Source organism: Pseudomonas sp. GW823-FHT01D03 (assembly GCF_058798255.1).
In genome coordinates, this window is sequence record NZ_JBXAKK010000001.1 from 5,465,001 (window position 1) to 5,522,483 (window position 57,483).

General features: G+C 60.3%; 51 protein-coding genes (2 of these 51 running past the window's edge). 27 read left to right on the forward strand and 24 right to left on the reverse strand.

The genetic code is table 11. The annotated features are described in order from the left end of the window. A protein-coding gene (locus AC1RBR_RS24300; protein WP_492566919.1) for a peptidoglycan DD-metalloendopeptidase family protein crosses the window boundary here: on the forward strand, positions 1–872 show its 3' portion. 553 nt of this gene lie to the left of the window's left edge; the window shows 872 of its 1,425 coding nt (coding positions 554–1,425); the start codon falls outside the window, past its left edge; it ends in the stop codon at positions 870–872. Between the two features lie 3 nt (positions 873–875). Beyond that, positions 876–1,967, forward strand: coding sequence for an anhydro-N-acetylmuramic acid kinase (locus tag AC1RBR_RS24305; RefSeq protein ID WP_492566921.1), 1,092 nt, complete (start codon positions 876–878; stop codon positions 1,965–1,967). 75 nt (positions 1,968–2,042) lie between these two features. Here the strand turns inward: AC1RBR_RS24305 and erpA are convergent, their stop codons facing one another. Beyond that, a complete protein-coding gene (erpA, locus tag AC1RBR_RS24310) occupies positions 2,043–2,393 on the reverse strand; it encodes an iron-sulfur cluster insertion protein ErpA (RefSeq protein WP_003228776.1) in 351 nt (116 codons plus the stop codon). A gap of 168 nt (positions 2,394–2,561) precedes the next feature. After that, entirely contained in the window at positions 2,562–3,596 is a 1,035-nt protein-coding gene (gene argC, locus AC1RBR_RS24315) for an N-acetyl-gamma-glutamyl-phosphate reductase (protein WP_492566923.1), read from the reverse strand. 135 nt (positions 3,597–3,731) lie between these two features. Between argC and hemJ the strand changes: the two genes are divergently transcribed. The 6 genes from hemJ to coq7 all read left to right on the forward strand — a co-directional run bounded on the left by hemJ (position 3,732) and on the right by coq7 (position 8,303). Beyond that, entirely contained in the window at positions 3,732–4,160 is a 429-nt protein-coding gene (gene hemJ / locus AC1RBR_RS24320; RefSeq protein ID WP_027610742.1) for a protoporphyrinogen oxidase HemJ, read from the forward strand. Between the two features lie 35 nt (positions 4,161–4,195). Further along, positions 4,196–5,164 carry an NAD(P)H-dependent flavin oxidoreductase gene (locus tag AC1RBR_RS24325; protein WP_095140144.1) on the forward strand — a complete coding sequence of 323 codons (969 nt, stop codon included), beginning with the start codon at positions 4,196–4,198 and terminating at the stop codon, positions 5,162–5,164. A gap of 79 nt (positions 5,165–5,243) precedes the next feature. Next, positions 5,244–6,191: a DUF805 domain-containing protein gene (locus tag AC1RBR_RS24330; protein ID WP_492566924.1), complete on the forward strand. Its 948-nt coding sequence runs from the start codon at positions 5,244–5,246 to the stop codon at positions 6,189–6,191. A gap of 61 nt (positions 6,192–6,252) precedes the next feature. Next, on the forward strand, positions 6,253–7,041 hold the full coding sequence (locus AC1RBR_RS24335) for an SDR family NAD(P)-dependent oxidoreductase (RefSeq protein WP_027610739.1): 789 nt from the start codon (positions 6,253–6,255) through the stop codon (positions 7,039–7,041). 80 nt (positions 7,042–7,121) lie between these two features. Next, a complete protein-coding gene (locus AC1RBR_RS24340) occupies positions 7,122–7,460 on the forward strand; it encodes a histidine triad nucleotide-binding protein (protein WP_003228789.1) in 339 nt (112 codons plus the stop codon). A gap of 195 nt (positions 7,461–7,655) precedes the next feature. Further along, positions 7,656–8,303 (forward strand): 2-polyprenyl-3-methyl-6-methoxy-1,4-benzoquinone monooxygenase, encoded by a 648-nt coding sequence (gene coq7 / locus AC1RBR_RS24345; RefSeq protein WP_027610738.1) that lies wholly within the window; start codon positions 7,656–7,658, stop codon positions 8,301–8,303. 118 nt (positions 8,304–8,421) lie between these two features. Here the strand turns inward: coq7 and speD are convergent, their stop codons facing one another. Both speD and AC1RBR_RS24355 read right to left on the reverse strand, forming a co-directional pair. Continuing rightward, positions 8,422–9,216, reverse strand: a complete 795-nt coding sequence (speD, locus tag AC1RBR_RS24350) for an adenosylmethionine decarboxylase (protein WP_027610737.1) — start codon at positions 9,214–9,216, stop codon at positions 8,422–8,424. 237 nt (positions 9,217–9,453) lie between these two features. Beyond that, positions 9,454–9,876, reverse strand: a complete 423-nt coding sequence (locus tag AC1RBR_RS24355) for an OsmC family protein (protein ID WP_095137397.1) — start codon at positions 9,874–9,876, stop codon at positions 9,454–9,456. A gap of 239 nt (positions 9,877–10,115) precedes the next feature. Here AC1RBR_RS24355 and crp point away from each other — a divergent pair, with 239 nt between their 5' ends. Next, entirely contained in the window at positions 10,116–10,760 is a 645-nt protein-coding gene (crp, locus tag AC1RBR_RS24360) for a cAMP-activated global transcriptional regulator CRP (RefSeq protein WP_007966430.1), read from the forward strand. Between the two features lie 10 nt (positions 10,761–10,770). Here the strand turns inward: crp and AC1RBR_RS24365 are convergent, their stop codons facing one another. The 4 genes from AC1RBR_RS24365 to AC1RBR_RS24380 form a co-directional block, all read right to left on the reverse strand. Beyond that, complete coding sequence (locus tag AC1RBR_RS24365) at positions 10,771–11,472, reverse strand: lipoate--protein ligase family protein (RefSeq protein WP_492566926.1); 702 nt, start codon at positions 11,470–11,472, stop codon at positions 10,771–10,773. A 137-nt stretch (positions 11,473–11,609) separates the two neighbouring features. After that, a complete protein-coding gene (gene trpC, locus AC1RBR_RS24370) occupies positions 11,610–12,446 on the reverse strand; it encodes an indole-3-glycerol phosphate synthase TrpC (protein WP_204894190.1) in 837 nt (278 codons plus the stop codon). Then, positions 12,443–13,492 carry an anthranilate phosphoribosyltransferase gene (trpD, locus tag AC1RBR_RS24375; RefSeq protein ID WP_115986068.1) on the reverse strand — a complete coding sequence of 350 codons (1,050 nt, stop codon included), beginning with the start codon at positions 13,490–13,492 and terminating at the stop codon, positions 12,443–12,445. The genes trpC and trpD overlap by 4 nt, the downstream gene beginning before the upstream one ends. 8 nt (positions 13,493–13,500) lie before the next feature. Further along, the gene (locus tag AC1RBR_RS24380) at positions 13,501–14,094 is read right to left on the reverse strand and encodes an aminodeoxychorismate/anthranilate synthase component II (RefSeq protein WP_003228801.1); all 594 of its coding nucleotides are present in this window, start codon (positions 14,092–14,094) and stop codon (positions 13,501–13,503) included. Between the two features lie 407 nt (positions 14,095–14,501). On the opposite strand from AC1RBR_RS24380, the gene estP reads away from it, so the two are divergent. Next, the gene (estP, locus tag AC1RBR_RS24385; protein WP_492566927.1) at positions 14,502–16,412 is read left to right on the forward strand and encodes an esterase EstP; all 1,911 of its coding nucleotides are present in this window, start codon (positions 14,502–14,504) and stop codon (positions 16,410–16,412) included. A gap of 174 nt (positions 16,413–16,586) precedes the next feature. Here estP and trpE read toward each other — a convergent pair whose 3' ends face one another. From trpE to AC1RBR_RS24435, 10 genes are all read right to left on the reverse strand, one after another. Beyond that, the gene (trpE, locus tag AC1RBR_RS24390; RefSeq protein WP_492566928.1) at positions 16,587–18,068 is read right to left on the reverse strand and encodes an anthranilate synthase component I; all 1,482 of its coding nucleotides are present in this window, start codon (positions 18,066–18,068) and stop codon (positions 16,587–16,589) included. A 70-nt stretch (positions 18,069–18,138) separates the two neighbouring features. Beyond that, on the reverse strand, positions 18,139–18,957 hold the full coding sequence (locus AC1RBR_RS24395) for a phosphoglycolate phosphatase (RefSeq protein WP_047296963.1): 819 nt from the start codon (positions 18,955–18,957) through the stop codon (positions 18,139–18,141). Then, positions 18,954–19,628 (reverse strand): ribulose-phosphate 3-epimerase, encoded by a 675-nt coding sequence (gene rpe, locus AC1RBR_RS24400; RefSeq protein ID WP_003228808.1) that lies wholly within the window; start codon positions 19,626–19,628, stop codon positions 18,954–18,956. Before rpe ends, AC1RBR_RS24395 begins: the two co-directional genes overlap by 4 nt. An 80-nt stretch (positions 19,629–19,708) precedes the next feature. Continuing rightward, a complete protein-coding gene (locus tag AC1RBR_RS24405) occupies positions 19,709–20,857 on the reverse strand; it encodes an iron-containing alcohol dehydrogenase (protein WP_492566929.1) in 1,149 nt (382 codons plus the stop codon). Between the two features lie 277 nt (positions 20,858–21,134). After that, positions 21,135–21,959 carry an ABC transporter permease gene (locus tag AC1RBR_RS24410; protein ID WP_095137404.1) on the reverse strand — a complete coding sequence of 275 codons (825 nt, stop codon included), beginning with the start codon at positions 21,957–21,959 and terminating at the stop codon, positions 21,135–21,137. Positions 21,960–21,971: 12 nt separating this feature from the next. Further along, positions 21,972–23,219 (reverse strand): ABC transporter permease, encoded by a 1,248-nt coding sequence (locus AC1RBR_RS24415; RefSeq protein ID WP_115986063.1) that lies wholly within the window; start codon positions 23,217–23,219, stop codon positions 21,972–21,974. Positions 23,220–23,445: 226 nt separating this feature from the next. Beyond that, positions 23,446–24,489 carry an ABC transporter substrate-binding protein gene (locus AC1RBR_RS24420; RefSeq protein ID WP_008085222.1) on the reverse strand — a complete coding sequence of 348 codons (1,044 nt, stop codon included), beginning with the start codon at positions 24,487–24,489 and terminating at the stop codon, positions 23,446–23,448. A 48-nt stretch (positions 24,490–24,537) separates the two neighbouring features. After that, positions 24,538–25,662, reverse strand: coding sequence for an ABC transporter ATP-binding protein (locus tag AC1RBR_RS24425; protein WP_095137407.1), 1,125 nt, complete (start codon positions 25,660–25,662; stop codon positions 24,538–24,540). 350 nt (positions 25,663–26,012) lie between these two features. Then, positions 26,013–26,642 carry a response regulator gene (locus AC1RBR_RS24430; RefSeq protein WP_003228820.1) on the reverse strand — a complete coding sequence of 210 codons (630 nt, stop codon included), beginning with the start codon at positions 26,640–26,642 and terminating at the stop codon, positions 26,013–26,015. Between the two features lie 85 nt (positions 26,643–26,727). Then, complete coding sequence (locus tag AC1RBR_RS24435; protein WP_492566931.1) at positions 26,728–29,124, reverse strand: PAS domain-containing sensor histidine kinase; 2,397 nt, start codon at positions 29,122–29,124, stop codon at positions 26,728–26,730. 74 nt (positions 29,125–29,198) lie between these two features. Between AC1RBR_RS24435 and AC1RBR_RS24440 the strand changes: the two genes are divergently transcribed. Continuing rightward, positions 29,199–30,188 (forward strand): alpha/beta hydrolase family protein, encoded by a 990-nt coding sequence (locus AC1RBR_RS24440; RefSeq protein ID WP_492566933.1) that lies wholly within the window; start codon positions 29,199–29,201, stop codon positions 30,186–30,188. Between the two features lie 129 nt (positions 30,189–30,317). Here AC1RBR_RS24440 and AC1RBR_RS24445 read toward each other — a convergent pair whose 3' ends face one another. From AC1RBR_RS24445 to AC1RBR_RS24455, 3 genes are read right to left on the reverse strand one after another with little or no spacing between them, the layout of a single operon-like run. Beyond that, positions 30,318–31,085 carry a TerB family tellurite resistance protein gene (locus AC1RBR_RS24445; protein WP_166495423.1) on the reverse strand — a complete coding sequence of 256 codons (768 nt, stop codon included), beginning with the start codon at positions 31,083–31,085 and terminating at the stop codon, positions 30,318–30,320. A 1-nt stretch (position 31,086) separates the two neighbouring features. Further along, positions 31,087–31,758 (reverse strand): N-acetylmuramate alpha-1-phosphate uridylyltransferase MurU, encoded by a 672-nt coding sequence (gene murU, locus AC1RBR_RS24450; RefSeq protein ID WP_492566934.1) that lies wholly within the window; start codon positions 31,756–31,758, stop codon positions 31,087–31,089. Next, entirely contained in the window at positions 31,755–32,774 is a 1,020-nt protein-coding gene (locus AC1RBR_RS24455) for an aminoglycoside phosphotransferase family protein (protein WP_492566935.1), read from the reverse strand. Before AC1RBR_RS24455 ends, murU begins: the two co-directional genes overlap by 4 nt. A gap of 130 nt (positions 32,775–32,904) precedes the next feature. Between AC1RBR_RS24455 and AC1RBR_RS24460 the strand changes: the two genes are divergently transcribed. The 11 genes from AC1RBR_RS24460 (at position 32,905) to AC1RBR_RS24510 (ending at position 46,986) form a co-directional block, all read left to right on the forward strand. Beyond that, a complete protein-coding gene (locus AC1RBR_RS24460) occupies positions 32,905–35,703 on the forward strand; it encodes an LPS-assembly protein LptD (RefSeq protein WP_492566936.1) in 2,799 nt (932 codons plus the stop codon). Beyond that, a complete protein-coding gene (surA, locus tag AC1RBR_RS24465) occupies positions 35,684–37,000 on the forward strand; it encodes a peptidylprolyl isomerase SurA (RefSeq protein ID WP_492566937.1) in 1,317 nt (438 codons plus the stop codon). Before AC1RBR_RS24460 ends, surA begins: the two co-directional genes overlap by 20 nt. Further along, positions 36,997–37,986, forward strand: coding sequence for a 4-hydroxythreonine-4-phosphate dehydrogenase PdxA (gene pdxA / locus AC1RBR_RS24470; RefSeq protein ID WP_492566938.1), 990 nt, complete (start codon positions 36,997–36,999; stop codon positions 37,984–37,986). The genes surA and pdxA overlap by 4 nt, the downstream gene beginning before the upstream one ends. After that, complete coding sequence (rsmA, locus tag AC1RBR_RS24475; protein ID WP_492566939.1) at positions 37,983–38,798, forward strand: 16S rRNA (adenine(1518)-N(6)/adenine(1519)-N(6))-dimethyltransferase RsmA; 816 nt, start codon at positions 37,983–37,985, stop codon at positions 38,796–38,798. Before pdxA ends, rsmA begins: the two co-directional genes overlap by 4 nt. Positions 38,799–38,912: 114 nt before the next feature. Continuing rightward, on the forward strand, positions 38,913–39,293 hold the full coding sequence (gene apaG / locus AC1RBR_RS24480; RefSeq protein WP_443532034.1) for a Co2+/Mg2+ efflux protein ApaG: 381 nt from the start codon (positions 38,913–38,915) through the stop codon (positions 39,291–39,293). Then, positions 39,293–40,174: a symmetrical bis(5'-nucleosyl)-tetraphosphatase gene (locus AC1RBR_RS24485; protein WP_492566940.1), complete on the forward strand. Its 882-nt coding sequence runs from the start codon at positions 39,293–39,295 to the stop codon at positions 40,172–40,174. The genes apaG and AC1RBR_RS24485 overlap by 1 nt, the downstream gene beginning before the upstream one ends. Positions 40,175–40,207: 33 nt before the next feature. Continuing rightward, the gene (gene glpE / locus AC1RBR_RS24490; RefSeq protein ID WP_166495417.1) at positions 40,208–40,537 is read left to right on the forward strand and encodes a thiosulfate sulfurtransferase GlpE; all 330 of its coding nucleotides are present in this window, start codon (positions 40,208–40,210) and stop codon (positions 40,535–40,537) included. 294 nt (positions 40,538–40,831) lie between these two features. Beyond that, positions 40,832–42,754, forward strand: a complete 1,923-nt coding sequence (locus AC1RBR_RS24495) for a PrkA family serine protein kinase (RefSeq protein ID WP_492566941.1) — start codon at positions 40,832–40,834, stop codon at positions 42,752–42,754. A 107-nt stretch (positions 42,755–42,861) separates the two neighbouring features. Continuing rightward, positions 42,862–44,133 (forward strand): YeaH/YhbH family protein, encoded by a 1,272-nt coding sequence (locus AC1RBR_RS24500; protein WP_041070055.1) that lies wholly within the window; start codon positions 42,862–42,864, stop codon positions 44,131–44,133. Further along, complete coding sequence (locus AC1RBR_RS24505; protein ID WP_027610714.1) at positions 44,130–45,692, forward strand: SpoVR family protein; 1,563 nt, start codon at positions 44,130–44,132, stop codon at positions 45,690–45,692. Before AC1RBR_RS24500 ends, AC1RBR_RS24505 begins: the two co-directional genes overlap by 4 nt. A 64-nt stretch (positions 45,693–45,756) precedes the next feature. Continuing rightward, entirely contained in the window at positions 45,757–46,986 is a 1,230-nt protein-coding gene (locus tag AC1RBR_RS24510; RefSeq protein ID WP_492566943.1) for a multifunctional CCA addition/repair protein, read from the forward strand. An 84-nt stretch (positions 46,987–47,070) separates the two neighbouring features. On the opposite strand, the gene folK is transcribed toward AC1RBR_RS24510, so the two are convergent. Next, entirely contained in the window at positions 47,071–47,589 is a 519-nt protein-coding gene (folK, locus tag AC1RBR_RS24515; protein WP_166495415.1) for a 2-amino-4-hydroxy-6-hydroxymethyldihydropteridine diphosphokinase, read from the reverse strand. After that, positions 47,580–47,936: a dihydroneopterin aldolase gene (folB, locus tag AC1RBR_RS24520; RefSeq protein ID WP_166495414.1), complete on the reverse strand. Its 357-nt coding sequence runs from the start codon at positions 47,934–47,936 to the stop codon at positions 47,580–47,582. Before folB ends, folK begins: the two co-directional genes overlap by 10 nt. 74 nt (positions 47,937–48,010) lie before the next feature. On the opposite strand from folB, the gene plsY reads away from it, so the two are divergent. Beyond that, positions 48,011–48,580, forward strand: coding sequence for a glycerol-3-phosphate 1-O-acyltransferase PlsY (plsY, locus tag AC1RBR_RS24525; protein WP_166495413.1), 570 nt, complete (start codon positions 48,011–48,013; stop codon positions 48,578–48,580). A gap of 23 nt (positions 48,581–48,603) precedes the next feature. Here plsY and tsaD read toward each other — a convergent pair whose 3' ends face one another. Further along, positions 48,604–49,629 (reverse strand): tRNA (adenosine(37)-N6)-threonylcarbamoyltransferase complex transferase subunit TsaD, encoded by a 1,026-nt coding sequence (tsaD, locus tag AC1RBR_RS24530; protein WP_492566944.1) that lies wholly within the window; start codon positions 49,627–49,629, stop codon positions 48,604–48,606. 199 nt (positions 49,630–49,828) lie between these two features. Here tsaD and rpsU point away from each other — a divergent pair, with 199 nt between their 5' ends. The 4 genes from rpsU to AC1RBR_RS24550 form a co-directional block, all read left to right on the forward strand. Next, positions 49,829–50,044 carry a 30S ribosomal protein S21 gene (rpsU, locus tag AC1RBR_RS24535; protein WP_002551877.1) on the forward strand — a complete coding sequence of 72 codons (216 nt, stop codon included), beginning with the start codon at positions 49,829–49,831 and terminating at the stop codon, positions 50,042–50,044. A 481-nt stretch (positions 50,045–50,525) separates the two neighbouring features. Further along, positions 50,526–52,490 carry a DNA primase gene (gene dnaG, locus AC1RBR_RS24540; protein WP_115986047.1) on the forward strand — a complete coding sequence of 655 codons (1,965 nt, stop codon included), beginning with the start codon at positions 50,526–50,528 and terminating at the stop codon, positions 52,488–52,490. 67 nt (positions 52,491–52,557) lie between these two features. Continuing rightward, complete coding sequence (rpoD, locus tag AC1RBR_RS24545; RefSeq protein WP_047596442.1) at positions 52,558–54,405, forward strand: RNA polymerase sigma factor RpoD; 1,848 nt, start codon at positions 52,558–52,560, stop codon at positions 54,403–54,405. A 126-nt stretch (positions 54,406–54,531) separates the two neighbouring features. Then, positions 54,532–57,483 carry the 5' portion of a bifunctional diguanylate cyclase/phosphodiesterase gene (locus AC1RBR_RS24550; protein WP_492566945.1) on the forward strand. It continues 795 nt past the right edge of the window, so the window shows 2,952 of its 3,747 coding nt (coding positions 1–2,952); the start codon lies at positions 54,532–54,534; its stop codon lies off the right edge, out of view.

The window sequence follows — 57,483 nt, forward strand, 5'->3', positions numbered from 1 at the left end:
ATGACAAGGGCTACGTATTCAACCGCGTAACAGCCAAGCCGACCGTTCGCACTGCCTACGTGCACGGCGTGATCAATAGCTCCCTGTCACAATCCGCGGCCCGCGCAGGCCTGTCTCATAGCCTGACCATGGATATGGCCAGCGTCTTCGGCTACGACGTCGACTTCGCTCAGGACATCCGTCAGGGCGATGAATTCGACGTGATCTATGAGCAGAAAGTGGTCAACGGCAAGGCCGTTGGCACCGGCCCGATTCTGTCTGCGCGCTTCACCAACCGCGGCAAGACTTACACCGCCGTGCGTTACACCAACAAACAAGGCAACAGCAGCTACTACACTGCCGATGGCAACAGCATGCGCAAAGCGTTCATCCGTACCCCGGTGGACTTCGCCCGCATCAGCTCGAAATTCTCCATGGGCCGCAAACACCCGATCCTCAACAAGATCCGCGCCCACAAAGGTGTCGATTACGCAGCGCCACGCGGTACGCCGATCAAGGCTGCCGGCGACGGTAAAGTGCTGCTGGCCGGTCGCCGCGGTGGCTACGGCAACACGGTGATCATCCAGCACGGCAACACCTACCGCACGCTGTATGGTCACATGCAGGGCTTCGCCAAAGGCGTGAAAACCGGCGGCAACGTCAAGCAGGGCCAGGTGATCGGCTACATTGGTACCACCGGCCTGTCCACCGGACCGCACTTGCACTATGAGTTCCAGGTCAACGGTGTTCACGTCGACCCACTGGGCCAGAAACTGCCGATGGCAGATCCGATCGCCAAGTCCGAGCGCGCACGCTTCCTTGCGCAGAGCCAGCCGTTGATGGCGCGCATGGATCAAGAGAAGGCCACCATGCTGGCTTCGAGCAAGCGCTAAGCCATGGCTCTTTATATCGGCGTGATGTCCGGCACCAGTCTCGATGGGCTGGACATCGCCCTGATCGAGCAGACCTCGGCGATCAAACTGATCGCCACGCATTACATCCCCATGCCTGAATCCCTGCGCGCCGAGCTGCTTGGCTTGTGCGCCAGCGGCCCCGACGAGATCGCCCGTTCGGCGATCGCCCAGCAGCACTGGGTAAAACTAGCGGCCCAAGGCATCCATACCCTCCTCGATCAGCAGCAGCTGAAGCCTGAAGCCATTCGAGCAATCGGCAGTCATGGCCAGACCATTCGTCATGAGCCCGCTCGCGGCTTCACCGTGCAGATCGGCAATCCCGCGCTCCTGACAGAGCTGACCGGCATCACCGTGATCAGCGATTTCCGCAGCCGCGATGTGGCAGCTGGCGGCCAAGGCGCCCCGCTGGTGCCAGCCTTCCATGAAGCTTTGTTCGAAGAGCGTAGCGGCAACCGTGCAGTCTTGAATGTCGGCGGTTTCAGCAATCTGAGTCTGATAGAGCCGACCAGGCCTGTAGCCGGTTTCGACTGCGGCCCTGGGAATGTGCTGATGGATGCCTGGATTTATCAGCAACGCGGTGAGAACTTCGATCGCAACGGCCAGTGGGCAGCCACCGGCACGGTCGAGCCAGTCTTGCTGAAAGCTCTGCTGGGCGACCCGTTCTTCGTGACCAAAGGCCCGAAGAGCACAGGCCGGGAAGTGTTCAACCTGCCGTGGCTGGAGCACCACCTCTCAAGTTTGCCGAGCTTCGCAGCTGAAAACGTTCAGGCAACGCTGCTCGAACTGACGGCGCTGACCATCGTCGAGTCGCTGCAAAGCGCTCAATCCGATACTCGGGAAATGCTGGTCTGCGGCGGCGGCGCTCACAACGCTACGCTGATGAAACGTCTTGCCGACCTGCTGCCTAACGCTACCGTCGCCAGCACCGCCACTCACGGCGTCGATCCGGACTGGGTCGAGGCAATGGCCTTCGCCTGGCTGGCCCATTGCTGCCTCGAAGGCATTGCCTCCAATCGCCCGAGCGTCACCGGCGCCAAAGGCCTGCGGGTACTCGGCGCCATCTATCCCAACTGAATAATACGCCAGCAACAAAAAACGCCGCAGAACCGTAAGGCTCTGCGGCGTTTTGTTGTGTGCAGCGAGGTGCGATCAGATCGAGAACGAAGAGCCGCAACCACAGGTCGTGGTGGCGTTCGGGTTCTTGATCACGAAGCGCGAACCTTCCAGACCTTCCTGATAGTCCACTTCGGCACCCGCCAGGTACTGGAAACTCATCGGATCAACCACCAGACTCACGCCTTCGCGTTCGACGATGGTGTCGTCCTCGGCCACATCTTCATCGAAAGTGAAGCCGTACTGAAACCCTGAACAACCGCCGCCCGTAACGAATACGCGCAGCTTCAAGCGATCATTCCCCTCTTCATCGACCAGGCTCTTCACCTTGTGCGCAGCACCTTGAGTGAATTGCAAAGCCGTGGGGGTGAAGGATTCGACGCTCATGCTGACTATCTCCCGGCGTTACGCCGCCATAATGCGTGATGACGCGCATTATCCGCTTGTCCTAGAAAATCGGTCAACTATTGTTACGGTATATCAATAAACCCGACCAACTGCCCAGAATGCAAAAAGGCCCGTTTGACGGGCCTTTTTGCCGTGTTGCCGAAAGTGTTACGGCAGCATGCCGGCGTGGGACAGGCCGAAGCGCTCATCCAGCCCGAACAGGATATTCATGTTCTGCACCGCTTGACCCGACGCGCCTTTGACCAGGTTGTCGATCACCGACAGCACCACCACCAGATCACCATCCTGCGGACGATGCACAGCGATGCGGCAGACGTTGGCGCCACGCACGCTGCGAGTTTCCGGATGGCTGCCGGCCGGCATCACGTCGACGAACGGCTCGTTGGCATAACGCTTTTCGAACAGCGCCTGCAGATCCACCGAACGATCGACCACGGTCGCGTAGAGCGTGGAATGAATGCCACGGATCATCGGCGTCAGGTGCGGCACGAACGTCAAACCGACATCCTTACCGGCAGCGCGACGCAGACCCTGGCGAATTTCCGGCAGATGACGGTGACCTTTCACCGCGTAAGCCTTCATGCTTTCCGATGTCTCGGAATACAGCGAACCTACAGCCGCTCCACGACCTGCACCGCTGACACCGGATTTGCAGTCGGCGATCAGACGCGAAGTGTCAGCCAGACCCGCTTCAAGCAGCGGCAGGAAACCCAACTGCGTAGCGGTTGGATAGCAACCCGGAACAGCGATCAGACGCGCCTTCCTGATCTGCTCGCGATTGACTTCCGGCAGGCCATAGACCGCCTCGTCCAGCAATTCCGGCGCACCGTGTGGCTGGCCATACCACTTGGCCCATTCTTCAGCGTCCTGCAGACGGAAGTCCGCGGACAGGTCGATAACCTTGGTGCCCGCAGCCAGCAGTTCACCGGCCAACGCATGGGCAACGCCGTGCGGGGTGGCGAAGAACACCACATCGCAAGCACCCAGAGTGTTGATGTCCGGCACGCTGAACGCCAGACCGTCGTAGTGACCGCGCAGGTTCGGGTACATGTCAGCCACGGCCAGACCGGCCTCGGATCGGGAAGTGATCACCACCACTTCTGCCTGCGGATGCTGTGCCAACAGACGCAGCAGTTCGACACCGGTGTAACCCGTGCCGCCGACGATACCGACCTTGACCATAAACCTGCCCTCAACGAACCCACTGGAAAGCCGTCGATAATAGGGGCCGCGCGCCCCTGCGACAACCATCAAGGTGACGTGCGGACGCTCAAGCCTCTACTATCCCGGCTACCGTGAACCTGGGAATAACTAAAAATGCTCTATCTATGGATCAAAGCGTTTCACATCGTCAGCGTCGTCTGCTGGTTTGCCGGGCTGTTCTACTTGCCGCGGCTGTTCGTTTATCACGCGCAAAGTGAAGACGCGATCAGCAAAGAACGCTTTAGCCTCATGGAGCGCAAACTGTATCGCGGCATCATGGGCCCGGCGATGATCGCCACGCTGATTTTCGGCGGCTGGCTGATCTACCTCAATCCGGGCATCTTCAGCATGGGCGGCTGGATTCACGCCAAGCTGACCCTGGTGGTCTTGCTGATCGGCTACCACCACATGTGCGGCGCGCAGGTAAAACGCTTCGCCCGTGGCGAGAACACCCGCAGCCATGTCTTTTATCGCTGGTTCAATGAAGTGCCGGTTCTGATATTGCTGGCTATCGTAATTCTGGTCGTGGTCAAGCCGTTCTAATTTCATGACAGGCATCACACCTCGGGGGATTTCCAATGTCGCTGCCCGCTTTGCTCGAACAACGTCTGCGCTTGCCGGTAGTGGCGGCGCCGATGTTCCTGATCTCCAACCCGGAGCTGGTGCTCGCCTGCTGCCGTAACGGCGTGGTTGGCAGTTTTCCGGCGCTGAACCAGCGTGAAAGCAGCGGCTTCAAGGCCTGGCTGGAGCAGATTGAAGCGGGCCTGGCGACATTGGACGACCCCGCGCCGTATGCGGTGAACCTGATCGTGCATAACAGCAATCCGCGCTTGCAGGCGGATCTGAATATCTGCGTCGAGCACAAGGTGCCGATTGTCATCACCAGCCTCGGCGCAGTGAAGGAACTGGTCGATGCCGTGCACAGCTATGGCGGCCTGGTATTCCACGACGTGACCACGCGCCGGCATGCCGAGAAAGCCGCCGAAGCCGGAGTCGACGGCTTGATCGCAGTCGCGGCGGGCGCCGGGGGTCATGCCGGCACCTGGAGCCCATTTGCACTGATCGCCGAGATCCGTGAGTTCTTCGATAAAACCCTGTTGCTTGCCGGATGTCTTAACCACGGCCATGAGATTTTGGCCGCGCAGCTGCTCGGCGCGGATCTGGCCTACTTCGGTACGCGATTTATCGGCACCACCGAAAGTCATGCGCCTGACGCCTATAAGGACATGCTGCTGACGGCCAAGGCGGCGGACATCATTCATACTCCTGCAGTCTCCGGAGTACCGGCCAGCTTCATGCGCCAAAGCCTGGAGGCGGCGGGTTTTGACATGGCGGCGCTGCAAGGCAAGGGCGAAGTCAATTTCGGTGACAAACTCAAACCGATCAACGACGAAGCCAAGGCCTGGAAGACCGTGTGGTCAGCCGGCCAGGGCGTAGGCCAGATTGGCGACCTGCCGAGTGTGGATCAGTTGATCGCCCGGCTCGACGCGGAATATCGTCAGGCGCTGGAACGCGCGGCGCAATTGCCGAAACGCTGGCCGCGCTGAGAAAAATCAGGCCAGTCATCCACCGACTGGCCTTACACTTGCTGACCTTCAATTCACTCGCGACAAGGATGCCTCGGCCATGAGCGAACCTCGTTACAAGATCGTTTTCGACGGCGCTCTACAGCCCGGTGTCGATCTCACCACCGCCAAGCTCAATCTGGCAGCCCTGTTCAAAAGCGATGTTGCCGCCATCGAACGCCTGTTCAACGGCAGCACCGTCGCCCTCAAACGCGACCTGACCCACAGCGATGCGCAGACCTATCTGCAAGCACTGAGCAAGACCGGGATCGATGCGCGGATCGAGGCGGAGACGGCAATCGAGCTGAATCTGGCGAACGTGCACGAACATCAACCTGCGATTGCCGAACCAGTCTCGCCCTACGCACCACCGCGCGCCAACGTTGGCGAGAACCTGCCAGCCTTTGCCGAGCTCAAACCCTTCAGCGTCGAGGGCCGGATCGGACGCCTGCGGTTTCTGGCCTGGACCATGGTGCTGAGCCTGGTGACCCTGCCGATCGTGGCGATATTTGCATTTATCGGTCTGGGGCTGGTCAGTGGCGACTCCACCACCGGCCTGATCATCGGCGGGCTATTCGCGTTCTTCCTGTTCCTCGGCTTCATCATTGTCAGCATTCTGTTCAGCGTGCAGCGCCTGCACGACATCGGCTGGTCTGGCTGGCTCTGGCTGCTGAACCTGGTGCCGTTCGTGGGCAGCTTCTTCCCGCTGGTGATCATGGTCGTGCCGGGCAACACCGGGGCCAATCGCTACGGCCCGCCGCCGCCACCCAACAGCACCGCGGTCAAAGTGCTGTGCTCGTTGTGGATCGTGTTCTTCGCCCTGGTATTTGCCGGCGGCATGCTCGGCGGTATCTCGGCGATCCAGCAGGAATACGAAAGCAACCTTGAGAGCAGCTACGAAAGCGGCTCGGTCACCACCGATGAAGTCGAGGTCGAGACTGAACCGGCGAATTCCGTGGACGATGCAGCCGAAGCGGCCCCGGCCCCTGTAGACTCTGCGAAAGAATGAACAACGCTCCCCGCCGTGACACCTGCGTTGCTGGCGCGGAGCTGTTGCGATGGAGAATTGCATGACCCGTTACGCTCTGATCACCGGCGCCTCCAGCGGCATCGGCCTGGCCATGGCTGAAGCTTTGGCCCGGCGCGGCCGCAGCCTGATTCTGGTGGCCCGCCAGCGTGATCAGCTGGAAAGTATCGCGATCGAACTGACCCAGCGCTTTGGCGTGGAAGTGTTGTTCCGCGCCTGCGACCTGGGTGAGCCATTGCGCTTGTCCGGCTTCCTGCTGGAACTGGAAGAAGGCGACCGGCAGATTGATCTGCTGGTCAATTGCGCCGGCATCGGCACCTGCGGCCCGTTCCTCGCCCAGGACTGGATGACCGAGCAGGATCTGATTGAAGTCAACATCCTCGCCCTCACCCGCCTGTGCCACGCCATTGGCAACAGCATGGCGCTGCAGGGCGGCGGGCAGATCCTCAACGTCGCCTCGGTGGCGGCGTTCAATCCCGGCCCGTGGATGAGCACTTACTACGCCAGCAAGGCTTACGTTCTGCACTTCTCCGAAGCGCTGCGGGTTGAACTGAAACAGAGCGCGGTCAAAGTCTCGGTACTTTGCCCCGGCCCGACCCGCACCGCTTTTTTCCGCACCGCGCAGCTCAACAGCGACAAACTCAAGGACAGCAAACTGCTGATGAGTCCCGAGGAAGTCGCGCTGTACACCGTGCGTGCGCTGGAGAAAAACCGCGCCATCATCATTCCGGGACGGCGCAACCGCTGGCTGGCCTTCCTGCCACGCCTCGGCTCGCGCTGGCTCAATCGCACCATCGTCGGCATGGTCAACAAGGCTTACTGCCCGCGCTGAACTGTCCTACGGCAAAACACTGGGCGGGGTCATTTCCCATGAGTACACTCAGGCCAGCCCCCACAACGGAGAAAACAGCAGTGGATACTCTGTTCACCAAGATCATCAACCGGGAGATCCCGGCCAAGATCATTTACGAGGACGACCAGGTTCTGGCGTTCCACGACATCGCACCTCAGGCACCGGTGCATTTTCTGGTGATCCCGAAGAAACCGGTACGCACCCTCAACGACCTGACCGAAGACGACAAGGCATTGGCCGGGCACATTCTGTTCACTGCCCAGCGTCTGGCGCTGGAGCTGGGCTGCGAGGAAGGCTTCCGGGTGGTGATGAACTGCAATGAAAAAGGTGGGCAGACCGTCTATCACATTCATATGCATGTACTCGGTCAGCGTCAGATGAACTGGCCGCCGGGCTGATTCAGCGGAAACCCTGTGGGAGCGGGCTTGCTCGCGAAGGGGCCTTGTCAGTGGACATCGATTTCATTTGACCCAGCGCATTCGCGAGCAAGCCCGCTCCCACAAAAAGCATGACTGCGTGGCAAATGACCCAGCGCAAACCTTCCCCGGCCGATTCGGTTAAACTGGCGGTCGAGATTTTTCCCGGAGGTCAGCATGACTACCCAACGTCACTACTCGCCGATTGACCGTCTTCTGCTGCAAGCCGACGCCGCGATGCGCACGCTGCTGCCTTTCAGCGGCCAGCCGTACCGTCCGTCGCCAGCCATTGTGCAGCCGGATGTGCAAATGAGCGACGAAGACACCCGCCACGTCGCCGGCCTGATGCGCATCAACCACACCGGCGAGGTCTGCGCCCAGGCGCTGTACCAGGGGCAGGCGCTGACCGCCAAGTTGCCGCAGGTGCGTGCAGCCATGGAGCACGCCGCCGAAGAGGAAATCGACCATCTGGTGTGGTGCGAACAGCGCATCCATCAACTGGGCAGCCATACCAGTGTGCTCAATCCGCTGTTCTACGGCATGTCGTTCGGTATTGGGGCGGTGGCCGGCCTGATCAGTGACAAGGTCAGCCTGGGCTTCGTCGCGGCCACCGAGCATCAGGTGTGCAAGCACCTGAACGAGCACCTGGAACAATTGCCGGCCGAGGACGAGAAGTCCCGGGCGATTCTGGAACAGATGCGCATTGATGAAGAGCATCATGCAGAGAGCGCACTGGATGCGGGCGGTTTCCGCTTTCCGGCGCCGGTGAAGTTCGGGATGAGTCTGTTGGCGAAGGTGATGACCAAGAGTACTTACCGGATCTGAGATCTGTATCGCCACAAAGGGCCTCTTCGCGAGCAAGCCCGCTCCCACAGGGTTCTGTTTTTCGGCAATAAAAAAGGCGACTACCGCACGGTAGTCGCCTTTTTTGTGTCCGGGAATCTTACGCGGGCATGTTGCGCGCGTAGAAGATTTCCAGCATTTCGTGTTTCACACGCTCGGTCACCTGAGCACGCTGCTCGGAAGACAGGTTGCTGGTGGCGTCGCCGAACAGGTAGTTATCCAGTTCGAAGTTCTTCAGCAGCATTTTGGTGTGGAACAGGTTTTCCTGGTACACGTTCACGTCGGTCATCTGGTACGCGTCGCGAGTGTCTTCGGAAAGGTAGTTCTGGATCGAGTTGATCTCGTGGTCGATGAAGTGCTTGTTGCCTTCAACGTCACGGGTGAAGCCGCGCACACGGTAGTCCACAGTCACGATGTCCGAATCGAACTGGTGAATGAGGAAGTTGAGCGCTTTAAGCGGTGAAATGACACCACAGGTCGACACGTCGATGTCCACACGGAACGTCGCAATACCGGCGTCCGGATGGATTTCCGGATAGGTATGCACCGTGATGTGACTCTTGTCGAGGTGGGCAAGGATGATTTCGGGCAATGGACCCGGGGACTCTTCGATCTGGCTGTCTGTCGGGGTCACCGGCTCTTCCGAGATCAGAATCGTGACGCTGGCACCCTGAGGCTCATAGTTCTGACTCGCGATGTTCAGAATGTTGGCACCAATGATTTCGACAACTTCCGTGAGGATCTGCGTCAGACGTTCGGCGTTGTACTCTTGATTGATGTACTCGACGTAAGCCTGCTGGTCTTGCGGGGTTTCCGCGTAGCAGATGTCATAGATGTTGAAGCTCAAGGTCTTTGTCAGGTTATTGAACCCGTGGAGCTTGAGTTTGCTTTTCACCGTTAAAAACTCTCTATGTATGCGGCGCAGCCGCGTGATCAAGCATGCCCGTCAAGTGCGAACAACGCACCTGCGTAGGACGGTTAACACCTCTTCGCGATGGCGATTTTGGTTATCTGTTCAGGCGGACGATCTGTCGGTTGACCGATCACTGCCCTGAAAAAAGTGGCGCATTATGCAGACGTCAGCGAGGGATCGCCAGAGTCTGCACTGCTTTTATGATAGTTGAATGTCGATTCAACCGAGCTCGACGATTTCATAATCGTGAGTGATCACCACGCCGGCCGCGCCGAGCATGATCGAGGCTGAGCAATACTTCTCGGCAGACAGTTCGATGGCGCGTTTGACCTGGGCTTCTTTCAGGGCCCGGCCCTTGACCACGAAGTGCATGTGGATCTTGGTGAACACCTTCGGATCTTCGGTCGCGCGCTCGGCTTCGAGGAACGCTTCGCAGCTTTCAACCGCCTGACGCGACTTCTTCAGGATGCTGACCACGTCGAAGTTGCTGCAACCGCCAACGCCCAGCAGGAGCATTTCCATCGGGCGAACACCCAGATTACGACCACCGGCGTCCGGCGGACCATCCATGACCACGACATGACCGCTACCGGATTCGCCGAGGAACATGGCTTCGCCAGCCCATTGGATGCGTGCCTTCATCGCCAAGACTCCACTATAGAAAAAAGGGTCGCCAGCTTAGCACAGGCCTTTGTTCTGACAGCGCCCGGCGTTCCTAGGACGGATGCCTTTGCTGCGTAGGTAATTTCTCGAATTTTCGACGAAGTGTCTGGTAAGCTGGCGCCAATTCGCTGGCGCCAATTGTCAGCCTGTGTAGCGACCGCCTTCAGCGCCTCATAAAAAAATCAAACATCACCGTGCAGTCTTTTCGGGATACAACCATGGTTGCTATTACCCCCACACCCAAAATCAAGAACCTCGACAAGCTGTTGATGCACTGCCAGCGTCGTCGCCATGCGGCCAAGAGCAACATCATCTGCGCCGGCGATCGCTCGGACACGCTGTACTTCATCATCAAAGGTTCGGTCACCATCCTGATCGAAGATGACGACGGCCGCGAAATGATCATCGCCTACCTCAACGCCGGGGATTTCTTCGGCGAGCTGGGTTTGTTCGAACAAGCGGGCCAGGAACAGCAGCGCAGCGCCTGGGTGCGGGCCAAGGTTGAATGTGAAATCGCCGAAATCAGCTACGTGAAGTTCCGCGAACTGTCGCAGCAGGATCCAGACATTCTTTACGTCCTCAGCGGACAAATCGCCCAACGTCTGCGCAATACCACGCGCAAGGTCGGCGATCTGGCGTTTTTCGACGTCACCGGTCGCGTAGCCCGCTGCCTGCTGGAGTTGTGCAAACAGCCTGACGCAATGACTCACCCGGACGGCATGCAGATCAAGGTGACCCGTCAGGAAATCGGCCGAATTGTCGGTTGTTCGCGGGAGATGGTCGGTCGCGTGCTCAAGGATCTTGAAGAACGCAACCTGGTCGATGTGAAAGGCAAGACCATGGTGGTCTTCGGCACGCGCTAAGCGCGCAAAATCAGGTGCTGTAGACCTGCGCCAGCATCAGACGAAACAGCTCATCCAGACGCGCCAATGCCGTTGGCGCGGCGAACTTCTCATGCAGGGCGATGTGGCTTTCAGCCCGCACTCGCGGCTCCAGACCGCAAGCCTCGTTGAAGCGATTGACCGCTGCAACCATCGACTCGCGCTCGTTATCCATCAGCATCGCCCCGTGCACCAGACCCACCGGACGCTGACCGCCCTGACTCTGACGCCAGCGCTGAGCGGTGCCAACCATCTTGCGGCCATCGAGATTGACGTTGAAGCGACCATCGCAGAACGCGCCGTCGATTTCGCCCAACGACGACACACCACCCAGTTCATCGAGCAACTCACAGATCGGATCGCACAGACGCCGGTAGCCGGTTTCGATGCGATTCAGATCAACTTCACTGCGGGGCGGGGCGTAGACCAACGCGATGTTGATGGTTGAAGCGGATTGCGGAACCGGTTCACCGCCGGTTTCCCGCAGCAAGACTGGCCAACCGGCGGCGGCGGAGACTTCGCAGGCGTGATCAAAACCGGGCAGACGATTGAGGCGGCGCGGCATGACCAGAGCGCGATCGCTGGGTTGCCAGAACAGCAGACCGAATTCGGCGTCGCCGGCGCAGATCGAGGCCAGCAAGTCTTGCTCGGCCTTGAGGCCGGCTTCGATGGTCAGGAGGATTGGCAGCGACATGGAGAACTCCGGCAGATCGTAAATCTTCGGGAAATTTGAAGGCCCTTTCGCGAGCAAGCCCGCTCCCACAGGGGGAAATGCATTCCAAATGTGGGAGCGGGCTTGCTCGCGAAGGGGTCGACTCGGTCTAACGGTGATCAGTCGAGGGTCGAACCACTGACCGGAACGCCACGCTCCGGGAAGAACAGGCGCTGCAGTTCGGTGCCCGGGCTTTCCGCGCGCATGAACGCTTCGCCGACCAGGAACGCATAAACGTCGCTGATTTCCATCAGCTCGACATCGGCGCGATTGAGGATGCCGCTCTCGGTGATGACCAGACGGTCACGCGGGATGCGCGGCAGCAGGTCAAGGGTGGTTTCCAGGCTGACGTCGAAGGTGTGCAGGTTGCGGTTGTTGACCCCGACCAGTGGCGTGTCGAGAGTTTTCAGCGCGCGTTCCAGCTCATCGCCGTCATGCACTTCCACCAGCACGTCGAGACCGACGTCTTTGGCGACCGAGGCCAGCTCAGCCATTTTCACGTCGTCCAGTGCGGAGACGATCAACAGCACGCAGTCGGCGCCCAGCGCGCGGGCTTCGACGATCTGGTACGGATCGATCATGAAGTCCTTGCGGATCACCGGCAATTTGCACGCGGCGCGGGCCTGTTGCAGGTAGGCATCGGCGCCCTGGAAGTAGTCGATATCGGTCAACACGGAAAGACAGGTCGCACCGCCCTTCTCGTAGCTCTTGGCGATATCGGCAGGCACGAAATTCTCGCGAATCACACCTTTGCTCGGCGAAGCCTTCTTGATTTCAGCAATCACCGCCGGTTGTTTCTTCTTGGCCTGCGCCAGCAATGCCTGGGCAAAACCACGGGGTGCATCGGCCGCCTTGGCCAGACTTTCCAGCTCGTTCAGGCTGACGCGAGCGCTGCGCTCGGCAACTTCCTGAACTTTGCGCGCCAGAATGTTTTCCAGAACCGTCGGTACACTCATCCCTCATTCTCCACTTTGAATACCGCGGTAAAGGCACCCAACTCCTCGAGTTTTTCCCGAGCAAGACCGGTGTGCAAAGCATCATGCGCAAGCGCCACGCCTTCTTTGAGACTGGTCGCCAGGTCGGCGGCGTAGAGCGCTGCACCGGCATTGAGCACAATCATTTCAGCGGCTTTCTGGCCGTTTTCGGTCTTGCGCTTGCCCAGTGCATCGCGGATCAGCGCCAGCGACGCCTCCGGGCCTTCGACCGAGAGACCGTGCAGGCTCTGGCTCTTCATGCCCAGGTCTTCCGGCTCGACCCAATACTCAGTGATCTCGTTGTTCTTCAGCTCAGCGACGAAGGTCGGCGCGGCAAGACTGAACTCGTCCAGACCATCCTTCGAATGCACCACCAGTACGTGCTTGCTGCCAAGACGTTGCAAGACTTCGGCCAATGGCCGGCACAGCGCAGGGGTAAACACGCCCACCACCTGATGTCTCACACCGGCCGGATTCGTAAGCGGGCCGAGCATGTTGAACAGCGTACGCAAGCCGAGATCGCGGCGCGGGCCGGCGGCGTACTTCATGGCTTTGTGGTGGGTCTGGGCAAACATGAAACCGATGCCGACGTTGTCGATGCAACGGGCGACCTGCACCGGCGTCAGGTTCAGATAGATACCGGCGGCTTCCAGCAAGTCGGCGCTGCCGCTCTTGCCCGACACCGCACGGTTGCCGTGCTTGGCCACGGTGCAACCGGCTGCCGCGACAACGAAAGCCGAAGCAGTCGACACGTTGAAAATGTTCGCACCGTCACCGCCGGTACCGACCACGTCGACCACGCCGTCGAGGGTCTTGAGTTCGACCTGATCGGCCAGCTCACGCATCACCGAAACGGCGCCGACGATTTCGTCGATGCTCTCGCTCTTCATGCGCATGGCCATCATGAACGCGCCGATCTGCGCTTCGGTGCATTGACCGGTCATGATTTCGCGCATCACATCGCGCATTTCTTCGGTGCTGAGGTCGAGGTGCTCGACGATACGGCTCAGGGCTGTCTTGATATTCATGGGAGTCCTTAGCGCGTGCCGCCGGTTTGTTTGAGGAAGTTGGCAAACAGTTCATGGCCCTGCTCGGTCAGGATCGATTCAGGGTGGAACTGTACGCCCTCAATGTTCAGGGTCTTGTGCCGCAGGCCCATGATTTCGTCGACCGAGCCGTCGTCGTGCTGGGTCCATGCGGTCAGCTCCAGGCACTCGGGCAAAGTATCGTGCTTGACGATCAGCGAGTGGTAGCGGGTAACCGTCAGCGGATGATTCAGACCGGCGAAAACGCCCTTGTCCTCATGGAATACCGGGCTAGTCTTACCGTGCATCACCTGGCGGGCACGCACGACATCGCCGCCAAAGGCCTGACCGATGGACTGATGGCCCAGGCACACGCCAAGGATTGGCAGTTTGCCGGCGAAGTGTTTGATGGCTTCGATGGAGATGCCGGCTTCAGTCGGCGTACACGGGCCTGGGGAAACCACGATGCGTTCCGGGTTGAGCGCTTCGATTTCGGCGATGGTCAGTTCGTCGTTGCGCACGACTTTGACCTCGGCACCCAGCTCGCCGAGGTACTGCACAACGTTGTAAGTAAAGGAGTCGTAGTTGTCGATCATCAGCAACATGGCGTTTCGAACCTCTTGAATTCTGACTTGAAGACAGCCTTCAGATGACTTACCCGCAGGGCGCTGCACGATGTCGGACGCGCAGAGGGCGTCGGCACAGCGGCATTTCAAACGGGCAAGGAAGGCAAAGCGATACAGATCCGGCGGGGCCGGCAGAAAAGATTCAGGCGCGCCAACGCCAACGGGCGTGTGCCTTGATGACTTGATCCAGAAGTTTGCTGACGATCAACACGGGGAAGGTCTCGTTCATACGTTCCGGCACAGTAACTTAGCTGGGCAGAGCGTGCAATATGGTGGGGCTGACGGGGGACAAAACTAAGGGAGGCTTCGCGACCGATGGCAAAACGCCGGGAGTTTTTGGTACTGTCGTTTCGTTCACCTACAACAATAAATAAACGGACTTGCTCATGATCAAACAGACGTTGTTTGTACCGCTTGCCGGTTGCCTGCTCGCCATGGCTTGCGCCCAGGCGTACGCAGCACCCACGCCCTATTCCAAATTCATCGTCTTCGGTGACAGCCTGAACGATGCCGGGACCTTCAGGGACAGCGGCGGTCCGGCCGGCGCCACGCAGCGCTACACCAACCGCACCGGCCCGCTGTACAAGGACGGCACCGGGGAAAACCGCGACCTTAACGCCACCCAGATCATCGGCGGCAAACTGGGCTTCAGCCCGGATCAGACCGCCTCCTCGTCATCGGCCGTGCGTGCCGGTGAAGGTCTGGCCGATGGCAACAACTGGGCGGTGGGCGGCTACCGGACCGACCAGATTCTCGACTCGATCACCACGCAGTCCGCCACCGGCGAACGCACTCGCAGCGGTTATCTGCCATCGAACGGCTTCCGTGCCGACCCGAACGCGCTGTATTACCTGTCCGGGGGCGGCAACGATTTCCTTCAGGGTCGCGTACTCAGCCTTGATCAGGCCAGCGCCGCGGCCGATCGCCTGGCCGACAGCGCCCGCACGCTGCAAGGCGCCGGCGCCAAATACATCATGGTCTGGCTGTTGCCGGACATCGGCCTGACCCCGGCCATCAACGGCTCGCCGCTGCAGGGTTTCACCTCGCAGCTCAGCGCCCAGTTCAACACCGAGCTGGTCAGTCAGTTGCAGGGCATCAACGCCGAAATCATCCCGCTGAACATTCCGGTGCTGCTCAAAGAAGCCTTCGCCAACCCGGCGCAGTTCGGCCTCGCGACCGACCAGAACCTGACGGCCACCTGCTTCAGCGGCAACAGCTGCACCGAGAACGCCCGATATGGCATCAACAGCGCCACACCTGATCCGACCAAGTTGATCTACAACGACTCGGTGCACCCCACCGAAGCCGGCCAGCGCTTGATTGCCGACTACGCCTATTCGCTGCTGGCCGCTCCTTGGGAACTGACCCTGCTGCCGGAAATGGCCCAAGGTTCGTTGCGCGCGCATCAGGATGAACTGCGCAATCAATGGCTGGCCGATTGGGAAAACTGGCAAGCCGTGGGCCAATGGCGCGCCATCGTTGCCGGTGGCGGTCAACATCAGGACTTCGACGGCCAGCACAGCGCCGCCAGTGCCGATGGCAACGGCTACAACCTGAACATCGGCGGCAGCTATCGCGTCAACGAAGCCTGGCGCGTCGGTTTGGCCGCAGGTTTCTACAACCAGAAACTCGAAGCCGGCGACGCCGATTCGGAATACAAGCTCAATTCCTACATGGGCACCGCGTTCGCCCAGTACCAGCAAAACCGCTGGTGGGGCGATCTGGCGATGACCGCGGGCAAACTCGACTACGACAGCCTCAAACGTAAATTCCAGCTCGGGGTCAACGAGCGCGGAGAGAAAGGCGATACCGACGGTTACGTGCTGGCGATCAGTGGCCGTATCGGTTACGACATCGCGCAACAGGCCAGCAGCCCGTGGCACCTGTCGCCGTTCGTCAGCGCCGATTTTGGCAAGGTCGAGGTCGACGGTTACTCGGAAAAAGGCGCGGATTCGACGGCGCTGACCTTCGATGACCAGTCGCGCAACTCGCGACGTCTGGGCGTGGGGATCCAGGGCAAGTACCAGATCACCGCGCAGACCGAAGTGTTCGGCGAATTCGCCCACGAGCGTGAGTACAACGACGACCGTCAGGATCTGACCATCAACCTCAACAGTCTGCCGGGCAACCGCTTCACGCTCGAAGGCTACGAGCCGCAGACCAACCTCAATCGCCTGAACCTGGGCGTGAGCCACAAGCTCACGCAGGATCTGGCGTTGCGCGCCAGCTACAACGTGCGCAAGGATGATGACTTTACCCAGCAGGGGGTGAACGTCGGGGTCAGCCTCGATTTCTGATCTGCTGGCATAAAAAAACGCGGCGCCCTCACAGGCGCCGCGTTTTTTTATGGCTGATCACAACACAATGTGGGAGCGGGCTTGCTCGCGAAAGCGGTGTATCAGCCGACATCCATTTTGAATGCCAGCCCGTATTCGCGAGCAAGCCTGCTCCCACAGGGAGCCTGTGTGGACTCAGCTTTCCGGGGTTTGCTCAGCCAGGGCCACGGCACGGAACATCGCCCGACGCTTGTTCAGGGTTTCTTCCCATTCCAGCGCCGGTACCGAATCGGCAACGATGCCGCCACCGGCCTGCACGTGCAGTTCGCCGTTCTTGATCACCGCGGTACGAATCGCAATCGCGGTGTCCATGTTGCCGTTCCAGGCGAAGTAACCGACCGCGCCGCCATACACGCCACGCTTGACCGGTTCCAGTTCGTCGATGATTTCCATCGCGCGGATCTTCGGTGCGCCAGACAAGGTGCCCGCCGGCAGAATCGCCCGCAGCGCGTCCATCGCGGTCAGCCCGGCCTTCAACTGGCCGGTGACGTTGGAGACGATGTGCATCACGTTGGAATAGCGCTCGATAACCATTTTCTCGGTGAGTTTCACCGAGCCGATTTCCGAAACCCGGCCCGTGTCGTTACGACCGAGATCGATCAGCATCAAGTGCTCGGCGATCTCTTTGTCGTCCGACAGCAGGTCTTCTTCCAGCGCCAGATCCGCTTCTTCGGTAGCGCCACGCGGCCGCGTACCGGCAATCGGGCGCACGGTGATCAGGTTGTCTTCGACCCGCACCAGCACTTCCGGCGAACTGCCGACGACGTGGAAGTCGCCGAAGTTGAAGAAGTACATGTACGGCGTCGGGTTGAAGCAACGCAGGGCGCGGTACAGATCGATCGGCGCGGCCTTGAAGTCGATCGACATGCGCTGCGACGGCACGACCTGCATGCAGTCACCGGCGAGAATGTATTCCTTGATGGTGTCGACGGCTTTTTCGTAATCGTCCTGAGTAAAACTGGAGCGAAACAGCGGGTCAGTCGCTTGCTGCTTGCTGAAATCCAGGCCACGGCGCGGGGTGATCGGCTGGCGCAGTTTCTCCAGCAGTCCCTGCAATTGCGCCTGGCCCTGTTCGTAAGCATCGGCTTGCGCCGGGTCGGCCAGCACGATTGCATGCATCTTGCCGGCGAGGTTGTCGAACACCACCACCGCATCGGAGACCATCAGCAGAATGTCCGGCACGCCCAGCGGATCCGGGTTCGGGCATTTGCCCAGACGCTTCTCCACGTAGCGCACGCAGTCGTAACCGAAGTAACCGACCAGGCCACCGTTGAAACGTGGCAGACCGGCGATGGTCGGCACGTTGTAACGGGCCTTAAAGGTTTCGACGAAAGCCAGCGGGTCTTCGACGTCATGACTTTCGGTCTCGACGCCATCGACGGTAATGCTTACGTGATGGTCGTGCACCCGCAGCACGGTGCGGCACGGCAGGCCGATGATCGAGTAACGGCCCCATTTTTCGCCGCCCTGCACCGATTCGAGCAGGTAGGAGTTGGGCTGGTCAGCCAGTTTCAGGTAGATCGACAGCGGCGTGTCGAAGTCGGCCAGGGTTTCGCAGGCCAACGGAATGCGGTTGTAGCCGTCAGCGGCCAAGCGCAGGAATTCTTCGCGGATCATGAGGTGCCTCGTGGTGTGAGGTGCTAACAGTCAGGTGTGCAAACGCGCCGGCAAGCCGGCCAGGAACCAGTCAGGCGCGCCAACGCCAGCGGGCCAGGGCCTTGATGACTTTCATCCAGAGTTTGCGGGTGACCACCACGATGGCGTTTCCAGAATGGGATTGAGAAGCGTCGGGCAACGTTATCTCAGCGGCTGTACCGAGGCAACCGGGAATTAGCTTGCGCAGATCGTCGATCACCAGTGCCGGGGATTCTTCGGCAATCGGGCGGCCGTGGTTGTAGCCGTAGCTCAGCGCCACGCACTTGACCCCCGCCGCTTTCGCCGCCAGCACGTCGCTGCGCGAATCGCCGACGAACAACGATTGCGAGGCCGGAATGTTGGCCATCTTCATCACGAAGAACAGTGCCGCCGGGTCAGGCTTCTTCTGCGGCAGAGTATCGCCACCGATGATCCATTTGAAGTAGCGGCCGATCTTCATCTGATCCAGCAGCGGCGCGACGAAACGCTCGGGCTTGTTGGTGATCAACGCCATCGCCACGCCCTGCTTGTGCAGCCACTTGAGGGTGTCGCGCACGCCGGGATAGACCACGGTCAGCTCATGGCTGGCGCCGTAGGCCTCCATGAACACTTCCAGTGCGTGCTCGGCTTCGACGTCATCCACCGCCGAATGATCGATGCCACCGGCCAGCGCCCGGCGCACCAGCACCGGTGCGCCATTGCCGACCCACTCGCGCACCGCCTCGATGCCGGCAGGCTTGCGGCCGAGGGAGAGCAGCATGGTGTCCACCGCTGCCGCCAGGTCGGGAACCGAGTCGATCAGCGTGCCATCCAGATCGAACATCACCAACCGTGGCAGTTGCCCGGGGAACAGCTGCTCAAAACCGCTCATGGGCGCGCCAGCGCCAGTTCGGAACGCATCTTGTCGATGACTTCCTGATAGTTCGGCGCATTGAAGATCGCCGAACCGGCCACAAAGGTGTCAGCACCGGCCGCGGCGATTTCGCGGATGTTGTTGACGTTGACGCCGCCGTCGATTTCCAGACGGATGTCGCGGCCCGAGGCATCGATGATCGCCCGCGCTTCGCGCAGTTTGTCGAGGGTGCCGGGGATGAACTTCTGCCCGCCGAAGCCCGGGTTGACGCTCATCAGCAACACCATGTCGACCTTGTCGATAACGTACTTGAGCACGTCCAGCGGGGTCGCCGGGTTGAATACCAGGCCGGATTTGCAGCCGCCTTCACGGATCAGTTGCAGCGAACGATCGACGTGCAGCGTGGCTTCCGGGTGGAAGGTGATGTAGGTCGCGCCAGCCTCGATGAAGTCGCCGACGATGCGATCCACCGGGCTGACCATCAGGTGCGCGTCGATCGGCGCGGTGATGCCGTACTTGCGCAGTGCCGCGCAGACCATCGGGCCGATGGTCAGGTTCGGCACGTAGTGGTTGTCCATGACATCGAAGTGGACGAAGTCGGCACCGGCGGCCAGAACGTTGTCCACTTCCTCGCCGAGGCGGGCGAAGTCGGCGGAGAGAATCGACGGAGCAATTACGAAGGGCTGCATGACGCACCTTTTCTGAGCTAAATCACGATGGCGCGCATTGTATACCTCAAGTTTCCGTGCGCGCACCGTGACCGCGATGATCAGTACGCCGCTCGGTAGATCTTCTCGATATCCGCAGCGCTGAGCTTGCGCGGGTTGTTGCGCATCAGACGCTCGATTCCCGCGGCCTCCACGGCCATGGCCGGGATCGCCTCCTCGGGCACACCGAAACTGCGCAGACCGGCCGGAATTTCCACCGCTGCGCACAGCTCGGCCATCGCCTGCACGGCTTTGTCCGCCGCCTCAGTGGCGCTCAGATGAGCGGTCTTCACCCCCATGGCTTCGGCGATATCCTGCATGCGCTCGACGCAGGCCATCTTGTTCCAGGTCATGACATACGGCAGCAGCAAGGCATTACTGACGCCGTGGGCAATGTTGAAGCGCCCGCCCAGTGGATAGGCCAACGCATGCACCGCGCCGACCCCCGCATTGCCGAACGCCATGCCGGCCATCAGGCTGGCGGTGGCCATGTCTTCACGGGCCTGGAGATTGGCGCCATTGGCGTAGGCCTTGGGCAACGACCTGGCGATCAACTTGATTGCGCCGAGCGCCAGCGAGTCGGTGATCGGCGAAGCATTGACCGACAGATAGGATTCGATGGCATGCACCAGCGCATCGACGCCGCTGGCGGCGGTGACGCTGCGCGGGCAGGTCAGGGTCATCTGCGGGCTGACCAGCGCCACGTCCGGCAACAGAAAATCGCTGACGATGCCTTTCTTCAGTTGCGCGACCTTGTCGGAGAGAATCGCCACGTTGGTCACTTCCGAACCGGTGCCAGCAGTGGTCGGGATAGCGATCAGTGGCGGACCTTTGCGTGGCACCTGGTCGACGCCGAACAGATCTTCCAGCTCGCCGTGGTATCCGGCATACGCGGCGACACTCTTGGCGATGTCGATGGCACTGCCGCCGCCGAGACCGATCAAGCCGTCATGCCCGCCCTCGCGATACACGCGCATGCAATCTTCGACGATGGCGATGTCCGGATCCGGCAGCACCCGATCGAAAATCTCGTACTCGCGCCCGCCCAATTGACACAGCGCCAGCTCCACGGTGCCGGACTTGACCAGCGCGGCGTCGGTGACAATCAGCGGGTTGTCGATGTCGAGGCGGGTGAGTTCGGCGGCCAGTTGCTCGATGGCCCCGGCGCCGGTGATCAGTTTGTGAGCGATTTTGAACTGGGACAGACTCATCGTGCGCAGCCTCTTATAGATGTGGGAGCTGAGCACAAGCGTAGCTGAGGGTTTGGGGTTGTCTGGTATTCAGTTGGTGAATAATCAAGAGCAAAAGCCCCTCACCCTAACCCTCTCCCGGAGGGAGAGGGGACTGACCGAGCTGCACTCTCGAAGTCCATCGACGTGCAATACCGAGTCGAACTCAGATTCTGAACAGCATGAAGATCTGCTCCCTTTCCCCCTCGCCCCTTCGGGGGAGAGGGCTGGGGTGAGGGGGTGGCTTTTGATCTGGGCGTCAGACCTGCGCGGTACGCAGTTTCTCGCTGCGACCGCGCAGCCATTCAAGGGTCAGTAGCAGGATCACCGAGAAAGCGATCAGCAAGGTGGCCGCCGCCGCAATCGTCGGGCTGAGGTTCTCGCGGATCCCGCTGAACATCTGCCGTGGCAGAGTCGCTTGCTCGGGGCCGGCGAGGAACAGCGTCACTACCACCTCATCGAACGACGTCGCGAAGGCAAACAGCGCCCCGGAAATCACCCCCGGTGCAATCAGCGGCAAGGTCACCCGGCGGAACGCCGTCAGTGGCGATGCACCAAGACTCGCCGCAGCGCGTACCAGATTGTGGTTGAACCCCTGCAACGTCGCCGACACGGTGATGATCACGAACGGCACACCGAGCACCGCGTGCACCACGATCAACGAGAAGAAGCTGTTGCCCAGCCCCAGCGGCGCGAAGAACAGATAACTCGCCACACCAATGATCACCACCGGCACCACCATCGGCGAAATCACCAGCGCCATCACCAGGGATTTGCCGGGGAAGTCGCCACGTGTCAGGCCGATCGCCGCCAGCGTGCCGAAGACCATCGCCAGCACCGTGGCCGCCGGGGCGACGATGATGCTGTTCTTCAGCGCACGCATCCACTCTGCCGAAGCGAAGAAGTCGTGATACCACTGCAGCGAAAAGCCCTGCAGCGGATACACCAGGAAACTGCCGGAGTTGAACGACAGTGGCACGATCACCAGTACCGGCAGAATCAGGAACAACAGAATCAGGCCGCAGAGAATCCGCAAGCTGTAGAACCACACCCGTTCGATGGGCGACATGTAAGGACTCAGCATTTCAAACTCCCCTTAGCTCAGGCGCAGGCGACTGGCGCCCACCAGCCAGCTGTAAATCAGATACAGCACCACGGTCGCCAGCAGCAACAAGCCGCCCAGCGCAGTGGCCATGCCCCAGTTGATGCTGGTGTTGGTATAGAACGCGACGAAGTAGCTGACCATTTGATCGTTCGGGCTGCCGAGCAGCGCCGGGGTGATGTAGTAGCCGATGGCGAGGATGAACACCAACAGGCAACCGGCGCCGACACCGGCGTAGGTCTGCGGGAAATACACCCGCCAGAAACTGGCGAACGGGTGGCAGCCCAGCGAGATGGCGGCGCGCATGTAGGTCGGCGAGATGCCTTTCATCACGCTGTAGATCGGCAGAATCATGAACGGCAGCAGGATGTGCACCATCGAGATGTAGACGCCGGTGCGGTTGAACACCAGCTCCAGCGGCTTATCGATAATGCCCATGGCCAGCAGCGCGCTGTTGATCAATCCGCCCGATTGCAGCAACACGATCCACGCCGCGACCCGTACCAGAATCGAGGTCCAGAACGGCAACAGCACCAGAATCATCAGCAGGTTGCTCTGCCGCGATGGCAGGTTGGCCAGCAGGTAGGCCAACGGATAAGCGAGGACCAGGCAGATCACGGTGATGACCAAGCCCATCCAGAACGTGCGGGCGAAGATGTCGAGGTAGATCGCCTGATCCGGGGTGGCCGGGGCCAGTTCGCCGAGATCATCGATACGGTGATCCACCGCCGCCAGCAAGTAGTAAGGCGTGATACTGCTGGTGTTGCGTTTGACCGCTTGCCAGTACGCCGGATCGCCCCAACGCTCGTCGAGCGCTTCGAGGGCTTCTTTATAGGACGCCGGTTCGCTGGCAAATGGCAGCGCCCGGGCCGTTTTGGTCAGCAGGCTGCGATAGCCGGCCAACTCCATGTTCAAGCGCTTGGACAGATCGCCCAAGGTCTGGTTTTTGCGGGCTTCGGCGAGGTCTTCGCCGGCCGCTTTGTATACCGGTTCAGCCGGCAGGCCGCGGCCGTCCCAACTGGCGATGGCCGCCACGGTGCGCGGCATGCCGCCGACCACTTCCGGGTTGCCGACGCTTTTGTAGAGCAGCGCCACGATCGGCACCAGGAACACCAGCAACAGAAACAGCACCAGCGGCGCAATCAACGCCTGGGCCTTCCAGCGGTTGACCCGCTCGGCGCGCTTGAGCTTCTGCTTCAAGGTGGGGCTGGCGCCCTCGTTCAGGGGAACGGCGATGGCCATGACGTACTCCGCAAATCTTTGATCGTTACAGAGGCGGCGAACCGCCTCTGTTGTGTTGAAACACCACGCCTGAGATGGAGATTCCCCTGTGGCGAGCGAGCTTGCTCGCGCTGGGCTGCGAAGCGGCCCCAAAATTTTGTTGGCAGCGCCAATTTTGTGAGTGCTGCGCACTCAAGCGGGAGCAAGCTCCCTCGCCACAAGAGCCCTCATACAGGTAAAGCAGTGGCTACTTCGCAGCCCAGGAATTGAAGCGCTGCTCCAGCTGCTCACCGTTGTCAGCCCAGAAGCTGACGTCGATCTGCACCTGGTTGGCGATGTTTTCCGGGGTGGTCGGCATGTCTTTCAAGACATCCTTGGCCAGCAGCGGTACGGCTTGGGTATTGGCCGGGCCGTAGGCGATGTTTTCCGAGTAGGTCTTCTGCTGCTGCGGCTGCACCGAGTAGGCGATGAATTTCTTCGCCGCTTCGGCGCGCTTGGCGTCCAGACCTTTCGGGATAGCCCACGCGTCGAAGTCGTAGATGCCGCCATTCCACACCACTTTCAGGTTGGATTCTTTCTGCACGGCGGCGATGCGACCGTTGTAGGCCGAGCTCATGACCACGTCACCGGAGGCGAGGTATTGCGGCGGTTGCGCGCCAGCTTCCCACCACTGGATGCTTGGCTTGAGTTCATCGAGTTTCTTGAACGCGCGATCCTGCCCTCCCTTGCTCGCCAGCTCTTTATAGACGTCTTTCGGTGCAACACCGTCGGCCATCAGCGCGAATTCCAGGGTGTATTTGGCGCCTTTGCGCAGGCCGCGTTTGCCCGGGAATTTCTTGGTGTCCCAGAAATCAGCCCAACTGGTTGGCGCGGTTTTCAGCTTGTCGGCGTTGTAGGCGAGCACGGTCGACCAGACGAAGAAGCCCACGCCGCAGGGCTGAATCGCGCCTTTGACGTAATCCTCGGTTTTGCCGAACAGTGCCGGGTCGAGTTGCTCGAACATATCTTCATCGCAACCACGGGACAGCTCTGGCGATTCGACTTCCACCAGATCCCACGACACGCTCTTGGTGTCGACCATGGCTTTGACCTTGGCCATTTCGCCGTTGTACTCGCCGGCAACGATCTTGCCGTTACCCGCCGCTTCCCACGGTGCATAAAAGGCTTTGACTTGCGCCGCCTTGTTCGCCCCGCCAAACGACACCACAGTCAGATCGGGACCGGCGGCCATTGCGCTGGCCGCACCCATCAGGCCCAGGGTCAGGGCGGTGAACTTCAGGGATCTCAACATTTATTGTTCTCTCCACGTGCAGGGTTGGTGTTGGTATTGCCGGGGCGCTTAGTGCGCCTCTAGAAGAGGATCGAGTGCGCGAACGTGCTCGACCTGCCAGCCAAGCGGAACCACGTCGCCGACCGCGAGCGCTGGATCGAGCTCGGCAATCGGTTGTTTCACGAAGAAGTCGGTCTTGCCGCAGACTTCCAGGCGCACTCGGACGTGGTCACCCAGATAGATGAATTCTGCCACCCTCCCTGAGAAGCGGTTGACGCATTGGTCGCTCGAACCGTTGAGGCTGACGCGCTCCGGACGAATCGACAGGGTCACCGGTTCGCCGGCCTGGCCGACGTTGACCGCCAGCGCCTCGACCTTCTCGCCCCGACCCAGCTCGACCACGCAACGCTCGCCGCTCTGGCTGAGCAGACGGCCATTGAGGCGGTTGTTCTCGCCGATGAAGTTGGCGACGAAGGTGTTTTTTGGTTCTTCGTAGAGGGTACGCGGCGGCGCGATCTGCTGGATTTCGCCCTGATGGAACACGGCGACGCGGTCGGACATGGTCAGCGCTTCGCCCTGGTCGTGGGTCACGTAGACCACGGTCACGCCGAGGCGCTGGTGCAGGTGTTTGATCTCCATCTGCATGTGTTCGCGCAGTTGCTTGTCGAGTGCGCCCAGCGGTTCGTCCATCAGCACCAGTTGCGGTTCGAACACCAGCGCCCGCGCCAGCGCCACACGCTGCTGCTGACCGCCGGAGAGTTGCGCCGGATAACGCGAAGCGAAGGCGTCGAGCTGGACCATGCTCAGGACTTTCTTGACCTTGTCGCTGACGTCGCTCTTGTTCAGGCCACGTACGGTCAGCGGAAAGGCAAGGTTCTCGGCCACGGTCATGTGCGGGAACAGCGCGTAATTCTGGAACACCATGCCGATGTCACGCTTGTGCGGCGGCACGTTGTTGATTGCACGGCCGGCGAGGAGGATTTCGCCGGCGGTCGGGGTTTCGAACCCGGCGAGCATCATCAGGCTGGTGGTCTTGCCCGAGCCGGACGGCCCGAGCAGGGTCAGGAACTCGCCTTTGCGAATGTCCAGGTTGAGGTCTTTGACGATCAGGTTCTCGCCGTCGTAGCTCTTCTGCACTCCACGAAAGCTGACCAGCACGTCACTGGCCCCTGCGTTTGAATCGACCTGGCTCATACCCACACCTTTGTTATTGGTAACTGCTGTGGATTAAGCCTAGTGGCTGGCGCCAGCCACGCAAATCGGGGCGCAGGAGAGAATCGCCTCAGCCGGATGGAAGGTTGGGGGTAGGGATTGCCCTACACGGATGGCGCGTTTTGGCAAGCGAGCGACGAGCGCCAAGTTGCGAGCCGCAAGAACAGGCAAAAGCGCCTGTCGCTAATGGATATGCCCACAATCTCAGGCCAGATGGAGATTCCCTGTGGGAGCGGGCTTGCTCGCGAATGCGGTGTGTCAGTCAATGAATGATTGGATGACCCGCCGCATTCGCGAGCAAGCCCGCTCCCACATTAGAAAATACGGCGTTCTCAGAGAAGTTTGTGCTCCATCGCGTATTTCACCAGCTCGGCCAGCGAGGTGATGTTGAGCTTCTGCATCAGCCGCGCCTTGTGCGTGCTGATGGTCTTGCTGCTCAGGGCCAGTTGCTGGGCGATATCGTTGACGTTGGCGCCCTGGGCCAGACGTTCGAACACCGAGAACTCGCGCTCGGACAGCAGCGAATGCAATGGACGCGTGTCGGTCAGGCCGACCTCGAAGACCATGCGGTCGGCCAGTTCCGGGTCGATGTAGCGCCCGCCGGCCGCCACTTTGCGAATCGCCGTCAGCAATAGCGCCGGATCGCTGTCCTTGGTCGCGTAGCCCGCGGCGCCGACCTTGAGCGCACGGGCGGCCATTTGCGCCTCGTCGTGCATCGACAGCACCAGAATTGCCGGCGGATTGTTCAGCGCGCGAATCCGCGGGATCGCCTCCAGCCCGTTGACCCCAGGCATCGAGATGTCCAGCAACACCACTTCACACGGCACGCTGCGCAGGGTTTCAAGGAGCTGCTCGCCATTGCTCGCCTCCCCCACCACTTGCAGGTCCTTGGCCAGGCCGATCAGTTGCTTTATGCCTTCACGGACGATGGTGTGGTCTTCGGCTACCAGTACGCGGATCAAATTTTTTCTCCAGATTTCAGGTACACACCAAACCCTGTGGGAGCGAGCCTGCTCGCGATAGCGTCAGCTCAAACACCACAAACCTTCAAACCTCACTCACCGGCACCCACACATTCAGACTGGTGCCCTCCCCCGGCTCACTCTCAAGCAACAAGCGTCCGCCCATGATCAACACCCGCTCGCGCATACCGACCAAACCAAAGGACGTCGGCCGATCCGCCGCAGCGACAAAGCCTACGCCATCGTCGCTGACCGTCAGACACAACTCGTCGCCTTGCAGCGCCAGTGTCAGCTCCACAGTATGCGCCTGAGCATGGCGCATGACGTTGGTCAGCGCCTCCTGCAGGATGCGGAACAGGCCAATCGCCTTGGCGTCGCTGAGCACCGGCAGATTGTCCGGCACCTGCACCAGACACGGAATCTGCGTGCGCGCCTCGAACCGCCGTGCCTGCCATTCAATCGCCGAGGCGATCCCGGCATCGAGAATCGGCGGGCGCAACGCCGTCGCCACATCACGCACCAACTGGAACAACTGGGCGATCAGGCGCTTCATGCTGTTCAAGCGCTCATGCAACCCCGGGTCAAGCTGCGCATAGGCCAGCTCGCACATCGAGGTTTCCAGCTTCAGCACCGTGAGCATCTGCCCCAGCTCATCGTGCACCTCCCGGGCGATGCGCGCCTTCTCTTCTTCGCGCACGCTTTCCAGGTGCGCCGACAATTCGCGCAGTTGTTCGCGGGAGGCGGCGAGCTCCAACTCGATACGTTTGCTTTCGCTGATATCCCAGACGATGCCGTCCCAGACATAGGCGCCATCCTCCAGCTGTCGGGTGATTGCCTTGATCTCGGCCCAGCGCTGCTCGCCCTGACGGGTAAGGATGCGCCCCTGCCACGACCAGTCACTGTCAGTGTCCAGTGCCTGATCCTGAGTCTGGTGGTAACTGGCCCTGTCGTCCGGGTGCACCAGACTGCGCAAGCCCATGTCGCGATGGGCGATGGCGGCCGGCGCATAGCCGACCAGACTCTCGCTGCCCTCGCTGATGTAGGCGAAATCGATCTGACCGGTCACCGGCGCCCGCTCCAGGCGGAACACCAGCCCCGGAACGTTGGCGGCGATGCCTTGCAGGCGCGCTTCACTTTCCTGCAACGCGGCCAGGGCGCGGCGACGCTCAGTGACGTCGGTGAGATAAACCACCAGATACTCGCTGTCGCGAAAACGCAGAAAACTCAGCGAGACGTCCGCCGGCAGGATGCTGCCATCGGCGCGCACGCAGCTGGTTTCAAAACTCAGCGGCCCTTCTTCACTGGCCCGCGCGCGTTTCCACAGGTTGAGCCAGCGATCCATGTGCAGACCGGGTTCGAAGTCGATCAACGGCCGTTCGATCAGCGCGCCCTGTGGATAACCGAGCATGCTTTCCGCCGCGCGGTTGGCGTAGCGCACATGGCTGTCCCAGTTGACCCAGAGAATGCCGACGGTGCTTTGATCGATGGAAAACTGGGTCAGGCGCAAGGCTTCTTCGCTGGCCGCGCGCAGGGCGATGTCTTCCCGGGCGGCCAGCAGGCGCTGTTCGAGGCTATGTTGCTGGCGTCGTTGCCAGACCACGATGGCCACACAACTGAACAGCAACACCGCAAACAACAGGCTGAGGTTCTGCCAGAACCCCGGCGATTCCGTGAGCCGTGGGTACTTGGGTTGCAGCCATTGGTTGTGCAGGCGCTCCAGATCCTTGGCCGGGATTGCTCGCAAGGCGCTTTCGATGATCCCGGCCAATTGCGGCCAGTCGCGCCGCGTGGCGACCCGCAACAGCTGTGGCAAGCCGATATCGCCGACCACCACCAACCCGGCGAACTCGGGTTCGGCGGACAACCGCCCGAGCTGCGCCTCATCCACCACGGCGTAGGACGCCTGCTGGGTCAGCAACAGTTGCAGTGCCTGACGCTCCAGCGGCACGCCTTGCAGATTCAAATGGGGATAGGTGCTGCGCAAATAGTCCGCCGTCACGCTGGGCATGCGCACGGCGACACGAGACAGGCTGTCGAGTTTTTCCAGCTCGACCACGCCGCCGCTCTTCTGGTCGCTGACCACCAGTTGCGGCACACGCATGTAGGGATCGGAAAACAGCCACAGGCGCAGCGCACCCGGGGTCTGGGTCAGGCCCGGGGCGATGTCGATTTCGCCTTCGCGGGCGGCCTCCTCCAGTTGCGCCAGATCCTGAAAATTGCGCCAGCTCAGCTCGACGTTCAGGGTTTTGGCCAGCGCCTTCATCAATTCGACGTTGGCCCCGGACAAGCGCTGCAAGCGCCGGTCGTATTGCGCGTACGGCGCCTGCAAGACCAGACCGACGCGCAGCTCGCGGTGCTGCGCCAGCCATTGCTGCTGGTCGGGCGTCAACAGCGCTGCATGTGCCGCCGGCGCAGACGCCGCCCAGCCCATCAAGGGAAAACACAACCAGCCGATAACCCACAGGCAGCAAAAACGCATCATTGAAGTCTCGTACACTGACAAATTCTGACCAACCCATTAGGCTGCCGGGATACTTTTCTGGCCTGGAATAACCGATGCCCTCTGTCTACCGCCTGGCAATGCCAGCATTGTGCCTGTCGCTGATCCTGCCTTGTGCGTTTTCCGTCGAAGCCGCCGATCCGGCGCCCGCCTCCACCGCCGAGCAACCGGCCACCGAAAAACCCGCCGAACGCCAGCCATTGCTTGAGCGTAGTCAGGAAAAAGCCGCGGCACTCGAACGCAAAGTCCCGGCACAAGAACAGCAGCAACTGCAGGCGGGCGCCGACACTTTCCTCGCCCTGTGGAAACCGGCCAACACCGCCGAGCCCAAAGGTGCGGTGATTATCGTCCCCGGCGCCGGCGAAACCGCTGACTGGCCGCAAGTGATCGGCCCGCTGCGCAGCAAATTGCCCGATGTCGAGTGGAGCAGCCTGAGTATCACCCTGCCGGATCTGCAAAGCGATGCCATTGCACCGCGGGTGATTGCGCCCGCCGCCGCGCCGAAAGCCCCGGAAAGTGGCAGCAAGGATTCCACCACTGCGCAACCGATCGAACAGGCCGCGGGCGGTGAAGCGGAAGTGGCGGATCAGGTGGTCGCCGAAACCACTGAAGAACAATCCAAGGCGGATGCCGAGCGGATCTTTGCGCGGATCGACGCGGCGATTGCCTACGCCGAGCGACAAAGCGCACGCCGTGTCGTCGTGCTCGGTCACGGCACGGGCGCCTACTGGGCGGCGCGTTTCCTCAGCGAGCGGCAGAGTTCGCAGGTCGAGAAACTGGTGATGGTCGATGCGCAAACGCCGAGCAAAGCCAAGCCGCCACTGGCCGAACTGACGCCGACCCTGAAGTTGCCGACTGCGGACATTTTTTACATGGACAAGGCTCTGGATCGCAACGCGGCGCTGGAACGTATGCAGGCCAGCAAGCGTTTGAAGACTTCGGCGTTCAGCCAGATGGCGCTCAAGGCGTTGCCGGATAAAAAGGCTGAGCAGGAACAGCTGTTCCGGCGGGTGCGTGGCTGGTTGAATCCGCAGAAGACTGACTGATAGATCGAGTTGCCCCATTCGCGAGCAAGCCCGCTCCCACCCTGATCGCATTCCAGCTGAAGGAACGCGATCAGGGTGGGAGCGGGCTTGCTCGCGAAGAGGCCCTCATCAACAACTCACCTCTAACGATCAGCGAAAATCCCGTCGCGCCCGGATCAGCGTAAACGCGTTGTGCAGCTCGCGGGTTTTCTCGGTCGCGTCACGCACCTGCTCCGGCGTTGCGCCGCTGCCGGCGATCTTGTCCGGGTGATGACGGCTGAGCAGCCGTCGATAGGCGCGCTTGATCTGCGCCGGTTCGCTGGTCGCCGACACCCCGAGTAGACGCATCGCTTCCTGATAACTCACCGCGGCACTGACAATCGGCCGTTTGTTCGGCTCGTAATCACTGGCCAGCGCCTGGATCTGGTGGGTTGTCCACCCCAGCCACTTGCCCCACTGCGCCAACAGTTCACGCTCACTGACGCCCGCGCGACCGTCGGCCCAGACCATCCGCCAGCAGGCGCGCAACACGCCTTCAGCGGCATGCGGCTGAGCACTCAGGCGTCGCAGGTAACCGCGCAAGTGATCACCACCGGCCTTGCCGCGATTGAACGCAGCAATCGCCCGCCGCCGTGCCGGTTCGCTCATTTCCAGGGCGTTCATTTCATTGCGCGCCTGCTGGATGTGACCGTCCGTCACTCGCCCGTCACTTTTCGCCAGACGCCCGAGCAACACGAACAGCAATTCGTCGTTACGCAACATCGGCCGGCCGCCGAGCTTTTCCCGCAAGTGTCCCCAGCTCTGCAAGTGCAGGCGCCGATCCAGCGCCTGTCCCAACAATGCCCCAAGCATGGCCCCCGGAATGCTGGCAATCGCAAAACCCGCTCCGGCTCCAATCAGAGTCCCTGGCCACAACATATCAACGACTCGCTTCTATCAATTCTTCAGCTTCGGCCAGACGCTCATGCGTACCGACATCCACCCAGTGACCTTTCAGAAGCTCACCGCTGACCTGCCCATCGGCCATGGCTTTGCGCAACAACGGTGCGAGCTTGAATGCGCCCTCCGCGCAACCGTCGAACAGTTGCGGATGCAGGACGGCAATGCCGCTGTAGGTCAGAGTTGGCGCATCCGGCTGACCATCAAGCACCTGACCGTCAGTCAGGGTGAAATCGCCTGCCGGATGATGGGCCGGATTGTCCGCCAGTACGAGATGCGCCAGACCATTGATCGGTTGATGCAGCACGCTGAAGTCGTAATCGGTCCAGATATCGCCGTTGACCACCAGAAACGCATCGTCACCGAGCAACGGCAAGGCGCGGAAAATCCCGCCGCCGGTTTCCAGCGGCTCGCCTTCTGGCGAATACCGGATGCTCACGCCGAACTGCGAACCATCGCCCAGGTAATCCTCGATCTGCTGACCGAGCCAGGCGTGATTGATCACGATTTCACTGAAACCGGCCGCCGCCAGCGCGCGCAGGTGATACTCGATCAACGGCACGCCGCCGGCGCGCACTAGCGGTTTGGGGGTGGTCAGGGTCAGCGGGCGCATGCGTTCGCCCTTGCCTGCCGCCAGAATCATCGCCTTCATGCAGTCACTCCGCCACGCAGACTGGCGAGCAACGCCTGCAGATCCGCCAGTTCAGGACGACGCGCAATCACCGCTTCTATATAGGCGAAGAAACGCGGCACGTCGGCCAGGTAGCGCGGTTTGCCATCGCGATGGCAGATGCGGGCGAAGATGCCGATGACTTTCAGGTGGCGTTGTACGCCCATCAGGTCACTGGCACGCAGGAAGTCTTCGAAATCGGCCTGCACCGGGATGTCCAGCGCCGAGGCTTGCTGCCAGTAACTTTCCAGCCAGCCACGCACGCGTTCTTCAGGCCAGCTAAGGAAAGCGTCCTTGAACAGGCAGGTCACGTCGTAGGTGACCGGGCCGTAGACCGCATCCTGAAAATCCAGTACGCCGGGATTCGGCTCGCTGAGCATCAGGTTGCGCGGCATGTAGTCGCGGTGCACCAGCACTTTCGGCTGGGCCAGGGCGCTGTCGATCAGCAGATCGCTGACGGCTTGCCATTGCTGCTGCTGTGCCGAGTCGAACTCGATGCCGAGTTCGCGTTTCACGTACCACTCGGGGAACAGTTCCAGCTCGCGGCGCAGCAGTGCCACGTCGTAACTCGGCAGCGGTGCGACCATCGGCAATTGCTGAAAAGCCAATAGCGCCTTCAGGGCATCGCTGAACAAAACGTCGGCATTTTCGCCGTCGATTACGTCGAGATAGGTCTTGTTGCCCAGGTCATTGAGCAAAAGAAATCCGCGTTCGAGGTCTTCTGCATAAATTTTCGGCACGTTAATTCCGGATTTCGCCAGCAAAAAGGCGATATCCACGAACGGTTTGCAGTTTTCCTGGGGTGGCGGCGCGTCCATCACGACGAAGCTGCGCCCCTCTCCTTCCCAACGGAAATATCGCCGGAAACTCGCGTCGCTGCTGGCCGCGGTCAACGTGGCCGGGGGCACGGCGCCCCAGCCCTGATCTGCAAACAGGATTGCCAACTGCTCATCGAGCCAAACTTTCAGGTGTTGCAAGCGTACATCTTGGTCAGGCATTGCAAGGGTCTCCGACGGCGCTAGCCGTCAAGCGGGTCATGCTTTATTATCCAGCATCTTTTTCAGACCATCGAGAGGCGTGCGGCCCACACCGCGGGCAGATGGCACGCAGGAAGCCCGGACTAATAAGATGGCATTGAAATCCCCCGCGTTTCGTAAAAAATTTCCGTTGTTGGTAACCGGCAGTCTGCTGGCTATGCAACCTCTGGCCAGTCAATTCGTTGTTGCCGCCGAGCAGTATGACTGCGCCGTCTCGGCAACGGGTGGCTGGGCGTGTGCGCCCAAGACGCCGGCAGCTGCATTGCCGCCGCGTCCGGTGCATGACGGCAGTGCCGTCAGCGCCGCCGGCGAAGCCCCGAGCCAGAACGGTTCCACATCCGACACCGGCGCCAAGCCTGTGCTGGTCACCGAAGCCAAGGGCCGCGGCCTGAAATCCCGTAGCGAAGACTACAGTCACCTCGACTGGGTTCCGCGCGAGAAGCTCACCGCCGCTCAATTGGCCGAGACCGGTCCTTACTGCTCTGGTTCCTATATCGAACCGATTCGTCCTGGCATGAATGACAAGACGAATAAAAGTGACGCACCGACCTTTATCGGCGCCAAAGCCTCGCGCTACAACACCGAAGATCAGGTGGGTACGCTGGCCGGCGACGTGATCTTGCGTCAGGGCAGCATGCAGGTCGAGTCCGACGAGGCCAGCCTGTATCAGGCCGAGAGCCGCGCCGAACTCAATGGCGACGTGCGCATTCGTGACAACGGTGCACTGATCGTCGGCGACCATGCCGATGTGCAGCTCGACACCGGTGAAGCCAAGGTCGACAACGCCGAATACGTGATGCACAAATCGCGCATCCGCGGTAACGCGCTGTACGCCAAGCGTGCCGAGAACGCGATCATCCGCTTGAAGGACGGCACGTACACTACGTGCGAACCGAACAGCAATGCCTGGCAGCTCAAGGGCAACAACATCACCCTGAACCCTGCCACCGGCTTCGGTACCGCGACCAACGTGACACTGCGGGTCAAGGACATTCCGATCCTGTACACGCCGTACATCTACTTCCCGATCGACGATCGTCGCCAATCGGGCTTCCTGCCGCCGACCATCGGCACCGGCAGCGATACCGGCTTCATGCTGGTGACCCCGTACTACTTCAACCTGGCGCCGAACTACGATGCCACGTTGTACCCGCGTTACATGAGCAAGCGCGGCATGCTGGTCGAAGGCGAGTTCCGTTACCTGACCAAGTCCAGCGAAGGCCAGTTCGGTGCTGCATACCTGAACGACGAGAATACCGATCGCAGCAAGCAGTCCGATTACGAAAAAAATCGTTACATGTACAACTGGCAACACAAGGGCGGTCTCGACTCCCGTGTGTATACCCAGGTTGACTACACCAAGATCAGTGATCCGTATTACTTCCAGGATCTTCAGACCGATCAGATTGGCATCAAGACCAGCGACTACGTGAATCAACAGGGTTCGATCAGCTATCGCGGCGACAGCTACGTGGCACGCTTGAACGCGCAGGCTTACCAACTTGCGACGGTTTCGAACATTACACCGTACGACCGTCTGCCGCAGTTGAGCCTCTATGGCCAGTTGCCTTACCACCCGGAAGGCCTGACCTTCGATTACGAGACCGAGCTGGTTCGTTTTGATCGTGACCTGAAGAACGGTACTTTCACCGACGAGGACGGTAATACCTCCCCACGGCTGGATACCAACGTGTTCGGTCTGGCCCGTGCCAACGGCGACCGTCTGAATCTGAAACCAGGCGTCAGCCTGCCGATGAACTGGACGTATGGTTTCCTCAAGCCATCGCTCAAGTATCAATACACCCAGTACCAACTGGATCTGGACAGTATCGGTAAAGGCCAGATCGCGACTCAGAACGCGGAACAAAACAAGCTGCTCGGCACCTTCGACAGCAACCAGAGCCGTGGCGTACCGATCGCCAGCGTCGACAGTGGCCTGTACTTCGACCGCAACACGTCGTACTTCGGCAAGAACTATCGCCAGACACTGGAACCGCGCCTGTTCTACCTCTACGTACCCAAGGTTGACCAGGAAGACATTCCGGTATTCGACACCAGCGAATACACGTTCAACTACTCGTCGCTGTTCCGTGACAACCGCTTCTCCGGTGCCGACCGTGTCGGCGACGAGAACAAGCTGTCGCTGGGTGTGACCAGCCGCTGGATCGAGGACGACGGCTTTGAGCGTCAACGCATCAGCGTTGGTCAGGCTTACTACTTCAAGGATCGTGAAGTACAACTGCCTGGCATCGCGTTCAACGATCGTAAAGATGCCCAGTCCGACGTATCGCCGTACGCGCTGGAATACGAATATCGCTGGAACCGCGACTGGCGCACCACGGCCGACTACAACTGGGATCCGGACAGCCGCAGCCCGCGTTCCGGCAGCGCGACGTTCCACTACCAGCCTGAAGACAACCCGAACAAGGTGGTCAACATCGGTTATCGCTATCGCAACGACCAGGTTCGTTTCGACCAGACGACCGGTAAGTGGTCCGTGGGTGGTGGCGACTATGGCACTCCGGGCCAGCCTGGTTACGTGAAGGACTACTACAAGATCCAGCAGCATGACTTCTCGGTCATCTGGCCGATCGTTCCACAATGGAGCGCGATCAGCCGCTGGCAGTACGACTACAACCGCAACCGTACGCTGGAAGCCTTCGGTGGTTTCGAGTACGACAACTGCTGCTGGAAACTGCGCCTGATCAACCGTTACTGGGTTTCCTACGACGAATTCAGTCAGGAAGCTCCGCAAAACGAAAAAGGCGACCACGGCGTCTTCCTCCAAATTGTTCTGAAGGGACTCGGCGGCCTGACTGGCGCCAAGGTAGAGAGCTTCCTCGACAAAGGCATCCAAGGTTATCGTCAACGTGAAGACCAAGCTTTCTGATTGTCTGCGCCCGCTGCTGCTGGGCGCGCTGTTCCTGGGTACTGCGGCCAACGCCGCAGTTCAGTCCATCGATAAAGTGGTGGCGATCGTTGATAACGATGTGGTCATGCAGAGCCAACTGGACCAGCGCGTCCACGAAGTTCAGCAGACCATCGCCAAGCGTGGCGGCGGCTTGCCGCCGCCCGGCGTGCTGGATCAGCAGGTGCTTGAGCGCCTGATCGTCGAAAACCTGCAACTGCAGATCGGCGAGCGCTCCGGCATCCGCATCACCGACGAAGAACTGAACCAGGCGGTTGGCACCATTGCCCAGCGCAACAACATGACGGTGGATCAATTCCGCGCCGCCCTGGCTCGCGACGGTCTGAACTATGACGACGCCCGTGACCAGATCAAGCGCGAGATGATCATCAGCCGTGTGCGTCAGCGTCGCGTGGCAGAGCGCATTCAGGTCTCCGAGCAGGAAGTGAAGAACTTCCTCGCCTCCGACCTGGGCAAGATGCAGCTGTCCGAAGAACTGCACCTGGCCAACATCCTGATCCCTACGCCGGAAAGCGCCAGCTCTGAAGCGATTCAGAGCGCTTACCGTCAGGCGATGGACGTTTACCAGAAGCTCAAGCAAGGCGCCGACTTCGGCCAGATGGCCGTTGCCAAATCCGGCAGCGACAATGCCCTGGAAGGCGGCGACATGGGCTGGCGTAAAGCTGCGCAACTGCCACCGCCGTTCGATCGCGAGTTGAGCAGCATGGCGGTTGGCGACATCACTCAACCTGCACGCACGCCGGGTGGTTTCATCATCCTCAAACTGCTGGCAAAACGTGGTGGCGAAACCCAGATGCGTGATGAGGTACATGTACGCCACATCCTGGTCAAGCCAAGCCCGATTCGTGACGAAGCCAAGACCGAAGCCCTGGTGCAATCGCTGTATGACCGCATCCTGGCCGGTGAAGACTTCGCTGAACTGGCGAAAAACTACTCCGAGGATCCGGGTTCGGCGCTCAACGGTGGCGACCTGAACTGGATCGACCCGAACGCACTGGTACCGGAATTCCGCGAAGTGATGGCCAAGACCCCACAAGGTCAGCTGTCCAAGCCATTCCAGACCCAGTACGGCTGGCACGTGCTGGAAGTCCTGGGCCGCCGCGCCACCGACAGCACCGAGTCGGCACGCGAGCAACAGGCAATGACTGTTCTGCGTAACAAGAAATACGATGAAGAGCTGCAAAACTGGCTGCGTCAGATTCGTGAAGAAGCCTACGTAGAAATCAAACTCCCTGGTGCAGACCAGGCAGCGCAGTGAAACCCAAGCGTTTCGCGCTGACACCCGGCGAACCAGCCGGCATCGGTCCCGACCTGTGCCTGCTGCTCGCCTCGCAAGCCCAGCCACACCCCCTGATTGCCATCACCAGCCGCGACCTGCTCAACGAGCGGGCCGCGCAGCTGGGGCTGGCCGTCACTTTGCTGGAAGTGGCGCCCGGTCAATGGCCGGACGCGCCGGCAGCAGCCGGCAGCCTGTACGTCTGGGACACCCCGCTCAGCGCCCCCGTGGTTGCCGGGCAACTGGACAAGGCCAACGCCGCGTTTGTCCTCGAAACCCTGACCCGCGCCGGCAACGGCTGCCTGAACGGCGACTTCGCCGGGATGATCACCGCCCCTGTACATAAAGGCGTGATCAACGAATCCGGCATCCCGTTCTCCGGGCATACGGAGTTCCTCGCAGACCTGACCCATACCGCCCAAGTGGTGATGATGCTCGCCACTCGCGGCTTGCGCGTCGCACTGGTCACCACCCACCTGCCCTTGCGCGAGATCGCCGATGCGATCACGCCGGAACGGCTGGAGCGGGTCACGCGGATTCTGCACGCCGACCTGCAAGACAAATTCGGCATCGCCCGGCCACGCATCCTGGTCTGCGGGCTTAACCCGCACGCCGGTGAAGGCGGACACCTGGGCCATGAAGAAATCGACATCATCGAACCTACCTTAGAGCGCCTGCGCGGCGAGGGCATGGACCTTCGTGGCCCGCTGCCTGCCGACACTCTGTTTACCCCCAAATATCTGGAGCACTGCGACGCAGTGCTGGCGATGTACCACGACCAGGGCCTGCCCGTGCTGAAGTACAAAGGCTTCGGCGCGGCGGTCAACGTGACCCTCGGCCTGCCGATCATCCGCACCTCGGTTGACCACGGCACCGCCCTGGATCTGGCCGGCAGCGGCAAGATCGACACCGGCAGCCTGCAGGTCGCCCTGGAAACCGCCTACCAGATGGCCGAGACCCGTTTATGACCGAGCAATACCAACACAAGGCGCGCAAACGCTTTGGCCAGAACTTCCTGCACGATGCCGGCGTCATCGATCGCATCCTGCGTTCCATCAGCGCCAAACCTGACGACCGCATGCTGGAAATCGGTCCGGGCCAGGGCGCACTGACCGCCGGCCTGCTCAGCTCCGGCGCGCAACTCGACGTGGTGGAACTGGACAAGGACCTAATCCCGATCCTCAATCAGCAGTTCGCCGGCAAGAGCAACTTCAACCTGCATCAGGGCGACGCGCTCAAGTTCGACTTCAACACACTGAACGCCGCACCGAACAGCCTGCGCGTGGTCGGCAACCTGCCCTACAACATCTCCACGCCGCTGATATTTCACCTGCTGAACAACGCCGGCATCATTCGCGACATGCACTTCATGCTGCAGAAGGAAGTGGTCGAGCGCCTGGCGGCTGGCCCGGGCGGCGGCGACTGGGGTCGTCTGTCGATCATGGTTCAATATCACTGCCGTGTGGAACACCTGTTCAACGTCGGCCCGGGCGCGTTCAACCCGCCGCCGAAGGTCGACTCGGCCATCGTTCGTCTGGTGCCGCACGCGGTGCTGCCGCACCCGGCCAAGGATCATCGCCTGCTCGAGCGCGTCGTTCGCGAAGCCTTCAATCAGCGTCGCAAGACCCTGCGTAACACCCTCAAGCAATTGATGACCGCCGCCGAGATCGAAGCCGCCGGCGTCGATGGCAGCCTGCGCCCCGAGCAACTGGACCTGGCCGCATTCGTACGCCTCGCCGACAAGCTTAGCGAGCAAGCCCCCGCCCCCACCGCCAACTGACTGGCGATGAACGCTATCGGGCAGGACGCCACTCTGGTTTACTGCCCGATACTTGCCTAGACTGATTCCCCATCAGCTACGCCCCGCGTTCCGCTTTGCTTAAGGCCCTTTTGCATGTCCGATTCTCGTTATCAGGTCGACGTCAGTGTCGTTACCCGCTACCTGGCAGACCAATCGCAACCCGAGCACAACCGCTTCGCCTTCGCCTACACCATCACCGTGCAGAACAATGGCGAACAGCCCGCCCGTCTGTTGTCGCGGCACTGGGTGATCACCGACGGCGACGGGCATGTCGAAGAGGTTCGCGGCGCAGGCGTTGTCGGCGAGCAACCGCTGATCGACGCAGGCAAAAGCCACACTTACAGCAGCGGCACGGTGATGACCACCAAGGTCGGCACCATGCAAGGCAGCTACGAAATGGTCGCTACCGACGGCAAGCATTTCGACGCGATCATCAAACCTTTCCGCCTCGCCGTCCCCGGAGCCCTGCACTGATGACGACGTACGCCGTCGGCGACCTGCAAGGCTGCCTCGATCCGCTCAAATGCCTGCTCAAGCAAGTGGCGTTCGACCCGAAGCTTGATCGGCTGTGGCTGGTCGGCGATCTGGTCAACCGTGGCCCTCAGTCGCTGGAGACCCTGCGCTTTCTCTATGGCATGCGCGAGTCGCTGGTCTGCGTACTCGGCAACCACGACCTGCATCTGCTGGCCGCCGCCAACAATATTGAACGCCTGAAGAAGTCCGACACCCTGCGCGAGATTCTCGAAGCCCCCGATGCTGCCGATTTGCTCGAATGGCTGCGCCAACAAAAGCTCATGCACTACGACGAACAACGCGAAGTAGCCATGGTGCACGCAGGCATCCCACCGCAGTGGTCCTTGCGCAAGGCCCTGAAGTACGCGGCCGAGGCCGAAGCCGCGCTGCGTGACGACAACCTGTTTCCGCTGTACCTCGATGGCATGTACGGCAATGAGCCGGCGAAATGGGACAGCGGCCTCACCGGCGTGACCCGCCTGCGCGTCATCACCAACTATTTCACCCGCATGCGCTTCTGCACCGCCGACGGCAAGCTTGATCTCAAGAGCAAAGAAGGCCTCGACAGCGCACCGCCGGGCTACAAGCCATGGTTCCAGCACAAAGAACGCAAGACCCGCGGTCTGCGCATCATTTTCGGCCACTGGGCCGCGCTGGAAGGCGATGTCCGTGAACCGGGCATCTCGGCGCTGGACACCGGATGTGTCTGGGGCGGCAGCCTGACCCTGATGAACGTCGACAGCGGCGAGCGCGTGTCGTGCAAATGCGATGAACACGGCGGGCTTGCCCCCACCGTCGCACCACTTATCCCCGAAACTTCGCCAGTCAGCGCGCCGCGTTAGACTGCGCATTCTGCCGAGCTACAGGAACCCGCCATGAGCGAATTCAAACGAATCCCCCCGGAACAAGCCAAGGCCCTGCGCGAGCAAGGCGCCGTGGTGGTCGATGTACGTGATCCTGCCACTTTCGCTGCGCTGCATATCAGCGGTTCGAAGCATCTGGACAATCACTCCCTGCACGCCTTCATTCAAGGCGCCGACCTTGATGCACCGACCGTTGTCGTCTGCTATCACGGCAATTCCAGTCAGGGCGCTGCTGCCTATCTGGTCAGCCAAGGCTTCTCCGACGTCTACAGCATGGACGGCGGCTTCGAGCTGTGGCGTGCGACTTATCCGTCGGAAACCGCGCAAGGCACCGCCGAATAATTTTTTTGCAGCACGCAGGCCCCGGCTGCCGTGGGCCTGCGCGGGCAGACGAACGGTCTTGCCACAACTAATTACGTATCTCGCCTTTACCTCCCGAATTCCCAACTATCCTTAAGCCCAGGCCATCCAAAACAGGGGAGAGCCGGTACACCGGCGCACGGGTCATCGGGAGTGACTTTCAAGGTTGTCGACCGCGAAAGTGTTCTGGGGGGTAAACAAGCGGCCACCGCGGCTGCTTGCCAGCATCGACTGAGTGACCCGGCGTCGGCTCCACGTATCGAGCGAGGTGACGTCATGAGTATCTTTAGCCACTTCCAACAACGCTTCGAGTCCACACGCCAGGAAGAACTCTCGCTGCAGGAGTACCTGGAGCTGTGCAAAAGGGACCGCAGCGCTTACGTTTCCGCCGCCGAGCGTCTATTGATGGCCATCGGCGAACCCGAGCTGCTCGATACGTCGACCAACTCGCGGCTGTCGCGGATCTTCTCCAACAAGGTCATTCGTCGCTATCCGGCCTTTGAAGACTTCCACGGGATGGAAGAATGCATCGACCAGATCGTCTCGTATTTCCGCCATGCCGCCCAAGGCCTGGAAGAGAAGAAACAGATCCTCTACCTGCTCGGCCCCGTTGGTGGCGGTAAATCGTCCCTGGCCGAGAAGCTGAAACAGCTGATGGAAAAAGTGCCCTTCTATGCGATCAAGGGCTCGCCGGTATTCGAATCGCCTCTGGGTCTGTTCAACGCCACCGAAGATGGCGCGATCCTCGAGGAAGACTTCGGCATCCCACGGCGCTACCTGAATACCATCATGTCGCCGTGGGCGACCAAACGCCTGGCCGAATTCGGTGGCGACATCAGTCAGTTCCGTGTGGTCAAACTGTACCCGTCGATCCTCAACCAGATCGCGGTGGCCAAAACGGAACCGGGTGACGAGAACAACCAGGACATCTCCGCGCTGGTGGGCAAGGTCGACATCCGCAAGCTCGAGGAATACCCACAGAACGACGCCGACGCCTACAGCTACTCCGGTGCGCTGTGCCGGGCCAACCAGGGCCTGATGGAGTTCGTCGAAATGTTCAAGGCACCGATCAAGGTGCTGCACCCATTGCTGACCGCCACCCAGGAAGGCAACTACAACAGTACCGAAGGCCTCGGCGCGATTCCGTTCACCGGGATCCTGCTCGCGCACTCCAACGAATCGGAGTGGCACACCTTCCGCAACAACAAGAACAACGAAGCGTTCATCGACCGGATCTACATCGTCAAAGTGCCGTACTGCCTGCGGGTCAGCGACGAAGTGAAGATCTACGACAAGTTGCTGTTCAACAGCTCTCTGGCCAAGGCCCACTGCGCACCCGACACCCTGAAGATGCTCGCGCAGTTCACCGTACTGTCGCGTCTCAAGGAGCCGGAAAACTCCAACATCTATTCGAAGATGCGCGTCTACGACGGGGAAAACCTCAAGGACACCGATCCGAAGGCCAAGTCGATTCAGGAATACCGCGATTCGGCGGGCGTCGACGAAGGCATGAACGGTCTCTCGACCCGCTTCGCGTTCAAGATCCTGTCCAAGGTGTTTAACTTCGATCCGCATGAAATCGCCGCCAACCCGGTGCACCTGCTGTATGTGCTGGAACAGCAGATCGAGCAGGAACAGTTCCAGGCCGAGACCCGCGAACGCTACCTGCGCTACCTCAAGGAGTACCTGGCGCCGCGTTATATCGAATTCATCGGCAAAGAGATCCAGACCGCTTATCTGGAGTCTTACAGCGAGTACGGGCAAAACATTTTCGACCGCTACGTGCTGTATGCGGACTTCTGGATTCAGGATCAGGAATACCGCGATCCGGAAACCGGCGAAATTCTCAACCGCGTCGCGTTGAACGAAGAGCTGGAGAAAATCGAGAAACCGGCGGGCATCAGCAATCCGAAGGATTTCCGCAACGAAATCGTCAACTTCGTGTTGCGCGCCCGGGCCAACAACAACGGCAAGAATCCGACCTGGCTCAGCTACGAGAAACTGCGGGTGGTCATCGAGAAGAAAATGTTCTCGAACACCGAAGACCTGCTGCCAGTCATCAGCTTCAATGCCAAGGCGAGCAAAGAGGATCAACAGAAACACAACGACTTCGTTACTCGAATGGTCGAACGCGGCTACACCGACAAACAGGTACGGCTACTTTCCGAATGGTACCTACGGGTCCGGAAATCGCAGTAAAACAGCTACAAGCTTCAAGCTACGAGCTGCAAGAAAAAAGCATGTGAACGCTGTGCTTCTACTTGCGGCTCGCAGCTCACAACTTGAAGCTGCCCGGAGGGCCACGTATGAGCTATGTGATCGACCGACGTCTCAATGGCAAGAACAAGAGCACGGTGAACCGCCAGCGCTTCCTGCGGCGTTACCGTGATCACATCAAGAAGGCTGTCGAAGAGGCGGTCAGCCGCCGTTCCATTACCGACATGGAACACGGCGAACAGATCAGCATTCCCGGTCGCGACATCGACGAACCGGTGCTTCACCACGGTCGCGGCGGCAAGCAGACCGTAGTTCATCCCGGCAACAAGGAATTCACTGCCGGCGAACACATCGCCAGGCCTCCGGGCGGCGGCGGTGGACGCGGTCCCGGCAAGGCTGGCAATTCCGGCGAGGGCATGGACGAATTCGTCTTCCAGATCACCCAGGAAGAATTCCTCGAATTCATGTTCGAAGACCTCGAACTGCCGAACCTGGTGAAACGCAACCTCAGTGGTACCGACACGTTCAAAACTGTGCGCGCCGGGATCAGCAACGAGGGCAACCCTTCGCGGATCAACATCATCCGCACCCTGCGCTCAGCCCACGCCCGGCGCATTGCGCTGTCCGGCAGCAGCCGCGCCAAGCTACGCGAGGCCAAAGAGGAACTGGCGCGACTGAAGCGCGAAGAGCCAGACAACTTCGGCGATATTCAGGAACTGGAGGCAGAAATCGAGAAACTCAGCGCGCGCATTCACCGCGTGCCGTTCCTCGATACTTTCGACTTGAAATACAACCTGTTGGTCAAGCAGCCCAACCCCAGCTCCAAAGCGGTTATGTTCTGCCTGATGGACGTTTCCGGTTCGATGACCCAGGCCACCAAGGACATCGCCAAACGCTTTTTCATCCTGTTGTATCTGTTCCTCAAGCGGAACTACGACAAGATCGACGTAGTGTTCATCCGCCACCACACCAGTGCCCGGGAAGTGGACGAAGAAGAGTTTTTCTATTCACGGGAAACTGGCGGCACCATCGTCTCCAGCGCCCTGAAGCTGATGCAGGAGATCATGGCCGAGCGTTATCCAAGCAACGAGTGGAATATCTACGCCGCGCAGGCTTCCGACGGCGACAACTGGAACGATGACTCGCCGATCTGCCGCGACATCCTGATCAATCAGATCATGCCGTTTGTGCAGTACTACACTTATGTGGAGATCACCCCGCGCGAACACCAGGCCCTCTGGTACGAATACGAACGCATCGCCGAAGCCTTTTCCGACACGTTTGCCCAGCAGCAACTGGTCTCGGCCGGGGATATCTATCCGGTCTTCCGTGAACTCTTCCAGCGCAGGTTAGTGACATGACCGCCAAAGAGCAGAAACGCCAACCTATTTCCACCGGCTCCGAATGGACGTTCGAGCTGATTCAGGCCTACGACCGCGAAATCGCCCGGATTGCGGCCGGCTATGCCCTGGATACTTATCCCAACCAGATCGAAGTGATCACCGCCGAGCAGATGATGGACGCCTATGCCTCGGTCGGCATGCCACTGGGCTATCACCACTGGTCCTACGGCAAACACTTCCTCAGCACCGAGAAATCCTACAGTCGCGGGCAGATGGGGCTGGCCTACGAGATCGTGATCAACTCGGATCCGTGCATCGCCTACCTGATGGAAGAAAACACCATCTGCATGCAGGCGCTGGTGGTGGCGCACGCGTGCTATGGCCACAACAGTTTCTTCAAGGGCAACTACCTGTTCCGCACCTGGACCGATGCCAGCTCGATCATCGATTACCTGGTGTTTGCCAAGCAGTACATCATGCAGTGCGAGGAACGCCACGGTATCGATGCCGTTGAGGACCTGCTCGACTCTTGCCACGCGCTGATGAACTACGGTGTTGATCGCTACAAACGTCCGTATCCGATTTCCGCCGAGGAAGAACGCCGGCGGCAGAAGGATCGCGAAGAGCACCTGCAGAAACAGATCAACGATCTGTGGCGCACCATCCCCAAAGGCGCGGACAAGTACAGCGACAAGGATAACGCCCGGTTCCCGGCCGAACCGCAGGAAAACATCCTGTATTTCATCGAGAAGCACGCGCCGTTGCTGGAGCCGTGGCAACGGGAGATCGTGCGGATCGTGCGCAAGATCGCCCAGTATTTTTATCCACAGCGTCAGACTCAGGTGATGAACGAAGGCTGGGCCACGTTCTGGCACTACACCCTGATGAACGACCTGTACGACGAGGGCCTGGTGACCGACGGGTTCATGATGGAATTCCTCACCTCGCACACCAGCGTGGTGTTCCAGCCGGGCTTCGACAGCCCTTACTACAACGGGATCAACCCTTACGCATTGGGTTTTGCGATGTATCGCGACATCCGCCGCATGTGCGAAAACCCCACCGAGGAAGACCGGCGCTGGTTCCCGGACATCGCCGGTTCCGATTGGCTGTCGAGCATCAAGTTTGCCATGAGCAGTTTCAAGGACGAGAGTTTCATCCTGCAGTATCTGTCACCCAAGGTTATCCGCGACCTGAAGCTGTTCAGCATCCTCGATGACGACCAGAAGGACGACCTGCTGGTGCCGGCGATCCACGACGAAACCGGTTACCGGATCATCCGCGAAACCCTGGCCGCACAATACAACCTCGGCAACCGCGAGCCGAACGTGCAGATCTACAGCATTGACCGGCGCGGCGACCGCTCGCTGACCCTGCGTCATCAGCAACACGACCGCAAACCCTTAGGCGATTCCACCGACGAAGTACTGAAACATCTGCACCGGTTGTGGGGCTTCGACATTCATCTGGAAACCCTGCAGGGTGACCAGATCATGAAAACTCACCACGTACCGCCGCGCAGTGAACACAGCGAAGGCGATTACGGTCGGCTCGACCTGGCCGTGATTCATCTCTAGATGCGGATCTGACCTCCGAAAGTCCGACGCAAGGGTTATCCTGTCGGGCTAACGGAGGTTTTTTATGCAGATTTTCAAGGTTGGCGGTGCGGTACGCGATCGCTTGCTGGGTATACCGGTCACCGACGTTGATCGGGTGGTGGTGGGCGCGACCACTGAGCAAATGCTCGCCCAGGGCTTTCGCCCCGTGGGTGCGGATTTTCCGGTATTCCTGCACCCAAAAACCGGCGAGGAATACGCCCTTGCCCGTACCGAACGCAAAAGCGGTCGTGGTTATGGTGGGTTCACTTTTCACGCAAGCCCCGAAGTCACTCTGGAAGAAGACCTGATCCGCCGCGACCTGACCATCAATGCGATGGCCGAGGACGACCAGCAGAACCTCACCGATCCGTATCATGGCCAACGCGATCTCGAAGCACGCGTGCTGCGTCACGTTTCCCCGGCGTTTGCCGAAGATCCGCTTCGGGTGCTGCGCGTTGCGCGCTTCGCCGCCCGCTATGCCGGTTTAGGTTTTACCGTCGCCCCGGAGACACTTGAGCTGATGCGCCAGCTCAGTGAGTCCGGTGAACTGCAGGCGCTGACCGCCGAACGCAGCTGGAAGGAAATCTCCCGCGCATTGATGGAAGATCAGCCACAGGTGTTCATCCAGGTGCTGCGCGATTGCGGCGCACTGAAAGTGTTGATGCCGGAAGTCGACGCGCTTTTTGGCGTGCCACAACCGGAGGCGCATCACCCGGAAATCGACACTGGCCTGCACACGCTCAGCGTTCTGGAGCAATCAGCGCTGCACAAACAACCGCTGACGGTACGCTGGGCTTGTCTGCTGCATGACCTCGGCAAAGGCCTGACCCCGGAAGAAGAGTGGCCACGACATATCGCCCATGAACACACCGGGTTGAAGCTGATCAAAGCGGTCAACGAACGCTTCAAGGCGCCGAAGGACTGTCAGGAGTTGGCCTTGCTTGTCGGCAAGTACCACACCCACAGTCACCGGGCGCTGGAGCTGAAGGCCTCGACGTTGCTGGAGTTGTTGCAGAACTTTGATGTGTATCGACGACCGCAGCGGTTTGAAGAGTTTATCGCCGCCTGCGAAATGGACGCCCGAGGCCGCAAAGGGCTGGAGCAAAGAAATTATCCACAGGCGGAATATTTACGTGGCGCTGCCAAGGCTGCACGGGAAGTCGCGGTGCAGCCGTTGCTGGAGAAGGGATTCAAGGGGCCGGAGCTGGGCGAGGCGCTGAAGCGAGAACGACTGAAGGCGCTAAAAGCCTACAAAGACCAGGCGTCAGCCTGAAAAGCTTCGCGAGCAAGCCTGCTCCCACAAGGGGAATGCATTCCAAATGCGGGAGCGGGCTTGCTCGCGAAAGCGGCAGCTAATTCAACGCAAATCCGAAGACGTGAGCTGCTGTCCACGCCACTCAAACCCGACCGGCGCCAACACCTGATCAATCTGCGCCTCGGCCCACAACGTCGCGAAGCTTTTTCCCACACCCGGATGCACCCGATCCGGCGCAATCAGCGACAGCGGCCACAACACAAAGGCATTTTTCAGGATTTCGGCACGCGGCAGGATCAAACCGTCGAAATTACCCGTCAGATCGCCGTACAACAGCACGTCGATATCCAGCGGCAACCCCTTGCGATCAGGGGCATAACGCCCGTTATCTGCCTCGATGAACTTCAGACGACGGTCCAGTTCCGTCAACGGCAGATCGGTCAGTGCCGAGACCACGAAGTTGTAGAACGGCCCGCTCTTGATCCCCACCGGCTGACTCTCGAACACCGCCGAACAGCGGATATCCACCAGGAAAGTCGCCAAAGCGTCGAGCCCGGCGCGCAAATGGGTTTCGCGCTCGATATTGCTACCGAGCCCGAGGTACACCTGAGTCAGCGACATCCGCGCTCGATCTCCACACCCACGCCACCCTTGGCGGCCGGCACGGCGCCCGGCTTGGTCAGCTTGAGGCGAACCCAGGTGATCTTGAATTCGGCCATCAGCACTTCGACCAGACGCTCGGCAAAGGTCTCGACCAGTTGATATTGCGCTTGCTCGGCAAACGCCTGGATGCGCGTGGAAACACTGGCGTAATCGAGCGCCTTGGTCAGGTCGTCACCGGCGGCGGCCGGGCGATTGTCCCAGGCGAAGCTCAGATCAAGACGCAGGCACTGGCGAATGCCGCGCTCCCAATCGTAGGCACCGATCACGGTGTCGACTTCCAGGCCCTCGATAAACACTCTGTCCAAGCACTTTTCTCCGCTGCACGACAAGGGCGCAATGCGCCGTTAGAATCAGGGCGTCCTCGCCCGGAATGGTTAGCATGTTTTGGTTACTGGCGACCTTCGCCTACCTGCTCGGCTCTCTGTCCTTCGCCATTTTGCTCAGCCGCCTGACCGGAAATCCGGATCCGCGAATGAGTGGCTCGGGTAATGCCGGCGCCACCAACATGCTGCGCCTGGCCGGTCGCAAACTGGCGATCCTGACCCTGCTCGGTGATCTGTGCAAAGGCCTGCTGCCGGTGCTGATCGCAGCAGCCGCTGGCCTTTCGCTGCAGGATCAGGCCTGGATCGGCGTGTGCGCCGTGATCGGTCACCTGTTCCCGCTGTACTTCCGTTTTCGCGGCGGCAAAGGTGTCGCCACCGCTGCCGGCATGCTGCTGGGCCTGTATCCACCCGCCGCGCTGCTGGCGGTGTGTGCCTGGCTGCTGACGTTCTACCTGACCCGTACCAGCTCGCTGGCGGCGCTGATCGCCACGCCTCTGACCCTGCCCTTGCTTGCGTGGCAAGAACCGGAGGCGCTGCTGCCGATGAGCGCATTGACATTGCTGATCGTCTGGCGCCACCGCGGCAATCTACGCGACCTGTTTGCCGGGCGCGAACGGCATTTTTAAATACCGCTCAGCCACACCGCCAATCACAGCGCCGACAACTGCTCCATCGGCCAGCGCGCCTGCACGCTGATCGCCAGACTTTCCTGCTGACCGGCCTGCAAACGCTGGCAACCGGCAAACGCGATCATCGCGCCATTGTCGGTGCAGAACTCGGGACGGGCGTAGAACACATCGCCCTGCATGTCACCGAGCATTTTCTCAAGAGAAACACGCAAAGCCTTATTGGCACTTACGCCGCCAGCGATCACCAGACGCTTCATGCCCGCGTGTTTCAGGGCACGCTTGCACTTGATGGTCAAAGTCTCCACCACGGCCTGCTGGAACGCCAGCGCGATGTCGCAACGGGCTTGCTCGCTGTCGTCCCCGGCGCTGACGCATTGCTGCCAGGTGTTGAGAGCAAAGGTCTTCAAGCCGCTGAAGCTGAAATCCAGACCCGGGCGATCACACATCGGACGCGGGAAGGTGAAACGTCCTGCAACGCCCTTCTCGGCCAGTTTGGCGATTTCCGGCCCACCCGGATAATTGAGGCCCATCATTTTCGCGGTTTTGTCGAACGCTTCGCCGGCGGCATCGTCGAGGGTCTCGCCAAGCAGGCTGTATTGGCCAATGCCATCGACCTGAACCAGCTGCGTATGCCCACCGGACACCAACAAAGCGACGAACGGGAATTCCGGCGGTTTTGGCTCCAGCATCGGCGCCAGCAAGTGGCCCTCCATGTGGTGCACGCCGAGTGCCGGAATGCCCCAGGCAAACGCCAGCGCCTGAGCGCACGAAGCACCCACCAGCAGCGCCCCGACCAGGCCTGGGCCCGCGGTGTAGGCGATCGCATCGATCTCGGTCGGCACGCAGTCAGCCTCCGCCAACACCTGACGAATCAAGGGCAGCATGCGTTTGACGTGGTCACGCGAGGCCAGCTCCGGCACCACGCCACCATAGACGCGGTGCAGGTCGATCTGACTGAACAGCGCGTCGGCCAGCAGGCCGCGTTCACTGTCGTATAATGCGACGCCGGTTTCGTCGCAGGAGGTTTCTAATCCCAGTACTAGCATGGGTTTGCGCCTTGTTTAGGCTGAATTCGAAGGCGCGCATAATAGTCGCCATGCGATGCCCCGACTAGCGGTTTTCGATCAGAGGCTTTGCATTCCGAGCGATGAGGGGTTAACATCCGCAACCCTTAAAAACCGACGTCTTCAAGTGCTCTTTTGCCGCGAGGATGTTGACCCCGGTAATGAATGAAGGTAGCTCTGGATGCCAGCCGTCAAAGTTAAAGAGAACGAACCCTTCGACGTAGCTCTGCGTCGTTTCAAGCGCTCCTGCGAAAAAGCCGGTGTACTGGCTGAAGTTCGTAGCCGCGAATTTTACGAGAAGCCAACTTCTGAGCGTAAGCGCAAAGCAGCAGCCGCTGTTAAGCGTCACGCCAAGAAAGTTCAGCGCGAACAGCGCCGCGCCGTTCGTCTGTACTAATACACAGACGATCGTAGCAAGCTTCTTGCCTAAGCCCGGCCCTCAGCCGGGCTAATGGCATTTGCGTAAAACGCTTGATGCTTCACCGTCGAAGCCGCACACGCGACCGAGACAAATCTGCTTCACGCGTCAGACCTGGCTCTTTTGCCAGCGGTGCACGTCTTTTCTGACGAGCCTTTCAAGGCTACTGACGAGCACACCCACTGATTCCTCTTACGACGATCAGCCCAAGGCACCTGCATGCGTGCCCGCTTTATTGAGCTATCCGGGGCCATTTATCGGCCGTCAGCGGATTCAGCGCAACACTTTCAAATAGTCGAAGACTGATTGGTACTAACGTCAGTGGATTTTCGGCAGATACACTTCCCGACAGCGATCATGCAACCGAACCCGGTCGAGCCGCCCATTTTGTGCGCTTCACTCAAGACCTGTGTCCGGCCGCCCTTCGCATCGGACTCATTACAGCGCAGACGAGAACGCCATGGCCGGGCTGATTCCCCAGAGCTTTATTGACGACCTCCTGAACCGCACCGACATCGTCGACGTGGTCAGCTCGCGCGTGCAACTGAAAAAGGCCGGCAAGAACTACACCGCCTGCTGCCCGTTCCATAAAGAGAAAACCCCGTCGTTCAGCGTCAGCCCCGACAAGCAGTTCTATTACTGCTTCGGCTGCGGCGCCGGTGGCAACGCCCTTGGCTTTCTCATGGACCACGACAACCTGGACTTTCCCCAGGCCGTCGAGGATCTGGCCAAAGCCGCCGGGATGGAAATCCCCCGCGAAGAAAGTGGCCGCCCGCACAAGCCGCGACAGCCAACCGATTCGCCGCTGTACCCGCTGCTCACCGCCGCCGCCGACTTCTACCGCCAGGCACTCAAGAGCCATCCGGCGCGCAAAGCTGCCGTGGATTACCTCAAGGGCCGCGGACTGACAGGCGAGATCGCCCGGGACTTCGGTCTCGGTTTCGCGCCGCCGGGCTGGGACAATCTGTTCAAGCACTTGAGCAGCGACACTTTGCAGCAGAAGGCCATGATCGACGCCGGCCTGCTGATCGAGAACGCCGAAACCGGCAAACGCTATGACCGCTTCCGCGATCGCGTGATGTTCCCGATTCGTGATACCCGCGGCCGCATCATCGCTTTCGGTGGCCGGGTACTGGGCGACGACAAGCCGAAATACCTGAACTCGCCGGAAACCCCGGTCTTTCATAAAGGCCAGGAGCTCTACGGCCTCTATGAAGCACGCAAGAACAACCGCAACCTCGACGAAATCATCGTCGTCGAGGGTTACATGGACGTCATCGCCCTCGCCCAGCAAGGTTTGCGCAATGCCGTCGCGACCCTGGGCACTGCAACCAGCGAAGAACACCTCAAGCGTCTGTTTCGGGTAGTGCCGAACGTTTTGTTCTGCTTCGACGGTGACCAGGCCGGCCGCAACGCCGCCTGGCGCGCACTGGAAGCAACATTGCCGTGCCTGCAGGACGGGCGCCGCGCGCGCTTTCTGTTTTTGCCCGAAGGCGAAGACCCGGACACTCTGGTTCGCGCCGAAGGCACTGACGCCTTCAAGGCGCGGATCAATCAGCATGCGCAGCCGCTGGCGGACTATTTCTTCCAGCAACTGACAGAGGAAGCCGATCCACGCTCGCTCGAAGGCAAGGCCCATATGGCCACCCTCGCCGCGCCGTTGATCGATAAAGTGCCGGGCGCCAACCTGCGCATTCTGATGCGTCAGCGCCTGACCGAAATTACCGGCCTGAGCAGCGAAACAGTCAGTCAGCTGGCGCAAAGCGCGCCGCAGGAAGCGCCGCCCGCCTACGATCCGGGCATCGATTACGACGCAATGCCGGATTACAGCGACTACCATCAGCCGCAGGCACAAGACATGTATGTGCCGCAGCAGGAGTGGACGCCGAAGAAATCCGGCGCCGGCGGCAAAAAATGGGACAAGAAACCCTGGGACAAGAACGGCAAACGTGGCGGCGATCGCGATCAACAACGCCCGCGCACGCCGATTGGCGTCGAATCGCCAACCCTGACCGCCTTGCGTACCTTGCTGCATCACCCGCAACTGGCCAAGCGCGTCGAAGACGCCGGGCACATTGCGGACGAAAATCAGACCAACGCACAGTTGCTTGTGGCGCTGCTCGAAGCCGTACAGAAGAATCCCAAGCTAAACTCATTTCAGTTGATCGCGCGATGGCACGGCACTGAACAGGGTCGCCTGCTCAAGGCACTGGCGGAAAAGGAGTGGCTGATTGACGGAGAAAACCTTGAACAACAGTTTTTCGACACCATTACTAGCTTGTCAGCCCGCCAACGCGAGCGAAATCTGGAACAGTTGCTCAGGAAAGCGCGTCAAAGCGAACTGAGCGCCGAAGAGAAAAATCAACTGCGCGACCTTCTAAGTCGCAATGTTTCCGCATCAAACCCGACCTCAACTGGCGCGTGAGGTCATAGCTCAGGTATAATCCTCGGCTTGTTTTTTGCCCGCCAAGACCTTCAGTGGATAGGGTGTTATGTCCGGAAAAGCGCAACAGCAGTCTCGTATTATTGAGTTGATCAAACTGGGTCGTGAGCAGAAGTATCTGACTTACGCCGAGGTCAACGACCACCTGCCCGAGGATATTTCAGATCCGGAGCAGGTGGAAGACATCATCCGCATGATTAACGACATGGGGATCCCCGTACACGAGAGTGCTCCGGATGCGGACGCCCTTATGTTGGCCGACGCCGATACCGACGAGGCCGCTGCGGAAGAAGCAGCCGCTGCGTTGGCAGCGGTGGAGACCGATATCGGTCGCACCACTGACCCGGTGCGCATGTACATGCGTGAAATGGGTACGGTCGAGCTTCTGACTCGTGAAGGCGAAATCGAAATCGCCAAACGTATCGAAGAAGGCATCCGTGAAGTGATGAGCGCGATCGCGCACTTCCCTGGCACGGTTGACCACATTCTCTCCGAGTACACTCGCGTCACCACCGAGGGTGGTCGCCTGTCCGACGTGTTGAGCGGTTACATCGATCCGGACGACGGCATTGCGCCGCCGGCCGCCGAAGTGCCGCCGCCGATCGACGCGAAAGCTGCCAAGGCTGACGACGACACCGACGACGATGAAGCCGAATCTTCGGATGACGAAGAAGAAGCCGAAAGCGGTCCGGATCCGGTCATCGCTGCCCAGCGTTTTGGCGCTGTGTCCGATCAGATGGAAATCACCCGCAAGGCCCTGAAAAAGCACGGTCGTCACAACAAGGCAGCGATTGCCGAGTTGCTGGCCCTGGCCGAGCTGTTCATGCCGATCAAACTGGTGCCGAAGCAATTCGAAGCCCTGGTCGAGCGTGTTCGCAGTGCCCTGGATCGTCTGCGTCAGCAAGAGCGCGCGATCATGCAACTGTGCGTACGTGATGCACGTATGCCACGCGCCGATTTCCTGCGTCAGTTCCCGGGCAATGAAGTCGACGAAAGCTGGTCCGACGCCCTGGCCAAAGGCAAGAGCAAATACGCCGAAGCCATTGGTCGCGTACAGCCGGACATCATCCGTTGCCAGCAGAAACTGATCGCGCTGGAAACCGAGACCGGCCTGACCATCGCTGAAATCAAGGACATCAACCGTCGCATGTCGATCGGTGAGGCCAAGGCCCGCCGCGCGAAGAAAGAGATGGTTGAAGCCAACTTGCGTCTGGTGATCTCGATCGCCAAGAAGTACACCAACCGCGGTCTGCAATTCCTCGATCTGATCCAGGAAGGCAACATCGGTCTGATGAAGGCGGTGGACAAGTTCGAATACCGTCGTGGTTACAAGTTCTCGACTTATGCCACCTGGTGGATCCGTCAGGCGATCACTCGCTCGATCGCCGACCAGGCTCGCACCATCCGTATTCCGGTGCACATGATCGAGACGATCAACAAGCTCAACCGCATTTCCCGCCAGATGCTGCAGGAAATGGGTCGCGAACCGACCCCGGAAGAGCTGGGCGAACGCATGGAAATGCCTGAGGACAAGATCCGCAAGGTATTGAAGATCGCTAAAGAGCCGATTTCCATGGAAACCCCGATCGGTGATGACGAAGACTCTCATCTGGGTGACTTCATCGAAGACTCGACCATGCAGTCGCCAATCGATGTCGCAACCGTTGAAAGCCTGAAAGAAGCGACTCGCGAAGTGCTGTCCGGCCTCACTGCCCGTGAAGCCAAGGTACTGCGCATGCGTTTCGGTATCGACATGAACACCGACCACACACTCGAAGAAGTGGGCAAACAGTTTGACGTAACGCGTGAGCGGATCCGTCAGATCGAAGCCAAGGCGCTGCGCAAGCTGCGCCACCCGACGCGAAGCGAGCATCTGCGCTCCTTCCTCGACGAGTGATACCAGAACCCCCGGCCCAGGCCGGGGGTTTTGTTTATGCAGCAGATTAAATCCCTCGCACCGCCCCTCCCCGGCATACCCCGTCTACACTCGAAACAATGAATCCCGTGCCATAACGAGACGGTTATGCCCAGACTGGCGCCCGTGCTTTTCTTGCTGTCACTGATGATCTGGACCGCAACGGCTGACGCGCTGACTCTGACCGATGAAGAACGTAGCTGGCTGGCGGCTCACCCGGACTTGCGCCTGGGTGTCGATGCGTCGTGGCCGCCGTTCGAATTCCGCGATGAACAGAATCGCTATCAGGGCCTGGCCGCCGACTATATCGACGTGATCCGCCAGCGCCTGTCGATCAAACTCAATCCGGTCGAGCCCTCAAGCTGGACCGAAGTGCTGGCGCAGGTGAGGACCGGCAAGATCGACCTGCTGCCGGGTATCATGTCGACCCCGGAACGCCAGAATTACCTGTCGTTTACCCGGCCCTATCTCGACTTCCCGATCGTCATCCTCGCGCACATCGGCGGTGCGCAACCGCGCAAACTGGAAGACCTGTATGGCCTTAAGATCGCCGTGGTCGAGAACTACGCCCCTCACGAATTACTGCGCACCCAGCATCCGGATCTGAATCTGGTAGCCATGCCCAATGTCAGCTCGGCCTTGCAGGCTCTGGCTACCGATGAGGTAGACGCCGTGGTCGGCGATCTTGCCTCCAGCGTCTGGAGTCTGCGCCAGCTCAAGCTCGACGGTTTGTACGTCAGCGGCGAAACCCCGTATCGCTACCAGTTGGCAATGGGCGTACCTCGTGACAACAAAATGCTGGTGGGCATTCTGGACAAAGTCCTGGCGGACATGAGCCCCGAGGAAATCAGCAGCATTCAGGAACATTGGGTCGGTAATGTTCTGGACCATCGGACATTCTGGTCGGATCTTCTGATCTATGGCCTTCCGGGCCTGGTGCTGCTGGTCAGCATTCTGGCGGTGGTCATTCGCATCAATCGCCGCTTGAGCTCGGAAATCGCCCGACGTGTCGACCTCGAACAGGAGTTGCGCAGCAGCGAATATCACTACCGCGGACTGGTGGAAAGTCTGTCGGCCATCGCCTGGGAAGCACGCATGAGCGACTTCACCTACAGCTATGTGTCGCCGCACGCCGAGGACTTGCTCGGTTACCCACAGTCGCACTGGCTGATTCCAGGCTTCTGGCGCAACATCATCCACCCTGCCGACCTGACCCGTGCCCAGGCCATTTGCGATGATGCGGTACGCGAAGGGCGTGATCATACTCTCGACTATCGGGTGATTACCGCTGACGGGCGCTGCCTGTGGGTGCGTGACATTGTCAGTCTGATTGAACATGGCCATGAGCCGGTGATGCGTGGGCTGATGATCGACATCAGCGAAACCAAGCGCACCGAGGAAGCACTGCGGCTTTCGGAGCAGAAATTCGCGTCGGTGTTCCAGCAATGCCCGGACATTCTGGTGATCGCGCGGTTGTCCGACGGCTGCCTGCTGGAGGTCAACGAAGCCTTTGAAGCGCAGATTGGCCTGAAGGCGGAAGATGTGGTCGGCCAGACAGCCACTGAACTGAATATATGGGGCATCCCCGGGGTCGGGCCCGGGCTGTTGCAACGATTGCAGGCCGGCAGTATCCGTAACCTGGAGATGCCCTTTCGCCGCAACAATGGCCAGGTGTTTACCGGGCTGATCTCGGCCGAACCTTTCGACCTCGACACCACTCCGGCGCTGGTGGTGGTCGTGCGCGACATCACCCAGCTCAAGGAAACCCAACAGCAGCTGCAAACCTCCGAAGAGAAGTTCGCCAAGGCCTTTCACGCCTCGCCGGACGGCTTGCTGCTGTCGCGCCAGAGCGATGGCTTGCTGCTGGAGGTCAACGAGGGTTTCAGTCGCATCACCGGATTCAACAGCGCTATGTCGGTGGATCGCTCGGCGCTGGATCTGGGGATCTGGGTCAACCTCAACGAGCGCAAGCAGATGCTCGACCTGCTGCACAGGGATGGCTTCGTGCGCGATTTCACCTGCCATATCCGTCGCAGCGACGGGCAGATCCGCCTGTGCGAAGTGTCCAGCCGTCCGCTGCCGATCGGCGAAGAAGACTGCATGCTGACCATCGCCCGAGACATCACCGAGCGCCACTTGATGCAGGAAAAACTGCAGCAGGCCGCCACCGTTTTCGAAAGCACCGCCGAAGGCGTGTTGATCACCGACACCCAGCAGCACATAAGCGCAGTCAACCGTGCGTTCACCGAAATCACCGGCTACGGCGAAAGCGAAGCCCTTGGCCATACCCCACGCCTGCTCGCCTCGGGACTGCACGACAGCGCGTTTTATGCGGCGATGTGGCACCAATTGACCGACGAGGGTCACTGGCAGGGCGAGATTTCCAACCGGCGCAAGAACGGCGAGTTGTATCCGAGCTGGCTGACCATCAGCGCCGTGCGCAATCGCGACAAATTCATCACCCACTTCGTCGCGGTGTTCGCCGATATCTCCAGCCTCAAACACGCGCAGGCCAAGCTCGATTATCAGGCGCACCATGACCCGCTCACCGGCCTGCCCAATCGCACGCTGTTTGAAAGCCGCCTGCTTACAGCGCTGAACAGCCAGCAGGAAAATGGCGGTCAGGGCGCCGTGCTGTTCCTCGATCTCGACCGTTTCAAACACATCAACGACAGCCTCGGCCACCCTGTCGGCGACCTGCTGCTCAAGGGCATTGCCGTACGTTTGAAAGAACAACTGCGCGATATCGACACCGTCGCGCGCCTGGGCGGCGATGAATTCATCATTTTGCTGCCGGGTCTGCAACAAGCCAGCGATGCCGATAACATCGCAATCAAACTGCTCAACTGCTTCGGTGCACCGTTTCAGGCTGGTGAGCACGAGTTTTTCATCAGCGCCAGCATCGGTACCAGCCTCTATCCGCGGGACGGCTGCGACGTCGCCACGCTGGTGAAAAACGCCGACGCGGCGATGTACCGCTCCAAGGCCAAGGGCCGCAACCGCGTCGAAAGCTACACCCGCGACCTCACCGCCCAGGCCAGCGAACGTGTGGCGCTGGAG

Bases quoted from the DNA above. Each gene is read 5' to 3' on its own strand.
- plsY (WP_166495413.1), top strand. From the start codon at position 48,011: ATGTTTTGGTTACTGGCGACCTTCGCCTACCTGCTCGGCTCTCTGTCC.
- trpE (WP_492566928.1), bottom strand. From the start codon at position 18,068: ATGATCCGCGAAGAATTCCTGCGCTTGGCCGCTGACGGCTACAACCGC.
- trpD (WP_115986068.1), bottom strand. From the start codon at position 13,492: ATGAATATCAAGACAGCCCTGAGCCGTATCGTCGAGCACCTCGACCTC.
- folK (WP_166495415.1), bottom strand. From the start codon at position 47,589: ATGTCGCTGACTCAGGTGTACCTCGGGCTCGGTAGCAATATCGAGCGC.
- AC1RBR_RS24460 (WP_492566936.1), top strand. From the start codon at position 32,905: ATGGCATTGAAATCCCCCGCGTTTCGTAAAAAATTTCCGTTGTTGGTA.
- AC1RBR_RS24510 (WP_492566943.1), top strand. From the start codon at position 45,757: ATGCAGATTTTCAAGGTTGGCGGTGCGGTACGCGATCGCTTGCTGGGT.
- AC1RBR_RS24365 (WP_492566926.1), bottom strand. From the start codon at position 11,472: ATGTCGCTGCCAATCCTCCTGACCATCGAAGCCGGCCTCAAGGCCGAG.
- AC1RBR_RS24505 (WP_027610714.1), top strand. From the start codon at position 44,130: ATGACCGCCAAAGAGCAGAAACGCCAACCTATTTCCACCGGCTCCGAA.
- AC1RBR_RS24325 (WP_095140144.1), top strand. From the start codon at position 4,196: ATGTCGCTGCCCGCTTTGCTCGAACAACGTCTGCGCTTGCCGGTAGTG.
- hemJ (WP_027610742.1), top strand. From the start codon at position 3,732: ATGCTCTATCTATGGATCAAAGCGTTTCACATCGTCAGCGTCGTCTGC.
- AC1RBR_RS24455 (WP_492566935.1), bottom strand. From the start codon at position 32,774: ATGCCTGACCAAGATGTACGCTTGCAACACCTGAAAGTTTGGCTCGAT.
- estP (WP_492566927.1), top strand. From the start codon at position 14,502: ATGATCAAACAGACGTTGTTTGTACCGCTTGCCGGTTGCCTGCTCGCC.
- erpA (WP_003228776.1), bottom strand. From the start codon at position 2,393: ATGAGCGTCGAATCCTTCACCCCCACGGCTTTGCAATTCACTCAAGGT.
- AC1RBR_RS24410 (WP_095137404.1), bottom strand. From the start codon at position 21,959: ATGCTGAGTCCTTACATGTCGCCCATCGAACGGGTGTGGTTCTACAGC.
- argC (WP_492566923.1), bottom strand. From the start codon at position 3,596: ATGGTCAAGGTCGGTATCGTCGGCGGCACGGGTTACACCGGTGTCGAA.
- AC1RBR_RS24500 (WP_041070055.1), top strand. From the start codon at position 42,862: ATGAGCTATGTGATCGACCGACGTCTCAATGGCAAGAACAAGAGCACG.
- coq7 (WP_027610738.1), top strand. From the start codon at position 7,656: ATGACTACCCAACGTCACTACTCGCCGATTGACCGTCTTCTGCTGCAA.
- AC1RBR_RS24445 (WP_166495423.1), bottom strand. From the start codon at position 31,085: ATGTTGTGGCCAGGGACTCTGATTGGAGCCGGAGCGGGTTTTGCGATT.
- AC1RBR_RS24435 (WP_492566931.1), bottom strand. From the start codon at position 29,124: ATGATGCGTTTTTGCTGCCTGTGGGTTATCGGCTGGTTGTGTTTTCCC.
- tsaD (WP_492566944.1), bottom strand. From the start codon at position 49,629: ATGCTAGTACTGGGATTAGAAACCTCCTGCGACGAAACCGGCGTCGCA.
- glpE (WP_166495417.1), top strand. From the start codon at position 40,208: ATGAGCGAATTCAAACGAATCCCCCCGGAACAAGCCAAGGCCCTGCGC.
- AC1RBR_RS24440 (WP_492566933.1), top strand. From the start codon at position 29,199: ATGCCCTCTGTCTACCGCCTGGCAATGCCAGCATTGTGCCTGTCGCTG.
- AC1RBR_RS24420 (WP_008085222.1), bottom strand. From the start codon at position 24,489: ATGTTGAGATCCCTGAAGTTCACCGCCCTGACCCTGGGCCTGATGGGT.
- AC1RBR_RS24355 (WP_095137397.1), bottom strand. From the start codon at position 9,876: ATGAAGGCACGCATCCAATGGGCTGGCGAAGCCATGTTCCTCGGCGAA.
- AC1RBR_RS24485 (WP_492566940.1), top strand. From the start codon at position 39,293: ATGACGACGTACGCCGTCGGCGACCTGCAAGGCTGCCTCGATCCGCTC.
- rpoD (WP_047596442.1), top strand. From the start codon at position 52,558: ATGTCCGGAAAAGCGCAACAGCAGTCTCGTATTATTGAGTTGATCAAA.
- apaG (WP_443532034.1), top strand. From the start codon at position 38,913: ATGTCCGATTCTCGTTATCAGGTCGACGTCAGTGTCGTTACCCGCTAC.
- trpC (WP_204894190.1), bottom strand. From the start codon at position 12,446: ATGAGTGTACCGACGGTTCTGGAAAACATTCTGGCGCGCAAAGTTCAG.
- AC1RBR_RS24405 (WP_492566929.1), bottom strand. From the start codon at position 20,857: ATGAGTCTGTCCCAGTTCAAAATCGCTCACAAACTGATCACCGGCGCC.
- crp (WP_007966430.1), top strand. From the start codon at position 10,116: ATGGTTGCTATTACCCCCACACCCAAAATCAAGAACCTCGACAAGCTG.
- rpe (WP_003228808.1), bottom strand. From the start codon at position 19,628: ATGCAGCCCTTCGTAATTGCTCCGTCGATTCTCTCCGCCGACTTCGCC.
- AC1RBR_RS24335 (WP_027610739.1), top strand. From the start codon at position 6,253: ATGACCCGTTACGCTCTGATCACCGGCGCCTCCAGCGGCATCGGCCTG.
- rpsU (WP_002551877.1), top strand. From the start codon at position 49,829: ATGCCAGCCGTCAAAGTTAAAGAGAACGAACCCTTCGACGTAGCTCTG.
- rsmA (WP_492566939.1), top strand. From the start codon at position 37,983: ATGACCGAGCAATACCAACACAAGGCGCGCAAACGCTTTGGCCAGAAC.
- AC1RBR_RS24395 (WP_047296963.1), bottom strand. From the start codon at position 18,957: ATGAGCGGTTTTGAGCAGCTGTTCCCCGGGCAACTGCCACGGTTGGTG.
- AC1RBR_RS24380 (WP_003228801.1), bottom strand. From the start codon at position 14,094: ATGTTGCTGATGATCGACAACTACGACTCCTTTACTTACAACGTTGTG.
- murU (WP_492566934.1), bottom strand. From the start codon at position 31,758: ATGAAGGCGATGATTCTGGCGGCAGGCAAGGGCGAACGCATGCGCCCG.
- AC1RBR_RS24305 (WP_492566921.1), top strand. From the start codon at position 876: ATGGCTCTTTATATCGGCGTGATGTCCGGCACCAGTCTCGATGGGCTG.
- dnaG (WP_115986047.1), top strand. From the start codon at position 50,526: ATGGCCGGGCTGATTCCCCAGAGCTTTATTGACGACCTCCTGAACCGC.
- AC1RBR_RS24495 (WP_492566941.1), top strand. From the start codon at position 40,832: ATGAGTATCTTTAGCCACTTCCAACAACGCTTCGAGTCCACACGCCAG.
- AC1RBR_RS24425 (WP_095137407.1), bottom strand. From the start codon at position 25,662: ATGAGCCAGGTCGATTCAAACGCAGGGGCCAGTGACGTGCTGGTCAGC.
- AC1RBR_RS24415 (WP_115986063.1), bottom strand. From the start codon at position 23,219: ATGGCCATCGCCGTTCCCCTGAACGAGGGCGCCAGCCCCACCTTGAAG.
- AC1RBR_RS24330 (WP_492566924.1), top strand. From the start codon at position 5,244: ATGAGCGAACCTCGTTACAAGATCGTTTTCGACGGCGCTCTACAGCCC.